Source organism: Gracilimonas sp. (assembly GCF_040218225.1).
Classification (GTDB): Bacteria; Bacteroidota; Rhodothermia; order Balneolales; family Balneolaceae; genus Gracilimonas.
Map to the genome: position 1 here is coordinate 57,672 of NZ_JAVJQO010000006.1, position 57,671 is coordinate 115,342.

A 57,671-nucleotide genomic window follows, 5' to 3' on the forward strand; every position below is an offset into this window, starting at 1 on the left:
TTAAAACCAATATCTTCGCTCTTGTTGTAGGTTATTACTGTTTTGGTATCGTCCCTGATTAATTGGGTTTTTTGGGATGGTTTCTCCCCTGTCTCTTCATCCAAATCGTAATCAATATAATTTCCTTCAAAACGGTTAACGGGATTATCTGATGCGCCTCTCCCTCTTAGTGGATTTTGCTTGCCTGCCATAAATGCCTCCTGAATTATTTGTACATATATCACACATATAATATATGATTTCAGAAGTTCTTTTAAAACAAAAAGCCCCATCTGATTTCAGATAGGGCTTCAAATAGTGCACCAGGTATTAAGCGATGTAATTAATTATTCAGTGCAGGTGGTGTTATTCAGATTTTCGTCCCAGCAGGATTTTGCACCATTATTGTAATTAGGTGATATAATAAATCCGGTAATTGTTTCAGTGTTATAGCTGATCGTTGTTGTCTCATCCTCAGATACATCTGTAAAAACGACTGTCTTTACAGTTCCATCAAATTCGTAGCTAATGGTATCACCTAGATTATTATTTCGATCACTTTCAACCTCAAGCATTACTGAAGCTGAATTTTCAGATCGTTGCCAGGTAACTACAGAAACTTCCTGTCCGGATCCCAGGTCAAAATAAGTCCAGGTACCACTTGTAGCATCAAAGTCGGATGTTCCTGTGAAAAAGAGTTGGTTATCAAGACCGAGTCCGGAACTTGTAACATAAAAATTCCAGATTACTTCATCAGTAGACTCGGCGTTAGCTGTCAGCCTAACACCAAAATTCTGGCCATTGGCAGCGGTATCAAAACTCCACTCCCATTCTGAGTTATTTACAACTTCGGCAGTTTCATCTTGAGCGGCTGTAATCAATACTTTTGGAATAGCCAGGTTTACTTCTAGAATTGCTTTAGCTACACCTGCTGCAACCAAAGCAGTATTGAAATTTGATTCCGCTAATTTAGCAACTGTTTTATTTGATGCTGTTTGCATCTCGGATATATCTACAGACGTAGATTCAACCGGTGGTATTTCTGGTGGGTTTTTATCACTGCTTGTGGTATTGCAGGAAAATAGAAACAGGGAAACGGTAAGCAATAAACAGGTAAAAGATGTTATTCGGTATTTCATAATCATAGATTCTTTAGTGTTCATTGCCTTAAACCAGCTTCCAAAACTGATGTTCCCGACTAATTACTCGGAAACACCATACACCTTTTCACCAGCAACCCATGTTTCCAGAATGTTTACTTTCCAGATTTCACTGGCAGGAATCTCAAAATAATCCTGATCAATAATTACAAAATCAGCCCACTTTCCTTTTTCTATTGAACCGATTACATCTTCCTGGTGAGCGGAATAAGCAGCATCGACGGTAAAAGCTTTGAGTGCTTGCTCTCTGCTCAGCGATTCATCCGGATACCAGCCATTGGGTGGGTTTCCCTGGTGATCCATTCGGGTTACTGCAGAATATAATCCCCAAAAAGGGTTTGAAGGCTCAACCGGAAAATCAGAACCGGCAGCAACTACTGTTCCCTGATCTAAAAACGTCTGCCAGGCATAGCCGCCTTCGATTCGTTCTTCTCCGACCCGATCAACCGCCATATTTTTATCGCTGGTGGCATGTCTGGGCTGCATAGAGGCAATTATATCTAATTCTTTAAATCGTGGGATATCTTCAAGGGCTACTATCTGGGCATGCTCAATTCTGTGCCGAAGCCCCTGATTTCCAAGTTCATCCCGAATATGAGCAAAAGCATCCAGGATCACGCGGTTTGCCCGGTCTCCGATAGCATGCACATTGGTTTGAAAACCTGCAGAAGCAGTTGTCATCATTGTCTTGTTAAATTCTTCCTGATCGGCAAACAGTAATCCACGGTTACCGGGATCATCAGAATAGGGCTCAATCATAGCTGCTCCCCTGCTCCCAAGTGCCCCATCCGAATAAAGCTTTACACTTCTCAGAGCCAATCGGTCATTCGCGTATGATTCTACCGGTCCATTCTGAGAAAGCTCTTCAAAGGCCTCCATACCGCCAATCATAGCATAAACTCGGGTGGTCATTTTATCCTGATCAGCAAATTCTTTATAAATTTCCCAGTTTTTAGCGCTTACGCCAGCATCATGAACCGATGTAAGTCCAACACTAGCCATCTGCTTTAATGCTTCTTCCAGTGCCCGTTTTCTTTCAACTTCAGTGGGCTCTGGTATTACTTCATTGATATAATTTTCAGCTGCATCAACAAAAACACCGGTAGCATTTCCGCTGGCATCCCGGATGATTTTACCGCCTTGAGGATCCGGAGTGTCTTTACTGATTTGAGCCAGCTCCATCGCTTTGGAATTTACCCAGCCAGCATGTCCGTCTACTCTTGAAAGATATACCGGACGATCAGGTACAACTCTGTCTAAATCTTCGGCGGTTGGAAATTCATTTTCTTCCCACAGGGTCTGATTCCAGCCACGACCCTGAATCCATTCCAGTTCAGGGTTTGCTTCCGCGTAAGCTTTGATAGTATCCAGTGTGGCTTCAAGTGATTCTATACCCGCTACATTCACATTCAATTCCTGAAAACCCAGTCCCATTACATGTCCATGAGCATCAATTAAACCAGGAAGAACGGTCTTTCCTTCTAAATCAATGACCTCTCCGGCAGCTCCATCAGAAAGTTCTTGTCCCCCAACCTGTTTTATTTTTCCATCTTCAATAATCATGGTTTCAAACGTGACGAGTGAATCTCCGGAAAATGTATATCCATTGGCATTGACAAAAGTTTTAACATCTCCGCTATTTGTACAAGCGCTTATTGAAATTGCGAGAGCAAAAAGAAAAACAAGTAGTTTTTTCATATGTATGATTTGATTAGAATTTCTTGAATATAAGGAAAGGAATGGGCTTTGATAAGCGTTTTGCAAGCTTTGATGTTTTTCACATTAAGGTTGTATAATATTCGGTAATTACTGTTGATAATAATTTTGAATAGAATTATTTAGCTCCAAAATAAAAGGAAGTCTTACTTATTGAATCATCTGCAGTTCACATATAGCTTGTTACTTTTTCTGGTTTTCATCCTTGGCATCCCGGGGTATTCACAAAATACTGAAGCTGACAGCCTCAGGAATATTATAAATGCATACAATACTGATTCCTCTATAGAAGACACCACACTGGTCAATACACTTATAGAGTTGAGTACATTCTATCGCTTTTCTGATATGGATAGTACCCTAAAGTATGCTAACCTAGCTGCTTCGGAAGCCATTAATGCTGATTTCACCAAAGGAAAATTAAATGCCCGTTATTTACAGGCTATTGTTTATTACAACCGCGGGGATTATGAAAGAACGGCTGAAATAGCTCGTCAATCTTTAGGCGAAGCCGGAAGTGAACAGTTCAAGCAGGAACGAGCACTGCTTAATCAGTTAATAGGAATTTCATATTCTGCCCGGGGAAGCTACCAACCCGGACTTAGTTATTTCTTCGAAGCTTATGATCTTTTTAAAGAACTTGGAAATGATTTAGGCACCTTTCAAAACCTCAATAATATTGGGGTAAGTTACCTGAAGCTGGAAGATTATGAAGAGGCTCTTGCTATTTTTTCAGAGCTCGATTCCCTTCGCTCACTTGAACCATCTACCATTTCCATTCCCGTGAACCTGGGATTTATCTATTATGAACTTGATCAGTTAGAAAAAGCAGAGCAACAATTGATGCGGGTTATAAATTTTGATGGATCTGATTTTGATCAGCGTGCAATTGGCCTCTCCACTTTTAAACTTGGTGAAATTCACCTCCGCTGGAGAAATTATTCCAAAGCTCTCGATTACTTCAATCGGTCTATAGACAAGTATGAAGAGCTTGGCAACGAACTGGAAAAAGTACAGTCTTTAAACGGGATTGCTCGCAGCTATTTACAACAAGGAGCCTTAAATCAGGCATTACGTTTCGGAAATAATGCCTTTAAAATAGCCAATGAGCTAGGCGGACTTCCTGAGAAAAACATGTCAGCCGGAACCCTTTATGAAATTCACAAAGCTCATGGGAATTTTGAGAATGCACTTAGCTATCATGAGATTTACAAAAATCTTTCTGACAGCTTAAGTAATGATGAAATAAATCGTGAGGTTGGAAGGCTGGAAGCGGAATACGAATTCCGTGAAAAAGAACTGCAAATGCGGGAAGCTCAGCAGCAACAAAATCTTGAAAACGCAAGTCGGGTTGCAAACAGAAATATTCTGATTCTAATTAGTCTATCCCTGTTATTTATTGCTGTGATTGTTGCTTATGCACAATACCGAAACTCTGCTCTTCGCAAGAAAGCAAACGATCTTCTTCGCGAAAAAAATGACCATATAGAACAGCAGGCCGTTCGTCTTGAGGAGATGAACGATATAAAAATGCATCTTTTCTCTATTATTGCACACGACCTGAGAGGTCCGCTGAGTTCGTTATATGGGTTTATCACTTTGAACCAAATGAATGAGCTTTCAAAAGAAAAGATACAGGAACTAATTCCTGAGCTGTCTGATAAATTCCGCTATACCTCCAATCTGCTGAATAATTTATTGAACTGGGCTAAAAGTCAGCTGGAAGGTTACAGAGTAATTCCTGAAGAGTTTAATTTGAGACAGTTGCTGGTGGAAAATCAGAAGCTTCTGGATTATCAGGCAAAAGAGAAGAACATCACGGTTAAAAATAACACTGATGATGAGACTGTATATGCGGATAAGAATATGATCAGCCTGGTACTGCTGAATCTTCTTTCAAACGCCATAAAATTTACTCCGGAAAATGGAAGCATCGCTCTTTGGACTGAGACGAAAGAACACCATATCCAATTTAGCATAAGAGATACGGGTGTCGGAATTCCTGAAGATAAGCTTACACTCTTATTTGAAGAATCCAGTTTTTACACAACTGATGGAACCAATAATGAAAAAGGTACCGGCCTTGGCTTGATGCTTTGCAAAGATTTTATCAAGAAAAACCATGGAAAGTTTTGGGCAGTCAGTGAAGTTGGAAAAGGAAGTACATTTAATTTTACGGTTCCAAAAACTAAAACTGCCTTCAAGAAATAAATTCGGACCAAAACTGTGATTTTATAAATTCTGGAGCTGTGTTCATTTCGGCTATTTCCCTCCGGCTGTAAAATCCAATGTTTCTGAGAATTTGTTGGTCAGATTCTAATTCCGGATCAGTACCCAGATTTAAACTGCCCCCTTCTTCTTTCACCAAAAAATAAAATTCAATGGCATGTATGGGGGGTTGAATCACCTGATTGATGTGGACTCTCGTCCCAACTGATATTTCCAGTCCGGTCTCTTCTTCAAACTCACGGATAAGAGCCTCTTCTATCGATTCCCCAAACTTGACCCCACCGCCGGGCGGAATCCAGGTCCATTGATTTGTAACCGGAGATCGCAGCTCGACAAGCAATAACTTTTCATCCTTAACCAGTAATCCACAAGATCGTATTCGTAAACGATTCGAGTAAGAATCTGACGTTATCAATTTTCAGCTACAGCTTTTTTAGCTTTTCGGGGCTCATATAATTTAGAAGATTTTGCATATTTGAGACTGGCTTTCACAAAATCAACAAAGAGTGGTTGTGGATTATTCACGGTACTGCGTAACTCAGGGTGAAACTGCACACCTACAAACCATGGATGATCAGGTATCTCCACAATCTCTACCAGATCACGTTCCGGGTTCATCCCCGCCAGTACCATTCCATTCTCGGTAAGTTTATATCTCAGGTTGTTGTTTACCTCATACCGGTGACGGTGTCGTTCCTCAACAACTTCCTGGCCATAAGCCTCAAAAGACTTTGTCCCCTCCTTCAGCTTACAGGTATACTTCCCAAGACGCATGGTACCACCCATATTCTCGATATTCTTTTGATCGTGCATAATATCGATGATGGGGTATTCGGTGTTTTCGTCAAACTCGGTGCTATTTGAGTCTTCCCACCCGCAAACATCTCTTGCATATTCAATGACTGCACACTGCATACCCAAACAAATTCCAAAAAATGGAATCTTATTTACGCGGGCATATTCCACAGCTGCCAGTTTTCCGGAAATACCTCTGCCTCCAAAACCCGGTGCAACAAGTACACCCGATACATCTTTGAATTCTTTTTCGACGTTCTCACGAGACAGGTTATCAGATTGAATCCATTTAATGTTCACTTTGCAATCATTAACTGCTCCGGCATGAATGAAAGCTTCTACAATAGATTTATAGGAATCATGGTGTTCAACGTATTTCCCAACCAAAGCAATATTTATATCTCCCGATGGATTGCAAACTGCCTCAACAAATCCAATCCAGTTATCGAGATTAGGTTCTTCAGTCTTCAGCTTCAGCTTTTCGATTACTCTCTTGTCAAGGCCTTCTTCCTGCATGAGCAGAGGAACTTCGTATATGCTTCTGGCATCCCGCGACTCAATCACATCTTCCAGATCTACATTACAAAACTGGGCCACTTTCCGGCGAATAGTTTCATCCAGGGGGTGCTCTGTTCGGCAAACAAGGATATCTGGCTGAAGTCCGCTTTCGGATAATGTTTTAACAGAGTGTTGTGTAGGCTTGGTTTTCAACTCACCCGCTGCCGCCAGATAAGGAACCAGTGTCAGGTGAATGGAAAGTGTATTCTGACGTCCTACGTTATATCTCAGCTGGCGAACGGCCTCAATATATGGCAAGCTCTCAATGTCACCCACGGTTCCGCCAATCTCAATAATTACTATATCGTAATTTCCGGATTGTCCGAGTTTCAGAACATGAGACTGTATCTCATCAGTGATATGCGGAATTACCTGAACCGTTTTTCCGAGATATGCTCCTTGCCGTTCTTTGGTAATTACATCATAATAAATACGACCGGTGGTCACATTATTACTTTGTGATGTTTTTATATCCAGAAATCGTTCATAGTGACCAAGATCGAGATCGGTTTCTGCACCATCATCGGTTACATAAACCTCACCATGTTCGTATGGATTCATCGTTCCCGGATCTACGTTGATGTAAGGATCCAGTTTTTGAACGGTTACTTTGAGACCTTGTGCAACTAACAGACGGCCGAGAGATGCACAAATGATTCCTTTTCCGAGTGAAGATGTAACTCCTCCGGTTACAAAAATATATTTGGTGGACATGCGGGAAATGAGTGTAGTTAATGGATATAAAATATAGGGGGTTCCCTATCCCCATTCAATGCAGATTGGCAAGAAAACCTACTTTGTTTTCCACATGTTATCCACAACTTGCTTCAACAGATCCGGCTTATCGGAAAAAATCCCGCTTGCACCCCGCTTAATTACTTTCTCCATGTGCCTCTTATTATTCACGGTATATATAAAAACCGGAATATTATGCCTCTGTGTATCTTCTGCCCATCTTTTTGAGAACTGACGCCGGCTACAGTTAAAGGCGTCGGCTTCGTAATTCTCTATTAATTCAGATGGAATACGGCCTGCAGATTGGCTTTTTTCGTACAGCAGAGCAGCAGAGATGTCCACATCCAGCTGTTTGAGGTGGGATATAGCCCGATAGTCAAAACTGGAGAATAATACATGGGCTTCCATTCCGTGTTTTTTTACCAAGTTCAGTGCCTTCTCTTCTATACCGCCAGAGGGCTCATCGGCAACCGCTTCGGTTTTAATTTCGATATTCAGGGCTATTTTACCCTTGGCAAATTCGAGGACCTCTTCCAGCGTAGGAATTTGTTCGCCAGCATGTTCTTCACCAAACCAAAGTCCGGCATCCAATTTCCTGAGCTCCTCTAAAGAATAGTTTGCAACCAATCCTTTTCCATTGGTTGTGCGGTCAAGAGTTTCATCATGAATAACTACAGGAATCCCGTCTTTACTCAGCAGAATATCCAGCTCTATCATTTCGGCTCCCATCTCGTAGGCAGCCCGGAAAGCAGACATGGTATTCTCTGGATAGTAAGCACTGGCTCCTCTGTGTCCTATAACAATGAAGTTATCTTCGGAACCGGAATATAGCTGGATTGGTAAGTCCAAAGTTCTGGGTTGGGATATGATCGTTTGGTTTACCACCAATAATAAGGGGAATAGACAAAAAAGTAATTTCAAATTATCGAAAGAATTTTATGAAACGCATAACTATCCCAACGATAGTAAATTAAATTGCCGATACTATAAATTAATTATTAACAATGAATTAATTTTGCGAGCTTATTACACGCTTAATGGCTTTATGCAAAAGGGAATCGAATGCACCTGAGTGAGTAATAATACTATACATAAAATATAATCCTACCATAGTTGTGATACTGCCGAACACCGTCATAATAGTAGCTAACCAAAAAGGTTGTATACTATTAATTAATGAAAGCGCTACCACAGACGTCCCTAAAAAAATCTGAGTTATGGCCGACACAAAATGCAATCCATTTATTGAATGCACTCGATCCATAAAATCAGAGATGCCTGTAGCTTTACGGTTGGTTATATTTAACTGCTTTAAACCATCGCTAACTAATGGGTTTTTATGTTTCTCTTCTTCAAACATGTCCTTTATTTTTTAGCTAACCTGTCTTCTGACACTCATTTATTATAATGAAACTAAAACGACTTTAAAATTATTTATGACAAATTCTGAAAATTTTTTCATCTATGGTCGCAATCCGGTAGAGGAAGCTCTCCAAAATCAGCCTGATGAAATTGACAAAATTTTTGTAAAGAATAATATCAAGCCTTCTTCCTATCAAAATATATCAGAGCTTGCAAAAAACAACGACGTCCCCCTCGTCAAGGTTCCAGGACCAAAGATATTCAGCCTTGTAGGCAAAGTGAACGACCAGGGCTTCGTAGCACAAAGAAGTGCTGTTAAATACACCCCTTTCTTTGACTGGGTTGAGACCCTGATCATGTCAAAAAATCCTGCAGTACTTCTATTACACGGAATTGAAGACCCACATAACTTTGGAGCTATTCTCCGGTCTGCAGCTGCCTCTGGAATGGATGCGGTTATCATTCCCATGCAAAACCAAGCTCCGGTTAATGCTACTGTTTTTAAAACCTCGGCTGGTACTGCAGGCAGAATTCCGGTCATCAGAATTCACGATATTAACCAGGGAATTAAAGACCTGACTGCTACCGGATTTTCTATCATTGGGTTAGACGGCTCAGGTAAGAAAACGTTATGGGAAACCGATTTAAACAAACCCGTAGCTTTTTTAATTGGGAGTGAAGGCGACGGAATTCATACAGAAAATCTCAAACGTTGCAACGAAGTAATTCACATTCCGATGCAAAATGATGTTGAGTCATTGAACGCTTCAGTTAGCGCAGCTCTTGTCAGCTATGAGTGGATGCGCCAAAAAAAATGAGTGAGATGTTATCGCTAGTATAAAAGGTATTTCACTCTTTGCTCTTTGAACGCTTCTACATCCGATTGCCACGAAGGAATGTCCTCATCATTTTCGATGATGGACTTCAGGTCTATTCCATAGAGTTTATTCGCAAAAGACTTGATCTCAAAATCAGCAGTGTTGGCTTGTGCTAATTTTAACAGATCCAATCCTAATTTAACAGGGTCCGTTTTTGTATAATCGCCACCGAATGTAATTCGAATCCCCTTACATTTTTGCCCTTCGAGCTTTGGGTTTGGCGCTTTACCGGGTATTGATTGAGGGGTAAAAGTAATAGCTTCCAGCTCTACCGAATGTTTGTTCTCTAACTCTGTCAGGTCGGATTCTTGAACTTTAAACTCCGGAGCACCGATTGTTAAAAAGGGATCAGGTGTGCCCCGGCCTTCTGACAAGTTTGTCCCTTCAAAAATTACCGTTCCGGGGTAAGCGAATACATGTTCGAATGTAGGCAAGTTCGGCGAAGGAGCGATCCAGGGCAAACCCGTTTCCGGCCAAAGCATATCCCTATCCCAGCCCGAAGTTTTGATGACTCTGAAATTTGGTTCTGTTTCTAAATTGAGCCATCCTTCTCCAACAGCCATTTGGGCAATCTCTCCCATCGTCATCCCATAAGCTATGGGCATTGGATAAGAACCCACAAACGACTTGTACTCTTCTTCCAGAATCCACCCGGATACATAATTACCCCCCAGCGGATTTGGACGATCCAGTATCCACATTTCCTTATCATTTTCTGCCACCGCTTCCATCACTAATCCCATGGTGGAATTGTAGGTGTAAAATCGGACACCCATGTCTGGCAGGTCAAATAAGATCAGATCTATGTTTTCCAGCATTTCTGCCGTTGGCTTTTTTGTTGAACCATAAAGAGAAAAGACTGGCAGGCCTGTTTCCTGATCTTCTCCATCTGTAATTTCCTCTCCGGCTCCTGCTTCCCCCCGAAATCCATGTTCAGCGGCGAACAAGGCGGTCACATTCACACCCAGGCTCATCAGCGTATCCACCATATGTACACCATCTACCCGGGAAGTTGGATTCATTACCAGCCCAATCCTCTTCCCTTGCAATTCAGATAAGTGCTCGTCTAATAAAATTTCAGCCCCAGTTTTTACCAGGTCATCTTTGTGATCCTGTTGTATTGAGCAACTCATGAGAAACAAACTTAGCAGAACCAGGGAAAATGTAACTTTCATAGCTAGGATTTAAGTGATGAAATAAAAAAAGCCTCGCAGTAAAACCACGAGACCTAAATGTAGTACGAATGCAGGAATTAATTAAGCCTGATTTGCAACCACTTCTGATTCAGCAAAGAAGTAAGCCGCTTCAATTTTTCCATTTTCAACAGAGTCGGAACCGTGAATGATGTTCTCCCCCACACTGTCAGCAAAGTCAGCACGGATTGTTCCTTTGTCAGCTTCAGCTGGATTGGTAGCTCCGATCAATTCTCTGAAATCTGCAATTGCATTCTCTTTTTCCAGAATCATAGGCACACAGGCTCCGCTGCTCATAAATTCGCAAAGCTCGCCGTAAAAAGGACGCTCTTTGTGAACCGCATAGAATCCACCAGCCGTGTCTTTAGTGAGTCGGGTCATCTTCATTGCAAGGATAGAAAACCCAGCATCTTGAATTCGTTTTGTTACTTCTCCGATCAGTCCTTTTCGTACACAATCGGGTTTGAGAATAGTCAGTGTTCGTTCTTTTGCCATTATTATTGTCTATTAAAATTTTGTAACATTTATCTTTACAGAAACTCTATTTAGTGACGATAAAGATACGGGTTCATTCATCAAGATTCGAACCTTTCTGTTATAGAGTTATTCGGTTAGTAAAAATGAAAGAAGGACAAAAGCAATTTTATCACTGGCATTTTAGCCTCTCGGCCTCCCCGGCAAAGCTATGGCCTTATGTGTCTGATACGAACCGGATATTTCGAATCCTGGGAGCCACTCCTGTGAGTGAAACATCCCTTTCACGCAGTACTCCAAAAGGATTTTTAGAGCTTAGCCATAGCAAACTAAAATCGTATGTTACATGGCAGGAAACCCCTTATATCTGGGAATATCCCTATCGCTTTGGGGTAACACGCCACTATAAGCTGGGCATGCTCAAAGAACTCAAGTTTCGCACTGAATTTATTTCTTTGGATGACGAAACCCGGGTCAGTATTAAAATCTGGGTGCAGCCCTCAAATATATTTTTCTCTTTTCTGATAAAGGCCTATGTCGAATATGTAATCAAGCGCCGGCTTACCAAATACCTGCAACAGGTTGATGAGAGTGTTTCCAAAAACCTGAAACCTTATGAAATTTCGAAACCAAAGAAGCTGGTTCGTGGTGCTGAACGAAAAATCAATACCCTGAAGACGCAGCTTATTGAAAACAGTAAGCGGAAGCGAATTGTAAACCGGCTTTTTGATCTCATCCGGTTTGCTGATGACGAAGATCTGACACGTATTCACCCCTATTCCCTGGCAGAGTATTGGGGAGAGAAGAAATACTCGGTTTTAAATGTATTCCTTCACGCCTCCAAGCTGGACATACTGGATTTCAGCTGGGATGTATGTTGCCCCAAATGTAAGTCGCCCAAGCATACCTTCCGCAAGATGAGAGAAGCCCGTGTTCATCTTTTTTGTGATGATTGCGAGTCTGATTATATGATGGACTTCAACCGGAATACCCATTTGGTATTCACCCCTCATCCGCTGATAAGAAAAATCAATGATAAGAAATTCTGCCTGGGTGGCCCGAGTTCAAAACCACACCGTGTGACTCAGCAAACCCTGGATATTGGCGATGCAAAATATCCCCAAATACGGTTAGAAGAAGGAACCTATCTTTTCCGGACTCATAACCATGATGGTCATTTGATTTTACATGTGAGAGAAGAAGGCGCAGATAATATTACCGTATATATTACGGATGAAGAACTGGATGGACAGGAGATCACGATTTCTACCAATCCAAACCTGATCATCAGCAACCGTTCTTCAAAAAAATCGGTTTGCTTTATCGACAAGTTAAACTGGAAAGAAGAAGCTATTTATGCCAGTGAAGTAAGTTCGTCGCATGATTTCAGAGAACTATTCTCCCGCGAGACACTGAAGGAAACCAGCAAAGTAAAAGCATCTGAAGTTACCATGCTATTCACCGACCTGATGAACTCTACGGAATTATATGTTCAGGAAGGGGACGAATCGGCTATTGGTCGCGTGATGGGACATTTCAAGATTATACAGCAGATTGTAGCTGAGGAACGCGGCGGAATCGTGAAAACCATCGGGGATTCTGTAATGGCTGTTTTCTGGGAGCCGGTTTCTGCTCTAAAAGCCGTACAGCGTATTCAGCAAATCTTCACGACTTCTACTTCGATGGGTGATTCCTTTAAGATTAAAGCCGGGGTCCATTTTGGGGATTGCACGGCCGTGAACCTGAACGGGCGCATCGACTATTTCGGAACCACGGTTAATATTGCATCCCGCCTGGTTGATATTGCCTCTGAAAAAGAAATTATGGTTTCCGAAGCGGTATTCAATCACCCCGATGTGCAGCTGTATCTCGACAAACACTCCGATACTTTTTTCGTGAAAGAAAGCATGAAAGAGCTCAAAGGCTTTGACGACGAAGAATTCAAGGTGAAGCAAATCCGCTTAGAACGCCCACCAATGCGATTGGTAATATAGTTCGAGGCAGAGCTTCGGTGAAGATTTTTTTTGCGCCACTAAATCACGAAAGCTCTAAATTTTTGATGATTAGCATTCTTCTGAGGCCTCTCACTTTACTATTTCAACCTGAGTTCGATATAAACAGTCAACTGTGGAAGCTTATAATCCATTTAGATTCTGGGCCATCCCCCTATTTTGATCATTACTCTCTAAAACCATTTCCGGCCCAGAATCCCGCCTAAATCGTTTTTATAATTGCCCGTCACTTCGCATCTTTGAGTAATTATTACTCACTCAATTCAACATCTTTTTATGTCTGCAAAACAATTACATCCATCCATTGCGGATAGTGTTCAACCCATGAAACCCAAAAAGAATATTGCACTGATTGCCCACGATCATCGCAAAGCAGATTTACTGGACTGGGCCGAATACAACCGCGAACACCTTTCAGAACACAACCTGTTTGGTACCGGAACTACCGGATCGTTAGTATCTGACAAGTTAGATCTTCCTGTGTTTACCTTCAAAAGTGGTCCGCTTGGCGGCGACTTACAAATTGGTACTGCCATCGTCCAGAATGAAATTGATGTAATGATCTTTTTCTGGGATCCGTTGCAAGCCCAGCCGCATGATGTGGATGTAAAGGCTCTCCAGCGTATCAGTATTGTGTACAACATCCCGATGGCCTGTAACCGCTCATCTGCTGATTTCCTGATTACATCACCCCTAATGAAAACAAAATACGATCGATTTATCGTTGACTACAGTCAGCGTTTCAAAAAAGATTACAATGCCGAATAAACTCAAAGACGAGAAAAGCCCTTATCTAAAACAACACGCCGACAATCCTGTGGATTGGTATCCCTGGGGCAAGGAGGCCTTCGAAAAGGCCAAAAAAGAGAATAAGCCGGTGTTCCTCTCCATTGGATACGCCACATGTCACTGGTGCCACGTGATGGCGCACGAGAGTTTTGAAGATCCTGAAATTGCTAAGCTGATGAATGAGGCTTTCATCAATGTGAAAGTAGACCGGGAAGAACGGCCGGATATCGACAGCACATATATGACGGTCTGCCAAATGCTTACCGGACAAGGCGGCTGGCCGCTGACGATCATCATGACGCCCGGAAAGGAACCATTTTTTGCGGGAACTTACATTCCTAAAGAGGCTAGGTTTAACCGAATTGGTTTGCGACAGCTGATTCCCGGAGTGAAAGGCATGTGGGAGAACGAGCCCAAACGGGTTGAAAAAGCTACAGCTAAAATCCGAGAAGGATTTACCAAATCCCAGGAATATGAAAGCGGGAATTTCCCCGGGACTGAAGCTACTGATTTTGCATCAGAACAACTCGCTCAGAGATATGACTCCGAACATGGTGGATTTGGATCGGCCCCGAAATTCCCAAGTCCACACAACCTGATGTTTATGCTTCGCCAGTGGAAATTGACGGGAGAAGAACGATTTCTGGAGATGGTGACTTCCACTCTCGAAAAAATGCGACTGGGCGGAATCTGGGATCATATTGGATTTGGCTTTCACCGCTACTCAACCGATCAGGAGTGGCTGCTTCCCCATTTTGAAAAAATGCTGTACGATCAAGCCCTGCTGATGATGGCTTATACGGAAGGCTGGCAGGCTACTGGAAATTCGCTTTTCAAGCAAACGGTTTATGAAATTGGTGAATATATAGAACGAGATTTACTTCACCCGGAAGGTGGGTTTTATTCAGCTGAAGATGCTGACAGCGAAGGAGAAGAAGGAAAGTTCTACATATGGGAGAAAAATGAAATTGAATCGGTACTTTCAGATGATTCCCAGAAGTTTATCGACCATTTCAACATTACGGAAGAAGGTAATTTTGAGGATGAAGCCACCAAAGAACTCACCGGAAAGAACATTCCTCATCTCACTTCTGCCTTAAAGCCAGACCAATCTTCATGGTTCAAAGAAGTCAGAACTTCACTTTTCAAGAAGCGGGAAGAAAGAGTCCGCCCGTTACTTGATGATAAAATCCTGACCGACTGGAACGGACTTATGATTGCCGCCCTGGCAAAAGCGGGTTTTGCATTTGATGACGATCATCTAACTGAGCTTGCGGAAAAAGCGGCGCAATTCATTGAGGATCATCTTGTAGAGAAAGAAAAACTGATCCACCGGTACAATGATGGTGAAGCTGCGATCGATGCCATGGCCGATGATTATGCGTTCCTGATCTGGGGGTTGATTGAACTGTATGAATCTACCTTTGAGCCTCAATATCTCTCAAAAGCCCTGACACTGAATGAGCAGTTTATCGAATTGTTTTGGGATACAGAGAAAAGCGGGTTCTATTTCAGCATAGCCGACGAAGATCAGGTTTATGGGCGACAAAAGCAGATTTTTGACGGAGCCATGCCTTCCTCCAATTCTGTTGCCATGATGAACCTGATCAGGTTGAGCCGTTTATCCGGAAATACGGAGCTTGAAGGTTATGCTGATAAAATCGGTGAGGCTTTTTCAGCTGATTTAATCCGATCCGGGGCCAGTATTTGTCACAGTATGCAATCCATTCAATTCCTGAATGCTGATGCCAGGGAGATCACTTTCAGGGCAAAATCAACCGAGCAGAAAGCATTGTTGGAGCTGGTTCGGAATCAATTCACCCCTTTTAAAGTGATGCATATGATTACTGAAAAGAATCATGAACTACTGACAGAAGTTGCCGGTTATACCTCCACACAAAAGAAACTAAACGACAAACCCACGCTTTATATATGCAGAGATTTTACCTGCGACCAGCCCATCAACGAAGTGAAAAAAATGAAGAAAGCTTTGGGTTAATGACTAGTTTTTCCTTTTATTTACATCATAATTTTATCAGGATGTCAATCCATTGTTGAACGGCCTGCGTATATAACCACATCAGACATTTATGCTTTTTTTCATTTTATCTACAATTGGGAAAGTCCTGACAAAGGATGAAGAAAGGGATCGGGACATTATGGCCCGTATTAAAGCGCGTGACGCTTCTGCCCTCTCCGAATTGTATGATCAATATAACAGACTGCTTTTTGGACTGATTCTTTCTATCGTCAAAAAACGAGAGGAAGCTGAAGACACCTTGCAGGAAGTTTTTACACAGATTTGGGAGAAAGCCGAGCAGTTTGATTTAGAAAGAGGAACTGTTTATACCTGGATTGTTTCTTTAACCCGAAATAAATCGATAGACCGTTTACGGTCCAAGGTTTATAAGGAACAGAAAAAGCAATCGACCAGCCTGGATGATGAAGATGTTTTCTATCCGCTGTATTCAGATGAAGCAGATCCGTTGGAAAACACCATATTAACCGATCGCGCAAAAAAATTGCGGGACGCGTTGGACCAAATATCTGACAAACAAAGGAAGGTATTACAAGTGGCTTACTTTAACGGGATGAGCCAAAGTGAAATCGCAGACGAATACGACATCCCTCTCGGTACAGTTAAAACAAGGATGAGAGATGGCATGATAAAATTAAGAGAGCTTTTAGCGAAGGATATAGAATTATGAGTAACGATAATAACAGATTTACAGAGCTTTGTACGGGGCATGTGCTCAATGCGTTGAGTGCAAGCGAAGAAAAGGAGTTTCAGCAATTATTAGCTGAAGCAGATGAGGACCAGTTAGCACTTCATGATGAACTGAAAGCTGTTGCTGCCGAAATGGCTACGCTTGCACCAGCCCAGAAACCTTCCCTCTCCGTTAAAGAAAATATCATGAAAATGGCTACGGGTGTCGCAGCTAATCAAACTTCGAAAACCAGAAATGCACCTGTAACCCGAATGAGATGGTATCGTGTGGCTGTGGCAGCATCATTTATTTTTATCTTCACTTCTATTGGCTTACTGTTTTATTCACAATCGCTGGAAGAAGATATGCGCGGGCAGTCACAGACTATAGCGCAGCAACAAACGACTATTGAGCAACTTGAAAGTGAAGTGCAACGAAAAGAAGAACTACTTACCATACTCGAAGCACGGGAAGTGGACCTCGTTATGATGGCTGGTACTGAAAACACAAATCCAAACGGATATGGAAAAGTTGTATGGGATAAACAAGGCGGACGTGCCCTGCTCCAGGTTGCTAATATGCCTATTGTTCCAAGTGACAAAGACTACCAGCTATGGTTTATTGTAAATGGACAACCAATCAGTGCTGGTGTATTTGCAGTAGACGATCCACAGCGTGATAATTTCTTCAAGATTGAACAGCTGCAAAGTGATGCCCGTGAAGGTGCCTTTGCTATCACCATGGAGCCAAAAGGTGGTGTTCCACAACCTACCGGAGACATGTATTTACTGGGTAATATGTAATCCATACATCGCCCTCCAGGTTGCATAAATTATTTCTGCAAAAAAAAGCCCGACACAAAATCTGTACCGGGCTTTTTCAATTTCTGTTACAATCAGGAAAGATTTGTTACTCCATCATCATGCTAAAGATGTATTCCTGAAGGCTTATCAACTTTACGCCGGCTGGCACTTCAACCATTGCCTTGGCAATACTGGAGCGATTCACATTCTTCACATCCATTACAATTTCTCGCTTACCCTCTTCCACAACTTCAATCATCAGCGGGAAGTTCTTGCCTTTAAAAATTACATCCTGTGACATTCCATTAAGCTCTTTGTCGATATCTTTAGGCATTCCTTTCCATGGCTCAGCCAGCATGCCCCAGTTGATGTCTATTCCCGGAGTTAACCAAACGGAAAGATGGCTCTCAGGATTTTCATTACTTTTTATGATCAGCTCCGTGGTTTCATATCCCAGAATGGTTTTAGTACGATCGGTATATTCATATTCGGTGTCTGGTGCTCCTGATGAAGAACTTTCGGAATCTCCTGACCAGCTGGTCAGCATTTCAACAAGAGACTCTATTCCCGACTTGGTAGCCTGCAGAGCTTTATCCTGATCCGTCATAATGATAAAATCCTTCATATCATTTCTGATCAATAAGCCGCCGGCACTAACTTTGCCCATTACCTCCAGGCTTTCTTCTCCCTTAATCATTATGCGGTCTGCAGTCGCATAGAGATTCAATTCACTAACTTCTCTTTGCCCATTATCATCACTGTAAAGGTTTATTTGTATATGACCTTCAAACTGAGCAAAGGCAGACGCCGAATAGAAAGTAGCCATTAAAAATAGCGCGGTACTGAATAGTCGTCTTGTTTTCATAGTAATATTTTTAGGTTTGATAGACGAATTGTTAAACGCTCTAAGGTAAGAGTTGTTTCGTAAGAATATATCAGGCAGGGATTAAATCATCCATGCCCACACTCACTTTCTTAATCCAGCCGCCAGCTACCACATCATCTCCTTCATAACAAACAATAGCCTGTCCCGGAGTGATGGCTTCCCTGCCTGCCGGAAAGTGAACTTTCATTTCATCATCACTGATTTGAGTAAGCTGACCGATGGCTCCATCATCATTATAACGGATTGCTCCGGTGATCTCCATTTCCTTTTCAGGGATTCTGTCATACTTGATCAGATTCATTTCACCGGCAATTAAAGTAGAACTAACTAAATCCTCTTTTTCACCAATAGTGATGGTATTGGTAGCCGGGTTAATGTGAGTCACATACACAGGTTTGCCCATGGCAAGGTCCAATCCACGGCGCTGACCGATGGTATAGAATGGATAGCCTTCATGTTCTCCAACAATGTTTCCGTCCTTATCTACAAACTTACCACCGGAAACCCGCTCTTCAAGACCATCTACACGATCTCTGAGGAATCGCCGGTAATCGTCATCAGGTACAAAGCAGATTTCATAGGAATCGGGTTTGTTGGCTACGTTGAGTAATCCATGATCTTCGGCAATTTGCCGGATTTCAGTTTTTGGATAATTTCCCAACGGAAAGATCGTCCGGGCCAAATGTTTTTGAGCTACTCCCCACAGTGCGTATGACTGATCTTTTTTAGGATCATGTCCTCTTGAAATCACATAACGTCCATTTTCTTCACGGACTTTAGCGTAATGGCCGGTTGCAATGAAATCACATCCCAGGTTGTCTGCTCTTTTGAGCAGTGCCGCCCACTTGATATGAGTATTGCAAAGTACACATGGATTAGGCGTTCTTCCGCCCAGATAATCATCTACAAAGCGATCGATTACCCAATCTCCAAATTCTTCTCGGATATCAACGATAAAATGTTTAAAACCATGATTCACGGCTATGTGACGTGCGTCATTCATAGACTCTACCGTACAGCAACCAGTCTCTTTGTCTGAATTCCCACCACTTCGGTGATAATCCCAGGTTTTCATGGTAATGCCAATCACTTCATAACCCTGTTCCTGCAGCATAACTGCAGCTACGGATGAATCGACACCGCCACTCATGGCTACTAATACTCTGCCTTTCTTACTCATAGATAGGAAGTTTAAAAATACTTCTTGACGTTAAATGAACCTCAAAGATAAGGCTTTTTAAGGACGGTTAACAGAGGAGAAGAATATTGAATATTCAACATTGAATGTTCAATATTGAGATTCCTTAAGTCATGTAGAGATAGGGTTTCCAGGGCTCTTGCACGCCTCCGTTTGAATCGCGGAAGAAAGTAATTGGAATCGGACGGTAAGGTTTTTTCTTAAGCGGCATTCGGGCTTCCTTAGGCGTTCGGTTTCCTTTGTGCACATTACACTTGTCACAGGCTGTGGTCAGGTTTTCCCAGGTATCTTTTCCGCCCCGGCTTTTGGGGATAATATGGTCAATGGTTAAATCGGACTTCTTGCCACAATACTGGCAGGTGAAGTCATCACGCCGCATTACATTTCTGCGGGACAGTACAATTTTACTGTAAGGAACCCGGATGTAGCTCCTGAGCCGTATTACAGAAGGAAACTGAAATGATTCCCTTGGAGTACGCACTTCTTTATCCGGATCATCGTGAAGCAACTCTGCTTTTTCAAGAAAAATCAGCTTCATAGACCGCTGTACTGAACAAATACTCAGCGGCTGGTAGTCTTGATTTAAAACTAGCACATTAGCGTTCATAGTGCATCCGGTTTAAATTCTGTTGATGATATTCTGGTTTTAATTTCCATGAAGAATGCAGAATATGAAACAAAAAAAAGGCGTGCTCACTGATGTAAGCACGCCTTAGTATGAGGTATTTGCCTTTAAATATCAATAGCCAATCATGCCTAAGAGTTGGTCACGAACTTCATCATTGATTGAAATAGCCAACACTATCGACACTGCCAGACCAATTAAGGCGTAACTCAGATCTTTAAATGCCATACCAAACACCTTACCCATCGGTCTGCCCTGCTCTTTACCATCCATGATGCTCATCCCGATTTCTCGTCCGGCCAACAGCCCAAGAAATACCCAGGTCGTACTCATAGGCACCGTGCTTACAGTGAGCTTATAGACGAGCAGAATAGCATATACAAAATCAATAATGGTGGCCGATCGTACATCAGAAACGCGCGACTTCTCGGTAACAATTTCCTGTATTTTATCTCCCCTTAAATAGAACAGTAGTCCAAGTCCAAAGAAAATAAAGAGAGCAAAACCAAGGAACTGAGTGAAGTCAAGCGAACGTGGCAGGTATACGGCTATATTAGCTGCATCCTGCATGACCCAAACGGCCCAAAGCGTACCGGAAATAATCCACTGCAGAGGCATCCAGAATTTCTTAGGCTCACCATTAAATTTCTTTTCCACGGTATTTGTAACCACCAGCCAAACTACCAAACCTGTAATAAGAGCTAACCCATATCCCTGTAAACTCTTGCCGAGCACAGAGGTGATTCCCTCTGCAGAAGTGGCAAAACAGCTTAGCAACAGGAAGGTTGTTGAAACCGGCATCCGCATCCGGGTAAGGATCAACAAAAATACCGGAGCAGCTACCTGCAGAAATGAAAACTCAGTTGGTGCATCAGCAAAACCTTTCGAGGTAAGTCGCTGATACGTTACATCCCCGTCGAAGATATACCAGCTTACTGAAACAGTGACAAGGAAAATACCTCCGATCCAGAGCCAGAGCATCCACCATTTTTTATCCATGTTGGAAGCCAGAAAAGTCCCGATAGTTTGAATACTATCGTTGGCAATAGCTGAATAACCGGCGAATATAAAACCAACCCACATGGCCAGTTCTGCGTAAGGAAAAACAACACCGGAGATAAAAAAGAACAGACCGATCAGGCCAATAAAAATTCGTTCCTGCTTAATTACATCGTAAAAGCCCGTCGGAATCAGGCGTTCTATCGGGCTTTGCTCACTTTCGTTAGACTGTGTATTAGACATTGATAAAATTTAGTGTGCTGAAGATTTGCCCAAGGGTACTAAGCGCATGTTAAGACAGTGTTACGAGAAGCTAAATTCCCCAATACTTAACAATTTTATAACAATGGAAACTTTAGGAACTAAGAGCTTGAAAATCAGTATTCCTTGATACCAATCGCCGATGAATCTAAAGCGGGCTAGAATTTATATGCTGATTTTCTTTAATAAATTCATCAATAAATGTAATGATAGGAAGACGATAAAAACTCCCGAAGTTTCATTTCTGATTCTGCCAAAATTTCATCGTCTTTTTTCTATAAAGTTATACTTGTTTTCGATATTCCTTTTATATTTGGAACCGCTTTTTTGAGCGATTCAGCAACAAAAACATCAAATACAGACGATGTCCACAAAAGACTCTATTACCAGCGGCTACTATAAAGAACCTGTTCCTCACATTGCTCACGACTCTCCCTTTGCTTCCATGATGGAGCGCTTTCGGTTTGCAGCTGAAATTCTCGATTTAGACGACGGCGTTTTTAAATATTTATCCAGTCCCGAAAAGGTGGTGGTGGTTTCCATTCCGGTAACCATGGACGATGGACGTATTGAAGTATTTGAAGGTTATCGTGTAATTCACAACAGTATTTTAGGGCCTTCCAAAGGTGGAATTCGTTATTCCGAAGATGTCACCATCGACGAGGTAAAAGCTCTCGCAGCCTGGATGACCTGGAAGTGTGCCTGCGTAAATGTTCCCTTTGGTGGAGCAAAAGGTGGCGTTCGGGTAAACCCAAAGAACTTGTCACAGTCTGAACTTGAAAGACTAACCCGGCGGTATACCGCCAATATGCTGGATGTATTTGGCCCGGATCGTGATATCCCGGCTCCTGACATGAACACCAACGAACAGGTGATGGCATGGATCATGGATACCTACAGCATGAAACAGAAGAAAACAGAAAATGCTGTTGTAACCGGAAAGCCTATTATTCTTGGTGGTTCCAAAGGACGTAAGGAAGCCACTGGCCGTGGAGTAGTAACTTGTACGCTTGCGGCTTTAGGCAAACTTCGCATCTCCCCCAGCAATACCACCGTGGTAGTTCAAGGATTTGGAAACGTAGGTTCTGTGTCTGCGCAGCTTATGTACGAGCAAGGTGCTGAAGTAATTGCTATCAGTGATATTAGCGGTGGCTACTACAATAAGAATGGAATTGATATTGAAGAAGCGATCCGGTATTCCCAAACCCACGGCAATTCTTTGGAGGGTTTTGAAGGCGCCGAACCCATTAGCAATCAGCAGTTATTGGAGCTCGAATGCGATGTACTGATTCCCGCAGCTAAAGAAGATCAAATCAATAAAGACAACGCCCCTAAAATAAACGCCAAAATTATAGCTGAAGGTGCCAACGGTCCGGTTACTGCGAATGCCGATAAAATCCTGGAAGAGAAAGGAATTATGGTAATTCCGGATATTCTCGCAAATGCCGGTGGTGTTACCGTTTCCTATTTTGAATGGGTACAGGATCGTCACGGTTATTTCTGGACCGAAGAGCGTGTTAACCGACGCCTGAACAGAATGATGAGAGAATCATTTGACAACTTGTTTATGGTGAGTGAAAAGTATAGTATTACGCTCCGTCAAGCGGCTTATGTGTATGCCATCGACCGGGTGGCAACAACGCTGAAACTGCGTGGTATTTATGCTTAGCGAATGAAATTATTACAGACACTTACACTACAATCTACCTACGAAGAAGTTGAGAAAGTCGAGCACATGCTTTCGGCGCTTCAGGAAGAACTCGGCTTTAACGATGAATTTTATGCCCGGCTAATGCTTACCGTTTCGGAGGCTGCCACCAATGGCATTGTTCATGGAAATAAGCTGGATGAATCCAAGACTGTGACCATTAAAGCCTACACTGATAATGGTAAGCTTATCTTTGATTCTAAAGATCAGGGAAATGGTTTTGATCCTGAATCTATTCCGAATCCCCTTGCTGAAGAAAATCTGCTAAAACCAAGTGGGCGCGGAGTTTTTCTGATGGAAGAATATGCCGATGAGGTTTCTTATTCTGAGAATGGAACCCGGTTAAAACTGGTCTTTACTTTACCTGGCTGAATGTAGCTGTAGTGAACTTCCTGATTTATCCTCTCCTACTCGGATCTCGATAACAGTCTGCCACTAAGTCTGAGCAATTCTGTTTCCGCAGATTTCGCCTCAATTTGAGCCGCTATCAACCGATTCTCTGCATTTAGCAAGCTTTGCTGCGCCTCACGTAACTCTACCGAATTTATAGTTCCTAACCGAAAGCGCTCTAATGCTATCTCCTGGCTTTGTTGGGCATATTGAAGATTTTCTTCTTCCAACTCAATGAGTGATAAAGCATCACTATACTGTGCATAAATCTGCCGGATTTGTGAAGTTACCCGAAAGCGAACTTCCTCAAGTTGCAACTCCTGATTCTTTTTTGTGATCTGTGCATTTTGCCGGCGTCGACTTTTATTCATTCCGTCGAACAGATTAATTCGTGCAGTCACTCCATAGTTAAATCCACTTGTTTCGGTGAAATCAGCAAACCCACTGCTGGCTTCCGTGCGCTGATAACCATACCCACCATTCAGGCTAATCTGAGGGAAAAACTCTCCGGTTATTTCACGAACCTCAGCTTCAGCTGCATCCTGATTTAATCGTGCTATCTGCAGCTCACTATTCTGTTGCAAAGCTTCTTCAATTAGTGGAGGCAGTCGTAGCTTTTCAGCTAATACAATATCATCGCTTACATCATAGCCAGACAAAGTTGTATCTGCCAGAACCTGAGTAAGTAAGATCTTGGCCTGCTTTAAACCAGTCCCGGAACGAATGAGTGCAGCCCGGTCGGCGTTTAAATCAGCACGAGACTGCAAAAGATCATATTTCGATCCAGAGCCCAAGTCAAGCCTTGTTTCCGCAATCCGAATCCTTTCTTGTGATACTTCGACGGTATTTTCTAAAACATGATAAGCGTTCTGTTGCCCTACAATTTGGTAGTAGGTGCTGATGATATCAGCCAATACCTGCTCGAGCTGAAGACGTGCTTCGGTTTCACTGATTTCTTCTTCATAAGAAAGCCGGTCGGAAGTAGCGAACATTGACAAACCATCAAAAATAGTCCATGTCGCGTTCACCCCATAGTTATAGACTGTGGTTCTGGCGTTTTCGTCATTACGATTGGGAATAGCATTTGTCGAATACTCCGCAACGTTGTCTTCTATGCTTTCATTGAAAGTACCATCTGCTGTTATTACAGGTAAGAAACCGGCATTCCCCGGTGAATTATTATTTGATGAAATCCGGACTTCATTTTCAGCTATCCGAATTGCAAAGTTTTTTTCCAGTCCGGTTCTAATCACCTTCTCGATACTCAATGTATCCTGAGCGAGTAAAGAGGGAGTTGAGAATAAAGTGGCACCAATAATCAGTATAAATGCAGATAGTCTTTTCATCTTAAACAGGGGCAGTCTCTAATTCTTTTTCAGCTTTTTTGATGGTTTCTTCATCAATTAAATCATCGTCTGATTTAACTGGCGACAGATATGAATACATGGCCGGAATCACATACAGGGTTAGCAAGCTTCCGATAATCAAACCGCCAATAACGGCAATACCCATAGAGGTTCGGCTTTCAGCGCCGGCTCCCAGTGCCAATGCAATCGGTAAAATCCCGAGCACGGTTGAAATACTGGTCATCAGGATCGGACGGAATCGGGCTGCTGCAGCATCCAGGATCGCATCCATAATTGATAGCCCCTGCCGCTGACGCTGGTTGGCAAATTCAACAATCAAAATTCCATTTTTCGTTACCAAGCCAATCAGCATTATCATCCCGATCTGGCTGAAGATGTTTAGTGACTCATTGAAATACCACATACTAAGTAACGCACCAGCCAAAGCCAGCGGTACTGTTAACATGATGGTAAATGGATCCCGGAAACTCTCGAACTGAGCCGACAATACCAGATAGACCAATGCCAGAGCCAGCAGGAATATAAAGCCAAGACTGGATGAACTCTCCACAAAATCACGGGAAGGTCCGGCAAGGCTTGTTACAAATGTATCATCCAGAACACCTTCTGCAATTTCATCCATTGCTTCAATTCCATCAGCAATGGTATTGCCCGGTGCTAAACTGGCAGAGATAGTCGCTGATGCATAGCGGTTAAATCGATATAACTGTGGCGGACTGCTTTGCTCGGCTACAGTAACGAGGTTATCCAGCTGGATAAGCCGGCCAGCATTATTTCGAACGTAAAGACTTCTTAGGTCAACAGGTTCATTTCGATTGGCCCGACTTACCTGACCGATAACCTGGTATTGCTTTCCATTCATGATAAAGAAGTCGAATCGCTGGCCACTAAGTGAAAGCTGTAAAGTCTCCGCAATATCCCGAACTGAAACGCCTAAATCTTGTGCACGTTCTCTATCGATTGATACCTGCAATTCAGGTTTATTGAATTTCAGGTCCACATCCTGATAAGTAAACGTAGGGTTATTCCGAACTTCTTCCAGAAATCCAGGAATGACTTCCTTGAGTTTTTCGAAATTCTGATTCTGTAGAACGTACTGTACTGGCAAACCACCTCTGCTGCTTCCAATAGTTTGTTCCTGAGATACAAAGGTTTGTGCTCCACTAAGACTGGTAACCAATTCCGTAAGGTGATTGGCCACATCATCCTGTGACCGCTCCCGATCTTCCGGGTCTTCCAAAATCGCAAATGCAAAACCGGAATTCACAGAACTGGATGCACCAAATCCTGGAGACGTCACCGAGATCACCGACTTAGCCTCCGGAACACTATCCTGAACCAGATTAATCAGCCGGTCCATATAATTGTCCATGTATTCATAAGAGGCTCCTTCGGGTGCCTGTGCAAACATTCGTACCCGGCTTCGGTCTTCCAAAGGAGCAATTTCCTGGGGAAGAGTCATCATGAATAAGTAAATCAATCCTCCCGATGCTGCAATAACAAGAAAAGAAACCCATCGGTTGTTCATGAAGGTCTGCAACGAGTTTTTGTAAGCTTTATTCATAGCCAGAAAGAACGGCTCGGTCATCTCATAAAACTTATTATGCCGCTCTCTCTTCTTGAGTAATTTTGTAGAAAGCATTGGGGTAAGTGTCAAAGCCACAAAAGATGAAATAATCACGGCTCCGGCAATTACAATCCCAAACTCTCTAAACAACCGGCCTGTGATTCCACCCAAAAACAGGATGGGCATAAACACGGAAACCAATGCAGCTGAGGTTGCAATAACAGCAAAGAAAATTTCTTTTGAGCCCAGTATACCAGCTATTGTCGGCTCCAGACCCTGCTCAATTTTGGCATAGATATTCTCCAATACCACAATGGCATCATCCACTACCAAACCAATCGCCAGCACGATAGCCAGCAGCGTAAGCACGTTGATGGAGAAGCCTGCCATATACATCACAAAGAAAGCTCCAATCAAAGCAATAGGAATCACTACAACCGGAATAATGGTCGTGCGCCAGTCTCTCAGGAACAGAAAGATAATCGCGATTACCAATAAGAATGCAATGAATATAGTTTGCTGTACTTCATCGATGGAAGCCCGAACATATTCGGTCGTATCAAATCCAATGGCAGTTTCAATATCTGCCGGAAGATCTTGTTCTATTGCTTCTGCCCGGTTATAAAATTCATCGGCTATATCAATCTGATTGGCTCCGGGCTGAGGAACCAAAACCACACCCACCATCGGCACGCCATCACGCTTCAGAATGGTTCTTTCATTTTGAGGTCCCAGTTCGGCATATCCTAAATCCCGAAGCTTGATATTGCTTCCATTTCTCTGGCTAATGATCAGATCATTGAATTCGTCAACGGTGGTCATCCGCCCCATAGTTCTGACGGTAAGTTCAGTCAGATTACCTTCAATTCGGCCAGATGGAAGTTCCACGTTTTCGCTCGCCAGGGAGTTTCGGACATCAAGTGGAGTCAGGTCGTACGCAGCCAGCTTCATAGGATCTAACCAAAGGCGCATCGAGTAGGTTTTATCACCCCATATTTGAACGCTGCTTACACCGTCAATCGTTTGAACCCGCTCTTTAAAATAGTTGATCGCCACATCTGTCAGTTGCAACAGATTCCGTGAATCACTTTTGATATTAAAAAAGAGAATGGGGCGGGCATCAGCATCCGCTTTGGAAACAACAGGCGGATCTGCATCCGGAGGCAGATTTCCTACTGCTCTGGATACTCTGGCCCTCACATCGTTGGCAGCCGTTTCAAGGTCTACTTCCAGGTTAAATTCTACAGTAACCGTACTCCGGCCTTCACGGCTAACCGATGTCAGGTTTTTAATACCGGCAATCCCGTTTATTTCTTCTTCGAGCGGCTCTGTAATCTGGGACTCAATCACCTCAGCATTTGCCCCGATGTAAGATGTACTTACGGTAACAATGGGCGGATCTACAGCCGGATATTCGCGCACGGGCAGGTAGTTAAAGGATATTATCCCAAACAAAATAATGACAATCGAAAAAACGGTAGCCAATACCGGCCGGCGAATACTTAGTGATGATAAACTCATATTACTCCGTTTCTACGTTTCCGATGTTCACAGCCATACCCGGACGAACCTGGAGTAAGCCGGTTGTAAGTACCGTATCGCCTGCTGCTACACCTTCCGTGATTTGTACTTTGGTTTCATTCCTGAGTCCCGTTTGTACCGACTTTGGCTGAACAGTTCCATTTTCAACTACATACACTTTTTGTCCCTGCAGTTCAGGAACCAGCGAGATGGATGGAACCATCATGGCATTATTAATAGTAGAAAGCGTGAGTTCAAGATCTGCAAAAGCGCCCGGCAACAACTGACCTCCTGTATTCGGGCTTTTAGCTCTTACCTGCAACGACCGGGTTTCTGTATCAATTCTGGGTTCTTTGGCATATACATTTGCCGTTAGCGTTTTCGGCATTCCCGATACCGTAAATTCTACTTTATTGCCCACTTCGACCATTGCAGCGTATCGTTCGGGAATAGAAAAATCAATTTTGATAGGATCAATATCCTGTAAAGTAGCAATTCGGGTGCTCGGGGTGATGTAGCTGCCATCACTCACATACTTCAGACCAATTTTCCCGGAGAAAGGAGCGCGGATTTCAGTCTTGGCAATCTGAGCTTCTATAAGCGCTACTTCTGCCCGAAGTACATTTACCTCGTTCAGCGTAGCATCGTACTCTTCCTGACTAATTCCTCCCTTTTCGAGTAGCTGAGTCTGCCTTTTTTCACGGTCTTCAGCCAGATTGAGCCTGAAATCGGCACGATTCAACTGAGCTCTCAGCTCGCTATCATTTATTTTGATGAGTAACTCTCCTTTTTCAACCGACTGACCTTCTTTAAGGTAAATCTCTTCGATCAAACCTGAGCTTTCACTGGCCAGCTCTACTTCTTCATTGGCAAGAAGGGTACCGGTGGTAAAGATATTGTCTTCAATAGTATCGGGCTGAACAACATAGACATCAACAGATAGCGGGCTATTCCGGGAATTGTTTGATGCTGTATTATTTGAGGAGCCTGATATTCCCTCTAACTTTGGATAGGCCAATAAACCCAGGGCAATCAGTATGCCTGCTATGATAAGTATGCGTTTCATTTATTCTGACTGAAAATTTAAAATGGGATGCTAAAGTTAACCTTTGTACAGGTTTTAGCATTCTGTTTTCTTGAAAAGCCTTGTAAAAAAATATACCAGGTTCCTACACTGAATTACATAAAAAAAGCGATGCAGGGATCTTCCCACATCGCTTCCGATAATCAAATACAAATACGTTTAAGCTACCTGAGCTTCCAGCTGCTTGCTTAGGTGAGATTTAGGAACGGCTCCTACTATTTGATCCACAACTTCACCATCTTTGAAAATCAGCAAAGAAGGAATACTGCGGATACCATACTTCACGGAAACTTCCGGATTACTATCCACATCCACTTTTCCAATTTTAGCTTTTCCTTCATATTCACCGGCCAATTCTTCTACAATAGGACCTATCATTCGGCATGGTCCACACCATTCAGCCCAAAAATCAACCAAAACAGGTTTGTCTGATTTCAGCACTTCTTCATCAAAATTGGAGTCGGTTAACTCGATTGGTTTTGACATAATATTTCTTTCTTTATTGAGTGTTCATCAATTTTCAACAAATATCGGAATAATTCATTCAACATTACACATTCTTTTAAATTATTGGGTTAATAGCGGGGGTTTATGAGTTGAGGGTTTTGTCTTACTGGTTGCTGGTTACTGGTTACTGGTTACTGGTTACTGGTTACTGGAAAGATATCAGCTTCCATGCACCAGCTGCACTGCTTCTTCTCCCAACACATCGCGTAAACCCCGCAGTAAATCATCATTTGGTTCCACTACAAAATTCCGGACGTTCATCTTAATCGGAGCAGTGGCTTCCTCACTGTGAACCGCAAGTTTAACCTGTGTGCTTCCCTTGTTAATGGAGAACAATGTTTCAATTTGTTTGAGATGGTCTTTCTGTAAATCAGATGTCTTCAGGCTGATCCTTAAATTCAGCTGTTCCTGGAATTTCTCCCGCAGGTTCTCTACCCGTTCAAAAGAGTTGGCAATTACTTTCGGCTGACCGCTTCGCGTATCTACGGTTCCATCTATAAATAAGACATTATCCGTTTGAAGTAATCCCATGTACTGATCATAGGTTGAACTGAAGGCAATCACTTCGGTGGAATTGTTCAGATCTTCTACCTGCAGAAAGGCAAAAGGACGGCCTTTTTTATCCGTGACTCTTTTCACACCGGTAATTATGGCGATGAACCGGATATCCTGCCGGTCTCTCATCTGACCAAAAACTTCATCGCTGAGATTTTGCTTACCAAATAACCGGATTTCTTCTTTGAACCGGCTCAGCGGATGCCCACTCAGGTAAAACCCAATCAAATCTCTTTCTTTATTGAGCCGTTCGATTTGAGTCCATGGTTTCACTTCTTGCAGTTTGGGTTCCTGTAAAGCGGCGCTACCACTATCTCCGCCAAAAAGATTACCCTGGTTCAATCGAATTTCTTCCTGTTTGCGAACCGCATATGCCAGGATATCTTCCAGTGAATGATGGAGTTGTGCCCGGTTGGGATTCAGCGTATCAAAAGCGCCGGCGATAATTAAACTCTCCAGAGTTTTACGGTTGCAGACTTTAAGGTCAACCCGGGTGGCAAAATCAAAAATGGAGGTAAAATCCTCGTTCTCTTCGCGTTCCTCTACAATATGCTGAATAGCGGAAGAGCCCACCCCTTTGATGGCTGACATTCCATATTGAACACGTCCTTCTTTAGGCCGGAATTTACCCCAGGCCGTATTGATATTCGGGGGATCAACCGGGATGTTCATGCGTTGACATTCTTCAATAAAAGCAGACACCTTATCGATGTTGCTCATATTATGGGTCATCACCGCAGCCATGTATTCTGCCGGATAATTGGCTTTAAAATACATAGTGTGATAAGCCACTACCGAATAAGCCGCAGAGTGTGACTTGTTGAATCCGTAGCCCGCAAACATGGCCATCTTATCGAAAACCTGCTTGGCTGTTTGCTTATCATATCCTTTTTCAACAGCCTGATTTACAAATTTCTCTTCTTCAGGCGGCAGGAGTTCCGGTTTCTTCTTACCCATAATCCGGCGAAGTACATCCGCTTCACCAAGCGAGTAGCCACCCATTCGCTGCGCTACCTTCATGATCTGCTCCTGGTAAATCATGATACCATAGGTCGGCTCCAGCAGCTCTACTAAATCTTCATGATCGTATTCTACCTTCTCGCGACCATGTTTACGTTCGATATAATCCGGGATGAACTGCATGGGGCCCGGACGGTACAAGGCATTCATGGCAATCAAATCATTGAGACTGGTCGGCTTCAGGTTCTTGAGGTGCTTCCGCATCCCGTCACTCTCAAACTGGAAAATACCGGCCGTTCCACCCTGCTGAAATACTTTATAGGTAGCTTCATCATCCAGTGGAATATCATCCAGATTGTATTCCTTACCATAATTCTCTTTCACATAACCGATGGCTGTTTTCAGAATGGACAGGGTTTTCAGTCCCAGAAAGTCCATCTTCAGCATACCGGCATTTTCAATCACACTGCCGTCAAACTGAGTCACATACAGATCGGCATCTTTGGCCGTACTGACTGGAATATATTCCGTCAATTTATCCGGAGCGATGATAACACCGGCGGCATGAATACCGGTATTACGTACTGAGCCTTCCAGAACATAGGCCATTCGCAGCGTTTCCGCTTCCAGTCCTTCGCCGTCGCGGATATCCCTGAGTTCTTTTACTTCAGAGAAAGCATCATCGAGAGAAGTGCCCGGTCGTTCCGGAACCAATTTGGCAATCCGATCGGCATCAGCAAGTGGTAAATCAAGTACACGGGCTACATCCCGGACCGAAGAACGGGCTGCCATCGAACCAAAAGTGATAATATGCGCTACCTGATCTTTGCCGTACTTATTCACCACATATTCGATAACCCGCTGTCGGCCATCATCATCAAAATCAATATCAATATCAGGCATTGACACACGTTCCGGGTTCAGGAAACGCTCAAAAAGCAGATCGTACTGCAGCGGATCGATATTGGTGATTCCCGTACAATAGGCTACCACCGAACCCGCAGCCGAACCCCGGCCCGGACCTACATAAACACCCATGTCGCGGGCAGCAGCAATGAAATCCTGTACAATCAGGAAGTAGCCGGCAAAGCCCATTTCTTCAATAATACCCAGCTCAAGCTCAATACGTTCTTCCACCTCCTCGGTCATTTCTTCATAGCGAGGTTTGGCTCCTTCATAGGTGAGGTGACGCAGGTAAGCATCTTCGGTATCGAAACCTTCCGGGAGCTCAAAGTTGGGCAAAATTACATCCCGCTCCAGCTTAATCGGCTCAATTTTATCGACAATTTCCTGGGTGCTCTCAATGGCAGACGGCATATCCGCAAAGAGTTCCTTCATCTGGTCTTGCGTCTTGAAGTAGAACTCGTCGTTCGGGAACCCATAGCGGTAACCACGGCCTCTCCCTTTGGGTGTGCTCATCAGCTCGCCGTCATCAATACAAATCAACGCATCATGAGCTTTGGCGTCTTCCTCTTCCAGGTAAAACACGTTGTTCGTGGCAACCAGCTTCACCCCATACTTCTCAGAGTAGGATTTAAAGACGTCATTCACCCTTTTCTCTTCTTCCAGGCCGTGATTCAGCACTTCCAGATAGAAATCATCCCCGAATGTTTCCATCCACCACTGCAATTCTTCCTCAGCAAACTCTTCTCCTTTATTCAGGATCAGGTCGGCCAGCCAGCCACGCACGCCCCCACTCAGGCAAATTACATCCTCGGCATATTTAGCAATGACCTCTTTATCAATTCGGGGATATTTGTAGTAATACCCTTCCGTAAAACCAATAGAACTTAGCTTGGACAGATTTTTATACCCGTTTTTGTTTTTGGCAAACATCGGGATTTGATAGCGCCGGTCTTTGTTATCGCGGGTGAATTTTTTCTGAAGCCGGTCTTCCACCACATAAAATTCACAGCCAATGACAGGCTTAATATCTTCGGCGTGAGCTGCAGCTGCAAAAGCAAAAGCTCCGTACATATTTCCGAGATCGGCGAGTCCCACTGCCGACATCCCCTCAGCCTTTGCTTTAGCCACCAATTCTTTGATGCCAGCCGTGGCCTGAAGCACCGAAAACTTGGAATGATTGTGAAGATGGGTGAAGGTAGCCTTCTCAATCAGCTCAGCGTCAACGCCGTCTTGATCTCCACTTTTTTTTTGAGCCGCTTTTTCTTCGTCGGTTTGCTTGGTCTTAAAGCGGGACGGGGAAACGAGATCAATGTATTCTTCCCGTTTTATATAACTCTGCGAAGACTCATACAGCTTCGCATCCATGGGGAAGTTGATTTTCGTAGCTCCAATCCTGACCATTTCCAGGAAACAACGGGCGGTAGCCTCTACATCTGCTGCTGCATCATGGGCGTCTTCAAAGCCTTTATCAAACAACGCATGGTGCAATTCCCCAAGCGAAGGCCATTTGTAATTTCCGCCTCGTCCGCCTTCAATTTTAGCTACATCCGTGCCGTCATCTTTGGTATCAATCTTGGGCTTGTCGATAATGGCAGAAGGTATCTTTTTACGAAGATATTCCGCTCCCATAATCTTCTCATCAAAGCTGACATTATGGCCAATCAGAAAATGCGCCCTGTTGATGTCCTTGGAAAATTCCTTCAGCACAAACTCAAGCTCCACCCCTTCCTCATTTGCACGTTCAGTGGAAATCCCGTGTATTTTTTCGGAGTTGAAAGGAATGGTAAATCCTTCCGGCTTTACAATATGATTACCGCTGTTGATGAGCTTGCCAGTGTGGTCGTGAAGTTGCCATGCAAGCTGAACTAACCGGGGCCAGTTATCCAAATCAGTGATGGGCGCTGAAAAGTCGTTCGGTAAACCGGTGGTCTCGGTATCAAATATTAAATACATCTACAAGATTTAAAGCTGTTAATCTCTTTCCTTAATACAATGAATATACTGTTCTGTTTAACCCTTCACATATTTAATTTTCCACAGATTTTGAACAGTCAAAAAATGATTGATAAAGCTCCCCGAATACGACCTTAGGCTCTCCCTTTTTTATTTCATAAGTATAGAATCCCGGTTCTAATACTTCACTATCCGAATAGTAATAGTAATCCAGGTCATGATTCCAATTAAATACATGTTCTTCTTGTAATTCAATGAACAATCCCCGGGGGGTATCAAAAGCAAAATGAGTTGTTATATAAGGTGTTGCCTCACCAGTTTCTACTGGTTCATCAAATAAGAAAACTTCTTTTTTTTACTGATAATCTGCTTAATAGATTGTTTGGGTCTTTAGGTCTCTCCTGGTCTAGCGTCATAGTAATACTATTCAGTTTAAGATCAGTATTATTTCTGATTCGAATCCGAATAGAATCAATTGTATTTCCAGATTCAGGTGTTACAGATTCAGAATATAAGTTCACTGAATTTTTCAGCGTAAGGCTATAGGTTCCCTCAGTCAATGGAGAATCAAATTCACCAAAACTAATATACTCATGAAGTGAAGAGTTACTTTTTTTGGGCCATTCTATAACAGCCTGCTTTGTTGTTTCTTCAATTTGAAAAAAGTCGGAAACAGAATTACTAGCTAAATATCCCAAATCATAATAAAGAGTATCCTCAGATCCATCATCTGCTTCTGAAATAAAACGAAGTGACTGAGCCTCTATGTCAACTGATCCACAATTTTTAATCTCTAACTTATATTCTTCTTTATTGGAATTGACTGAACACCCAACCATCAGTAAAGCAACCAGTGTTATCACTACAAATGTATATGTATTATCGAACATAATTTTTCTTTAATTGAACGAACATAAAATAAACAAAAATTGGTATTTAAACAGAGACCTTAACCAGCCACATTTACTTCAATCCGGGCAATATCTAAAGATTAATTTTTTGACTTTTTGAGGCTAATATTCGATATATATGTCTAACTGTTATTAAAATCCCGGTCAATTATGAAATTACTTAAGAAAAATATCGTCTTTCTTCTGATGCTTTCAGGTTTCTTCTCTCTTAATACCACTGATGAACTTTTAGCTCAGACTGATGAAGCCAGCAAAGCTCAATATGCTATCTGGCGTGGAAATACCAGCGTAATGCAGACTAAGAATGATGAAGTACGTGGATCTCAGTTCTACAATGACGAGTGGAAATCAGGAAAAGTCATCTTCAGAGATAAAACTGTATCAGATGAACTCCCCCTTAAATACAACTCGTATGAGAACCTGCTCATCTTTAAAGATGGTGAACTCATGCGTGTATTTGAGCCTACGGATATTCAGGGATTCATTTTTTTGAATGAAAAAGGAGAGGTAACTGAACGATTTATGAATGGGATATATGAAAAAGAATATGACATTCAGCCTACCCAACTTTTACGCGTTATTTATAATGGAGACACCAAACTCCTTGCCAAACACAAAATTTTCTTCTCCAAAAATGCCGGCCGTGATCCTTTCAGTAACGTTTCTTACAGCGAGTTTAAAGAAAAGACTGATTATTTCATTCTCCAGCAAAACGGAGATGTGAAAGAAACCCGTATTCGGCAAAAGAATCTAATTCGTGATTTAGCTAATCATAAAAAAGAACTTAAAGAATTCGTCAAGTCTTCGGATATGAAGGTTAAATCAGAAAAAGAAGCTATAGCCCTTTTAAATTTCTATGACCAATTGGGAAGCGCTCAATAATAATCGCAAGAGCTGGTTCAAAACCTGACATCGAAAGTAGTGTATGATTCGCCGCTATTCTCCTCTTTCACGTCCAGGTTTTGAACATAGGCTGAGCGTGGTCCTTTCTTACATTTTTCAATGAGCTGATTCACCAGTTTTTCATCTCCCTGCAAAACAGCTTCAACCCTGCCATCCTGCAGATTCTTGACCCAGCCCTTAACCCCGAGCGACCGTGCGTTCGTTTTTGTGAAATGCCGGAATCCCACACCCTGAACACGTCCAGATATGAAAATATGTTTCTTCACAAATCTACCTTTTTGTATTTAATGTTCTATTTTAAGCCTGTTAGTATTATAAAATGGTTTCTTTACCTTAGAGTTCAATTATTTTCAAGAATATGACATTAACCCAGCTTTCTTACATCGTTGCTGTTGATAAACACCGGCATTTTGCCACAGCAGCCCAAAAAATATACATCACCCAGCCTACCCTTAGTATGCAGATTCAGAAGCTGGAGGATGAACTTGGTGTACTTATATTTGATCGTTCAAAGACGCCGGTTGTTCCCACTGCCATGGGTGAAGAAATCATCGAGCAGGCCAAGCTTATTCTGAGCGGAGCCAAGCATATCGAAGATATGGTGGCCGTTCAGGGAGACAATCTCCGGGGCACCTTTCGTGTGGGGATCATCCCAACCATTGCCCCTTATTTAGTTCCTCTTTTCCTGAAATCTTTTGTAGACACCTATCCGGAGGTTGAACTCATTTTTGAAGAAGCCCTAACCGCAGAAGTGCTGAAAGGACTGAACGAAGACTATTTTGATGTCGGCATCATAGCTACACCCACCGACAAGCACATGTATGAAAAAGACCTGTTCCTGGAACCTTTCCTGGGATATGTAAGTGCCGATCATGAACTGGCCAAAAAAGACAAGCTTTGCATCGACGATCTCTACAAAGAAGATCTTTGGCTGCTGAATGAAGGCCACTGCTTCCGCGACCAAACCATCAAGATCTGCAAGCAGAATAACGAGAAGCTCAATAAAGCGCCGATCATTTTTGAAAGCGGCAACCTGGAAACGCTCAAGCGCCTGGTGGAACAGAACTTTGGTATCACCCTGATGCCCTACCTCGCGATGAATGATTACGACACCCGCTGTGCCAATGGGGTTGTAAAACAGTTTGAGGACCCGATTCCATCCCGTAAAATCCGGCTTGTGTACAGCCGCGAGTTTTTGAAGAAAAACCTGATTGAAGCCTTTGCCGATATCATAAAAAGCTCCATACCTGAAGAGCTGGAATCACAAGACGAGGCCATGGTCATCGAGTAATGGAACACAGCCTCACGCTCTGGATTGTTTTCAACATTTTTATTGTAGCCATGCTGATTATAGACCTGATGGTCTTTAATCGCAATGAACATGAAATCAGCATCAAGGAATCATTGGTATGGACAGGGGTCTGGATTTTCCTTGCCTGTGTATTTGGTGTCGGGATTTACTTCTATATGGACCCGGCCAGCTCTCTCGATTACTTCACCGGCTACCTGATTGAGAAATCCCTCAGCGTAGATAACATCTTCGTGTTTATCCTTGTGTTCTCCTATTTCGGCGTTCCGCCTAAGTACCAGCATAAAGTGCTTTTCTGGGGGATTTTCGGAGCACTCGTTCTTCGGTTCCTGTTCATCTTTTTAGGAGTGGCTCTCATCGAACGCTTTGAATGGATCGTCTACATCTTCGGAGCATTCCTGGTTTATACCGGATTGAAAATGGCTTTTGAGACGGAAAAGGAAGTCCACCCCGAGCGTAACCCGCTGCTCAAACTGACACGAAAATTTATCCCCGTCACTAACAAATTTGACGGACCGCATTTCCTCACCCGCGTCAATGGAAAGCTGATGGCTACCCCGCTTTTTGTGGTACTTATTGTGATTGAAACAACCGATGTGGTATTTGCCATCGACTCCATTCCCGCCATCCTCGCCATCACCACCGATGAGTTCCTGGTATACAGCTCCAACGCCTTCGCCATTTTAGGATTGCGCGCCCTGTACTTTGCGCTAAACGGGGTGATGAAACTGTTCCACTACCTGCACTACGGCTTGGCGGCGATCCTTTCTTTTGTGGGAATCAAAATGCTGATTGCTGATTTTTATCACGTTCCCACTCCCTGGGCACTTGGCTTTGTAGGATTTGCCTTGACTGCTTCTATTGTCGCTTCCATGCTATTTCCCAAAGAAGATGCTGAAATACCACAGGCCCCGGAAGAAGAGTAGGCTGACCTTGCTTTCCACCTTCGCTGTCATCCTGAGCGAAGTGATTTATTTTTAGGACTCGCTGTAAAACGCGAAGGATCTCAAACTCAATTCTGGAAAACAGATCAAACTTTGGCTACTTTTTCTTAGCCAGCCTCGATCCACCTAAAATAACAGCTACAACTCCAACAACAAGCATCACGATAGCATCGGTAGAGCCCGATCCGCCAAAGGCTTGATCAAGTTCTGAACCCAGCGAGTTGTATTCCTGGTAACCAAAATAAAGAAGGAGAGCGCCGGCGAGGAGGAGTGCAATAGCAACAATGCGATTCATAGCAGAGGTTTTTTAGGGTTGTATTCTATCTAAGCATTCTGGCAAACAAGCGCAATATGCAAATCGGATGGCTGTATTCTGAGAGTCTTTTTTTTAATTTGTCTTCACTCTTCATTTCTAAACCCTGTCCTTTCTCTGGCGCTTGAGTAAAGGAAAACTTTATGAACTACTTAAGTTGTCATCCTGAGCGCCCCATTTTTTACCAGAGATTTCCAGGCATGAACGCGAAGGATCTCAAATTCAGACATGCCAAATAATTCAACCTTTGAGATCCTTCGTGTTAAACTACGTGCCCCTCGCTTAGTACTACGCACTCAGGATGACAACATCTGGGTTTTGGCCAGGACAAGAGGCCAGCCATTACCGGAATCAAATAGATACTACTACGAATCACAAAAGACATAAGCATCGATTGGAGAAGACATGCTTATGTTTTGAAATTTTCGTCTATATGTTCCTGAATTTCTGTCTAGACGAAATTATTTTTTCTTCTAAATGAAAGTTTGAGTTACTCCAGCGGTAAGTGGAAGAATGGTTTAGACTAGTGTTATTAGTATTAGAACAGCCGAACGAAATTAGAAATTTGGAATAAACCAATCCTCAGGTATACCAAGGACTTCGCTAACTTTTTTTCCAGGAAACTCTATTATCCTGTCAGTTTTTAATTCTATTCTTTTAAGATCAATCATATTCATATCTATTGATTTATTCGAAAAGGGATGCTTTACTAACCAATGTTCTGCAACATGTAAGTTTGAAGGAAAAATCCTGGTAAAAAACACACCGGATAATCTTTTATAATTTGGATTTAAACCATCACCAAAAAACCCTTCTAACTCTCTTTGAATGCTCACAGGTTTTTTGTTCTCAAAAATGACTTTTTCTCTCCCAAATAAAGTATCGTAAATATTATGTTGGCTAAGTATATGATCACCAACATAGTTAATAAATACAATGAACGGTTTATTCAGTTTTCCATAGTAACCTGCCTTCTTTGATAAGGCGTTAGTTAAAACCTCAACTATATTATTCCATTTTACTCCATAATCTCCATATACGCCAATTGAACCCTTTCTATCTTTTCTCCCCCTAAATTCTTTTTTTATTGGTATTAAAGTTACTTCTAATTTTACTTTCTCATTTTCATAGATAATTTGTGGTCCAAACCTGTCTAAATATTTGTTCTTATTTTCAATTACCTCATCCGGATCAAATTTTTTGATTTCATTCTCAATGTATACTGAGATTTTCTTTTCGCTGGGCGATTTTATCTTTTTTAAAACAAATTCATTTATACTGAGATAGAAATTTGGAGTATTAATTCTATTAAGCCTATCCAATACTCTTGCTCTAATTTTATTATGTGCATTTTCAGTATCATCTTTTATGGCTTTAGCCTCTACATAAATCTCATCTACTCCCTTTTTCATTAAAAAATCTGGTGACTTCTTAGAATCTGGTAATGATGGGTGGATTTCGATTTCATAGCCCATTTTTTTGAATAATTGAAAAACTACTAACTCAAAAAAGCAACTCTCAAATTCATACTCCAACCTACTCTGTAAATTGTTTTTGTCTTCTTCAGGGTAGTTTTCAAACCATTTATTTAATAAAGTTCTCACTTTAACTGCTAATTCTGTAGCACTCCGATCATAATATTCAAACGTACTCTCTTGGTGTTTGGCCAATGAAAAGTCATTTCTTTCTTTTTCTTCAAAAAGCATGTCCTAACTATTTTGTAAAACCTTATCGAAATTAATACAACCTAAAAATCATATGGAACAATTTCTTACAAAAAGTTAAACGAAATAACATGCCACGAACTGTCACCCGCTCTTCTTAGTTTAGGGTAGTGAATGAATTGAATAACAGATAAGACTGTCATTGCGAGGAGCCTACACAAGCTGTAAACAGGACTAAATAGTTAAACGACGAAGCAATCTCCCGGAAACGAATTCCTAAATAATTCTGGGAGATCGCCGCGTCGTAAACCCTACATTTCGAATTCAAACCTTGTTACCTCCTCGCAATGACAGCCCATATTTAAACACACATGCTCAAAATCACCAAGGCCGGAAATCATGGAATATTGCTGCCCCAGCTGGGCATTGGGCTGGACTATAGCGGAAAGCAGGCGAAACACGTGTTTGTCTCTCACGGTCATGCGGATCATATTCCCTGGAGCTCCAATGCCAAAGCAGTGTATGCCACTCCACCTACCAAAAAATTCATGACTCTCCGGGGCGCCAAATACGAGGTGCGGGAACTCCCCTTTAAGCAATCTATAGAAACTGAGAACGCCAGAGTTACTTTCTATCCTGCCGGACATATTCTCGGCTCCGCCATGACGTTCGTGGAATCCGACTTCGGCAACCTGCTCTACACCGGTGATTACCGCACCCCTCCCTCTCCCGCCACCGAAGGTTTCGAACTCCCCGATGCTCAAATCGACAGTTTTATCACCGAAGCGACCTTTAGTCTGCCCGTGTATAAATGGCAAAGCTATGATGAACTGAAAGCAGACATTTACGGCTTCGCGAAGTCCGCTTTGGATGAAGGATATACACCGGTTTTTCTGGCGTACAATCTCGGAAAGGCACAGGAGATCATGCATTTGGTAAAGGATTTAAATCACCCCGTGCAGATTCACGGAGCCGGCTTCAAGCTGTGTGATGTCTATGAAGAGAAAGGCATCGATCTCGGCCGTTATGAGACTTACGACCGGGAGACCTGCGAAGGCAAAATCCTGATTTGTCCAAGTTCGGCCGTCAATAATGGCTTTGCATCCAACGTCCGTAAGAAGCGCATTGCCTACTGCAGCGGCTGGGCGGCTATGGAGTCGAGGCGAAGTCAGCTTACCGCCGATAAACTCATTCCCATTTCCGACCACCTGGATTTCTTTGAACTGATTTCCCTCTGCGAACAACTTCAGCCCAAGATGACTTACATCACGCACACCCCAAATCCCAATGTGGTTAAGCATTATTTGGACCAGCGTAATATTCCATCTCAGTTTTTGGGTATGGAGGTGCAGGAGGATGATTGAGGGAATTAAAAATTCAAAATTTAAAATTAAAGATGGGTCAACACTTGAATTTATAAAACCACCTAAGCCTTCGGAAACTATTCCTTCCGCTTTAACTAAACCGAAACCAATTTTTAATCTTTAATTTTGAATTTTTAATTGAACAGGATCATAAACTCGTGACAACCTCAAACATTCATACCTTCCACACATTGGCTAAAACCGCGCAGGAGATTAACGAGACGCGGGGTAGCAATGCCAAGATCAAAATTTGTGCACAGTATTTTAAGTCGCTGGAAAAGGATGAGGATTTGAGAAGAGCCGCTCAATTTTTAGGTGAGGGAGCTTTTTCTGATGTGTCCGGAAAACGGGCGTCAGTTGGGAGCCGAACCTATTCCACCCTGGCTGCCGAAATCTGTGAAATCAACTACGAGAAAGTATTCAAGCCTTCCAAAACAGCAACCGGAAGTTCCTCAGAAACCATCGAGAAGCTGTTCAATAATATCCTGGAGGCGAGAAAGAAATGGCTTCCCAAAGCATTGACACTGAAACAGGTAGAAGATCTTTTTAATCGGCTCTACGAGGTTTCTTCCCGAGCCGACAAGCAGGACATCCTGAAAGACGCGTGGTCGCAGATGACTCCACTTGAAGTCAAATACTTCCTGCGAATTATGGGACGGGGTTCACTGCGTATCGGATTTGAATCAAAGAGTATTGTTTCTGCAATCGCCAAAGCCTTCAAACACAAGGTAGAGGAAGTGCGCTATGTGCACATGATTACCGGGAGTATTGGAAAAACTGCGGTGCTGGCTAAAATCAATCAGCTTGATGAAGCCCGGTTTACCCTGTTTCAACCCATTTCCTTTATGCTGGCCTCCCCGATTGAAAGCCGGTCCGTAGAGGATTACAGCGTCTATGTAGCTGAAGAGAAATTTGACGGGATGCGCTGTCAGCTGCATGTTTCAGGTAAAAAAGTTCAGATCTATTCCCGGGATTTGAATGAAATCACCCATTCCTTCCCCGAGATTGTGGAATTCTTTGCAGAACGAGCGTTACCGGAGCTGGTGCTGGATGGAGAAATCTGTGTATTCAAAGACGATACCATCCTGCCCTTTCAGCTTCTTCAAAAACGTATGGGATTGAAGAAGCCGTCTAAAAAAATCCTTCAGAAATATCCCACCCTTCTGATTTCATATGATGTGCTCTTTCATGACGGTAAGCCCATTTTTGAACATACGTTATCGGAAAGGCGAAGTCTATTGAGTAAGCTTTCCGAAAAACATAATCTTCCGATTACCACCCAGCAGGAGATTCAATCCAAAGAGCAGATTGAAGAACTGTTTGATCTGGCCCTTGCTCATGGTAACGAAGGACTCATGCTGAAGCAGAAGAAATCAACGTATGAATACGGACAGCGGCGGAAGTCGTGGTTGAAAGTGAAAAAACCCAGCGGCTCCATCGATACCATCATGATGTACGCCCACACCGGAAGCGGGAAACGAGGCGGTACCTATTCCGACTTTACCCTCGGTGTTTCGGTCAGGGATGATGAACGGTATGAGGAAGAATTTATCCCTATTGGGAAAGCCTATGGCGGCTACAGTGATGAAGAACTGAAAAAGATGAACGACCGCATCAAAGAAATTACCGCAGAGAAATATGGCCCTACCCTGGGTTTATATCCGGATATTGTGGTGGAACTGGAATTTGATGATATACAGGTGAACAAGAGAACCAAGGCTAATTACACGCTCCGGTTCCCGCGTTTCAAGGCCATCCGCTGGGATCTATCTCCCGATGATGTGGATACGCTTAAAGACGTGGAACGACTGTACCAGGAAAAAATAGATCAGGAGCGGCTCAAGCAGGATAAAAATCCTTCTTTCAAAATTAATCGACGAGACTAGCTAATATTCAATAACGTCACTTTCCTTGACAGCGATGACGGTCAAAAAAGATTTGTGTGTGGTGTATCTCCTGACGTTGTAGATTCCGTTATAGATCAGGTTGGATTTGAAATAGGTGATTCCGCCCGATTGTGTGTAATCCCCTTCTTCCAGTTGTCGTTCTATGGATTGAACCGAAATACGGATTGCCTTGGTCAGGTCCTGAAGAGCGTTGTTTTTGGCTTTCATCCATGCCACACTTGGATTGTAGGAAGTGGCCCGGGTTTTACCGATTGCAAACCAGGTATCCCCAATTTTTTGTGGCCCTATGAATAACCGGGAAAGAGAAGGCATTTCAACATTGATGCCCGGGGATTTATTTGCCAGAGCAGCAACACAAACGGCCTGTTCATTAATAATCACCGAGTCCTGCTTTATCACAGTATCACCAAAAGCAAGTACAGTATCTCTGACGCTTAACTCCGGAAAGTTGTAGGTGGTATAGTCATTGGTTTTGAATTCCTCAATGTATACCGACATAAACAAGTTGCTATTCAACTCATCGAGAGCCTTTTCACAAGCATCTTCAAATTCTTCCTCCGCTGCATAGGAATAGACAGGTTCTACACCGAATCCATGAAGATATTCAGATTGATAGATCAGAACGGGTTGCTCATCTTCATCCAAAAAAAAAGTACTCTGCGAAAACAAGGTTCCACAGAGTACTAAATTTATAAGAAATGCCTGAATCAGGAATGTGAGACTAAATTTCACAAAAACAGTGTTTTGAATTTAGTCTTCTAATTCATGAAGTTTGTTTTGCAGTTCTTCAAAAGCTTTAGAAGCCTTGAACTTGGTATACAGTTCTTCATCTTTAGAAAGTGCATTTTCAAGTACGGAACGAGCCTGACCTACCGGCATGCGTACCAATACGTAGCAACGCTGATTTACGTTACCACCGGTAACTTCAGGATTCAGTTGCTCACACTCGGCACGGTCGCGGGTAACACCATTCATAGTGTTGTTCACTAGCTGCTCACTGGCACTAGAGAAAGTTGCTGCGTAGTTGGCATTTGGGCCGCTTTGTACTTCTTCTTCAAAAGATTTTTGCAGAGCAGAAACTTTAACTTCAAGCTTTTGAGCCATTGCTGTGGTAGCATTGCTCTGAGCCATTCTTAGTGCAGTTCCCTGACGGCTGCTTTCAGCTTGTCCCGGTGCATAAAAGTATTCTTCAGTATCTGCCGGAGGAACCATTATCCAGTTCGGCATAGAACTTTGACTGGTAACAGCTTTTTCGCCCCCGCAAGAAACCATAAAAGTAAATGCGAATAACGTTAATAGAATAGATTTCATTTTCATATCGATTACCCCTTTGTGGTATTATTTGGTTTCAGGAATAATAAAATGATTTATCAACCAACACAAATCTTTTTAATTTGACTATCATGGTAAATTGTTGAATTTTTGCCGTATATATTACTAAAAGTAACGTTGAGGTTTAAAAAATGGGGTTTTTCGAAAACATTTATACGGAGAAAAAATATTTCTCTGTTTTTCTGAGTTTTTTCTTCTCTGTTATACTTATTCCAACCTGTATTCTGGCTCAGGATACGGAGTATGAAAAATGGAAGAAGCAACAAGAAGCTGAATTCAAAGAGTATCAGGATAAATTCGACAAAGAGTTTATTGAGATGCTGGAAAAGACATGGGAAGAGGTAGGCATCAATCCGGGCTCTGATTTCTATAAAGAGAAAAAACCAGTTTCGATTCCGGAAGCTCCGCCAAAACCTGCCGTTGAAAATGAGGCTCCCAAAGATGATACCCCGATTCGTGAACGGGTAGATATCGATATTCCGGATGCACCAGAACCAGAGCCTATTAAAATTGAGAAGCCTCCTAAAGAGTCGATGTTTGGCGATATCGAAACCCGGACGGCTAATATCAATTACTTTTCTTCTACTATTCCGTTTGAATATCCGGCTCAGTTGCGCTCTTTATATTCTCCGCAGGAATTTTCTATGAGGAAAACGGATAACAAAAGAATTGCGGAATTCTGGGATAAAGTCAGCCGCATAAACCACGACCCTATCATCTCTTATTCCAATAAAGTACGTGAAGAGCTAAAATTGAACGACTGGGGTTATTTACTGCTGATCAACGATTTTGCCAATACCGTTTATGAAGGGTATGACAAAAAGCTTGTCAACCTTTACAACTGGTTTTTGCTGACACGAGCCGGATATAAAGTGCGCATTGGATATGATCAAAATGATGTATATATCTTGTTTGCGGTAGAGTACAACGTATTCAATACCAAATACTATACCCTGGACGGTGAGCAGTACTATGTTATTGACCTGAATGAAGACAAGCAGACTCCAAGCTCCATCTTCACTTACACCGGTTCGCACCAAAGCCAAAGCAAGAAGCTTGACCTGAGAATTAAAGAATTCCCAAATTTAGGCGATACTAAAAACACTGAGTCGCGGACGCTAGAGTTTTCTTTCAATGATAAGGACTACATCATTCCGGTTTCAATCGATAAGAATTTGATTACCTACTTCGAATATTTCCCGCTTACGGAACTTCCTGTTTTCTTTACAGCTTCATTATCTGAATCGTCTAAAAAGTCAATTTATGAGAAGCTTGCGCCTGCTATTGCAGATATGAATGAGGAAGAAGCCGTTAACTTCTTGCTCAGATTTGTGCAAACGGCATTTGACTACAAAACAGATCAGGATCAATTTGACCGGGAAAAATATATGGTTCCCGAAGAAACGTTGTTTTATCCCTATTCTGATTGTGATGACCGATCCATTTTATTTGCTAACTTAGTGCAGGAATTGGTGGGGTTAGATGTAGTCGGACTTCGATACAGCAAGCATTTAGCTACAGCCGTTGCCTTCTCCGGCAATAGCGTGCAGGGCGACAGCCATTATCATTCAGGGAAAAAGTATATCGTTGCAGATCCAACCTATATAAACGCTTCTGTTGGAATGACCATGACTCAATACAAAAATGAACAACCAGAAATTGTAAGCTTACAATAATTAAAATGTACTATTCAAAGAAAAATTCTATCTGCAAACAGATATTATTGCTGCTCTTCGCTGTTTTATTATCATCGAATGCCTTTGCTCAAACTCCGGATATCGAAACCATTAAAGCCGGTGATGACTATTACTGGGGTGAATTCTGCTCCCAAAACCAAAGCGAAAGTGAATCAGCTGCCATCGATCAGCTTCTGTCAAAAATTGCCGTAAATATTGAATCTTCATTTACCAATAAAGTATCCGAGAGCATTACTGACAATCAGGGAGAGTATAAGCAGGAAGTTGAAGGGATTGTAAAGACCTACTCTTCAGCTCAACTTAAAAACCTCAAAACATTTAAAGAGCCACGTGATTGCGGTATTTACGTGTTCAGATACATTATGAAATCTTCTGTTAATGAGATTTTTGAAAACCGGAAACAGCTGGTTAAAGACATTTTTGATAAAGCAGAGGAATTTGAAGAAGAAGGAAATTATGCCAACGCACTGAAGTATTATTATTTCAGTATTGTGCTTTTAAATTCCATTCCGGAATCAACCTTAATGCACAACGGAAGTAACTTATATACAGAACCCGGCTTCCGTATTCCTGATATTATACAGTCGGTACGTTTTGAAATTCTTTCCGACGAGATGCTTACCAATAAAGAGCGTGAAATTACGGTTGCTGTTTTGGTGGATGGCGAAAAAGCCGAAACTCTCGATTTTAGTTTTTGGGACGGCAGTAACTCCGTATCAGCAAAATCTATTGACGGAACAGCTACCATCAACCTGTACGGTTCCAGCACACAATTTAATTCGTTGAGAATCAACGTTAAGTATTCTTATTACGAAAATAAGGATGAGATTAAGGAAGTGGGCGATCTTTGGGAACTCGTACGACGCCCTCCTTTCAACTATCCGAAAGAACTGGACCTGGATCAGCCTATCACTCAAAAGCAAAAAGAGGAGATCAAACAAAAGGTTGCTCTGGAGCCTATGAATGAAAGCTTCACGCTGAATACATTCATGGAAGAATTTGCACAAACTGATGCAGTCGAAGAAGTTCAGGCTGTGGACGTTGAGGAACTCAAAGAAATTGTACCAGACCATCTCAAAAACCTTCAGGCCTACTTTAATGAAGAAAAGGAAACCGAAGCTTGGAAAGAAGATGAGTTTCTGGATAATAAATTGGCCAGCCTTGAGAAGTTTAATAACCTGAGCATTTCAAACAATACCTCTAAATCTGACATCAATAAAACAATGGAAGGATGGGAATTCCGGCAGCTATCTTCTACCGCCCGCTACCCTTCTGTGAATATGCAAAGCAAGGAATACCTAGTACCCGATTTTGACAGCACCGGAACCATGACCGACATCAACTTTGGAATTATGGATGGCATGTATGAGGAATTTCGCAGGGCTTCAAAGTTTGGTAAAGATTGGGATAAGCGTCAGGTAATGATCAAATTTGTTGAAAAATACAGAACGGCTTATATGACCCGCGATTTGAGTCAGCTTGGAACTATGTTTGCAGAACAAGCTGTGATTATCACAGGCCGTGTGCTTAAGGTTGATGAAAGTGCCAGCAATAATTTTGCGTATGAGCAAAATCAGCCTTCCCAGCCCAATGTTGAGTATCTCCGCCAAACAAAACAAGAGTTTTTAGAGCGCCAGAAAGTTCTGTTTGCGTCCAAGCCTGATATCCACCTTGGTTTTTCCACTTTTAATATTATCCGGAAAAACAATCAGGAAGGAATCTATGGTATTAGTATGCGTCAGAGCTATACTTCCACTAACTACTCGGATGAAGGATATTTATTTCTTCTGATCGACTTTAACGATGAAGAGCCTAAAATTTATGTTCGAGCATGGCAACCAAAGGAATGGTCTGAAGAAGCTTTAGTGGAATTAGGTAATTTTAACGTGAATTTTTAACTTATTTATTGGCGATTTAATCGTTTTTGGGGAGGGGAAACCAAGGGCATTGCAATGGTGCTTTAGGTAATTTCAAGATGCACAGGGATGTGGGGATTTCTGTACATCATTCTTCTCTTATTAGTAAAGGTACTATGTACAGTAATATAGCTAATTCTCTATGTAGGCTAAGCTATGTTTATCCCAATACTACATATATATGTAGTTATTGTTTTCATAATTGTTTGTAATCTCTTTGCCAAAGTTCCCCGGGGACTGCCATGCATGGGGCTTACCAGTGATTTTAATCTTAAGAAGTAGTAAAAAAGTGTATACACAAAGATTCAAACTGTTATTCGTTCCCATTTTTCTATCCCTGTTATTTGGGTCTACCTCATTCAACGACATACATGCCCAGGATGAGACGGAAGAAATGTCTTCACTGAGAATAGTTGGTGAAGCCAAACGTCTGCCCAGCGAAATAATAGCTGACAGGGATGATAACCGGGATATAAACGGTAATCTAACAGCCGGACTTCGTATTATATCAGACCTTACAGGTTTGACTTTCCGCTCCAACAATGGAATCCATAAAGTACAGCAGCTTCCGGGATACAATCTTCTTTACCTGTCTACCAATGAGCGGGTAGTAAGTATCTATAAAGATGGCTACCCTCCTTTTCAGTTGGTTTTAAATGATGAAGGTATCAGTCTTGAGGCTGGCCAGGTTTGGGAGATACAGGTAACAGGCGATCAGAAATCTACACTGGAACCTGTTCAGTTTAATATTAGTCCCGAAAATAGCACGCTCTTTATTGATGGTGAAGAGTACCAGGTTGACGGAACCGTTTTCGATACTGAACTGACAACGGGTGACCACTTTCTTCAGATTCGAAAAGACCGGCATGAATTTATAGATGACTCCATTTCAGTTTCAGCTGATCGTGTTAACACCTTCAGATATACTCTCGATCAAATTAACCCGGTTACTGTATTAATCAACTCAACTCCAGCCGGTGCCTCCATTTATTTAAATGATGAGCCCGGAGCCCGGGGTGTAACTCCGCTTAGAGTTAACATCTATCCCGGAAATCTTAAGATTCGGCTTACTTATCCCGGTTATTCCAATGTAGAGGACGAACTCGAATTTACAGGTGCCAACAGGGAACTAAGCTATAATCTTCAGCGATACATTGGTTACCTCACCGTCAATACTACCCCGGAGGATGCCACCATCCTGATTGATGATCAGCCTCAAAGTAACCGGGAAAATATTGAGCTTGTTCCCGGTGCTCATATACTTGAAGTTCGTTCTTCCGGTTTCGATCCGGTGAGACGAACAGTGGATATTACTCAGGGTGATTCTCTTGTTGAAAATGTAACGCTGGGCCAAATTACAGGTAATCTGTTTGTGATAGCGCAACAAGAAAATGCGGAATTCACGCTTCGAAAAGATGGACAGGTAGAACAAGAATGGGTTGGCTCAAAAACATTCAGGGATCTGCCGGTTGGCAACTATGAGCTAACTGCTGAACTGCTGAATTTTGATACTCAAACCCGAAATTTTGAGCTGCAACGAAATGATGACAGAGAGATAAGCATAGATTTGACTCAGATACAAGGGCGTGGCAGTCTGACCATAAATAGTGTATTCCCTGACGCTGAAGTACAGCTTAAAGGTCCCGGATACTCCCGTTCTTTTGATAAAACACCCGTTCAGCTCCCCTCTCTCCGGTTTGGCAAGTATCAGATTTCTATTGAAAAAGATGGGTTTAATGATGTGAATAAAGAAATACAGGTCAACTCATTGAGTCAGGAGGTTACTTTTGTCGATGAATTTCAGCCCCGAAGTAAAGGAAGGGCGATATTGCGTTCTGTAATTCCCGGGGCAGCATTCCCCGGAGTGGGTCATGGCTATCTTGGAAAAGGTGGGCGTGGCTTTCTGTATTTCCTGGCCGGAGGTGGTGCTATTGCCTACAGTATTAAGTCATATTTAGATTACAACAATTCTTATAAGAAATACGAAACTGCACTAGAGCTTTATAATAATGCCTCTTCAGGTGCTGACTTTGAGCAGCTTCGCACAGATTACCGCGGACATTACGCCACTGCCAATGATGCTTTGGATCAGCTAAAAGTAGGTATAACCGCCTATTTTGCCGTTAAAGGTGTTGAAATTGTTGATCTGTTGCTGCAAAAGTCAAACAAGAAGAAGCTGGAAAACGCAAAAATTGAATTTAATGCCAAGAACAACGGACTTAGCATGCGGGTAAATTTTTAAGATTATGGAATACCTAACGATGAATACTTTTAAAAAGCATATCCTTTTCATTCTTTTGCTACTTATATCAGGAAGTATGATTTCCTGTGATACTATCATAAGCCAAATAAATGAGCTGCCTGAAACCGAAGATGACGGAGCAAGCAATTCAAATGATCCTACAGATCCCGACTACAAGTTGCCAGGTATCCGTTTTATTAATGCTGGTTTTTCACTGGATAATCCTTTTGAAATAACTCAGCGGGAAATCACCCTTGAGTGGGACGTAATTAACGAAGAAGGCTCCAGTATTGATTTCAACTTCCAATATAGTTACCGCTATGCCTCTCCGGAAGAAAATATTCAGAACAAAGACTTTCAGTCAGTCGAAGAGTTTCAGTCGATTACTATTTCTAACCTGATCGAAACGTTTGGGGAAAATTATTATACGTTCGAAATCTATGCAGAATATACTCCACCCAATTCTACCGTATTAAAAGACACCACCTTTACCGGACAATTTTCGGTGAATGCATTCCAGAGTCGTGGGTTTCTGTTTAACCCTCAGGTAATAACCAGTAACAATGATGGTACCTATACGGCAAAAGTCTATTTGGACGAAATCCAGGAAAGTGACGACCTCACGGCCTTCTCTTTGGTTTTAAATTATAATGCTGTTTTCCTGGCGGTTACCGATGTACAGGTATTTGGAGAAGCAGGAAGCTTCCTGAATCCGGATGGAAATAACACACTCATCTATGTAGAGCCGGAAATCACATCAAATTTTATAACTATTGAAGCCGGTATTGCCGGAAGCGGAGTAACCCTCTCCGGCGGTGGTGCCGTTTGTGAAGTAACCTTTACGCCAACTGGCAGCTTCCCCGGAAGTACCGCCCTATATATACATAACACTTCTGTGCTAAAGTCTTCCGAAGGCTTTGACATAGATATTTTGTCCTATGATCAGGCTAATGTTGTCCAATAAGATTCGGGAAAACTATGTATTCAAAAGAATTAACTAACTCTGCGTTTATCAACCGCGCTGTAACACGTTGTATTATGAAAAAAGGCTTTATACTATTTGGGATATTTACATTCGGGTTTCTTACCTCTTCCTCTGCTCTTGCACAGGATAAAACAACTGATACGCAACCGGTTTCACCTTTACCTCTGAGTGGAAATTCGGAAATAATATCAGAGAGCCCGGTACAGCCAGTAACTTTTGACAGAAACGAACTTGCAGAAAGTGAGCTTTTCCCGGCTTCGGATACAGTATACAGCTTTGCTGATGGGTTAATCCCGAACAATTTTGACCCTTTCACAGGTGGTACAAAGTTTGGGCGAACCACTTCTCCCAACTCGTGGATTATAGAACAGTCGGCCAATACACTAAACAGTGGTTATAGCATCCGAAGTGGAGATATCGATCATTCCGAGAATAGTAACACCGGCATTTTTGTACATATTGCAGAAGGCGGTGGTGCGCTTCAATTTCAGTATCGAATTAGTTCTCAACAAAATTTCGACTTCTTTTACCTGGAAATTGCCGGAACGGTAGTTGATTCAGCCTCAGGCAACATTGCGTGGACCAACAGCCCGGTTTATGATCTGCCAGCTGGTGAATATTATATTGACTTCTGGTTTTCGAAAGATGAAACCGAAGATGATCCTAATGGTATTGATGCCGTATTCCTCGACGATATTTCCATTACCGGATTAGACACCACACCGGTTAAAATTACCGGAATACACCCCAATGCGGCCGCTCCTTTTTCACAGATCAGTATCTACGGAAATGGGTTCTCTCCAAGTGTAGTTCAATCGGTGAGTTTTGGTGGTACCTATGGTACTGTACAATCTGTTTCTGATAATAAATTAGTCGTTCAGGTTCCCCAAGCCAATGTTGGCTTTAATGACGTTACCGTTGGTAACTATTACGGGAGTGATACCTATTCCGGATTTTCTGTATTGAATGCGGTAGATGCCAGTTTTGGTGCTCAGAATGTTATTTCTACATCTGTAAATGACCCCTATGAATTATCTTATGCTGATTTAGACAATGATGGAGACTTAGATATCCTTTCAGCATCTTACAATGATGATAAAATCGCTTGGTATCCTAATAATGGAGACGGAACCTTTGCATCCCAACTTATTATTTCTACTCTTGCTGACGGAGCTTTATCAGTTTTTGCTTCGGATTTAGACAGTGATGGATATCTGGATGTTATTTCTGCATCAGACCTTGGTAATAAAATTGCGTGGTATAAGAATAATGGTGATGGAACATTCGGTTCTGAAACTATTATATCATCTCTTACAGATGGAGCTAATAGCGCTATATCATATGATCTGGACGGAGATGGGGATATGGATGTAATTTCAGCCTCTGAGAATGACAACAAAATTGCCTGGTATGCAAATAATGGAGATGGAACATTTGGTGCTCAAGATATAATTTCTACTTCTGTAGCTGGGGCCAAAGACTTATATGCTGGTGATTTAAATAATGATGGAATTCTGGATTTATATGTAGCATCATATAGCACAGATGAAATCGCATGGTTTGAAGGCAATGGTGATGGCACTTTTAATTCTAAGGTAACAATATCAAGTAGTGTAGATGAGGTAACAGAGTTAGCACATGCTGATTTTAACGGCGACGGATATCAGGATATCGTAGCTGTTTCTTTTGGAGATCATAATCTTTCATGGTTTCCAAATAATGGTGATGGAACATTCGGAGCTCGAATTGTCCTATCAAATAATACTGTGAGTGCTCTGAGTGTAAGTACTGGAGATATAAATGGAGATGGACATCAGGATATTATTTCATCTTCTGGAGGTACTTTCAGGTTAGAATATCATTTAGGAAATGGTGACGGCACTTTTGATACAGACAACCTTATTTTTCAAACCGCAAATGGGGCTAGAAGTGTTAGAAGTGCAGATTTTGATGGAGATGGTGATCTGGATATCATATCCGGTGATTCTAATAATAACATCGCCTGGTATGAAAACACAGGGACCGAAATTGTTTCTTACGTAACCAAAGTAGCTCCTGAAGCTGCAGCTCCCGGATCTTCCATTCAGATTTACGGTTCCGGTTTTAACGGCTCCACAGAAGTTTATATCGGAGGTGTTCCTGCCACCGTCGAGTCTTTTCAATCCACCAAACTGACCGTCACCGTACCTTCTATCAATCCGGGCAACTATAACGTTCTTGCCCAAACGGATGGTGATATTGCTGAATACGCCGGGTTATTTACCGTTGTCAGCAATCAAGTTACATTTTTTGAGCAGACTGATACGCTTGAAACAGGATTAAATAGCTTTAGTTCTCTCCTCCAAACCACTGCTGACTTTGATAATGACGGTGACCTGGATGTGCTTTCCAGTCATTTCAAATCACAATATGAGCTTTTCTGGTATGTTAATGATGGTTTTGGCGGACTTACTTCCAAGCAACTAATTGCTAATTCTTTAGCCAATCATGCAAACTCAACGGATTTTGACAATGATGGAGATGAGGACCTGGTTTATTGGACTACCCTTGGAACCGACTCCCTGCTGTATTTACAAAATAATGGAGACGGTACGTATCAAAATGCGGTACAAATCGCATATGCGGCCAGTGGGACCGGAGCAGCGGTTAGCGGTATAGAATCGGCCGACATCAACCATGATGGATATCCTGATTTAATTGTGTTTTTCGAAGCAATCAATGACATAGCTTTTTTCCTGAACAATGGGGATGGAACTTTTGCTGCAGAACAGTTTATTGACCAAAATGCCAACGATATTAATGATGTCCACTTTGCAGATTTAAACGGGAACGGATATCTCGACATGATTACGGCCCAGCGCTCCCCTTCCAACGTGATCCAATGGTACACCAACGATGGTATCGGAAATTTTTCTTTTGCGGGAGTTCTTTCAACCGGATTTAACTATTACCTGGTAGGTACTTCTGACATTAATGGAGATGGAAACCTGGATATTATTGGGGGACATACCACGGGGATTGGCTACCTTATTAATAACGGCAACTCTACCTTTGGCTCTCACATTTCGATTACTTCAGCACAATCCGCCTATACTTTCCTCGCCATCCGGGATATGGATGGAGACGGAGATGAAGACTTTGCAGGGTATGGTACGGATTTGTTCTGGGTTGAGAAGGAAGGCACTTTCACTTTTGGAGAACCTCAGATTATAGAGAAAGAAAATGTCAATGTTAGCGGATTTGGAGACTTCAATTCCGATGGTGATACAGATATCATCACTTATGACGCTACTAATAACTATGTCTATCAAATAGAAAATGTAGTTCCCAATCCTGCCATAACAGAGATCATACCAAAAGCAGCGGCTCCCGGATCGGAGATAGAAATTTGGGGTAAGGGTTTTTCCAAAAATCTTTCTGAAGTGACCGTGAGTTTTGACGGGGTGGATGCCACCATCGTTGAATCAACCGGTTCGCTAAGTTACGGAAACCGATTGGTGGTTGAAGTTCCAAGCATGAGTGCAGGTCCTGCTGAGATCAGTGTGACAAGCCTGGGTAATACAAGTACGCTATCCGGACAGTTTACTGTGCTTAAGTCAGAAGGCGCATATTTCACATCCCAGAATGTTATTTATAACGCTCCGGAACAACCATTCATCAGCATATTTGCTGACATCAATGGAGACGGATATCAGGATGTAGTTGCCTGGTCAGAGACCAATGATAATCTGGACTGGTTTGAAAATAACCAGGCCGGAAGCTTTGGAAGCCGAACTCCGATTGCCAGCAATGTGAATGTGGAATTCATGGAACCAACCGATATTGACAACGACGGCGATATTGACTTGGTAGTTTTGGATGCCACAAACAGATCTATAAAAGTTTATCCAAACTTGGGTACCGGTTTATTCAGCAGCCCATACGAACTATGGAACTACAATACCGAGAATGGTATCTCCCCCACATTCAGAGGCTTTGAGATTTCAGATGTGAATGGAGACGGATTAAAAGACTTTGTTGTAGGTATGAACTATATCACATTCAGTGGTTCTACCACCTACTACTGGAGAGTTGTTTGGCACGAGAATAAAGGTAATGGAACACTTGGTGATATAAATAATATCTTTAATTATTCAACTTTCAGTAATCCCGGCACACAATTCACAAACTTTGAAGTGTCTGACTATGACAGCGATGGTGATCAGGACGCACTGATTGCAATAAACGGGGGAAGTCAAATTCGTTTATATGAAAACGAAGGGTTTGGTACCTTCAGTGCTTCCGATTATCAATATATTTATAACCCTGATAACATCTTTGATTTTAAAGTCGCGGATTTGAATAAAGATGGTTTTAAGGATCTGATTATTAGCCGGCAATATGTCGGAACCAGCTTCAGCAATAATATTTCTGTTACTCAAAGTAATGGTTCTCAATCCCCTCCTATAACTGTACTTAATGAAAGTCCCGGTTCTGCGAATGATATCAGAGTGTTAGATTTTAACGGAGACGGAAACCTTGATATCGTAGCTTCATATCTGGGTCTGGATCAAATTACGATTTATACCACCGATGGCACATCCGTAACCGATACTATTACCGTAGCCACTTCAAGTGATATAGATACACCTCGCTTTATTGACGTTGGAGATGCCGACAATGACGGCGACCTAGATATTGTTTCCGCCTCTTCTTCTGATGATAAAATCGCCTGGTATGAAAATGAAGCGCCACCAGTTGAACTTTCAACCATTGCAGAAGCCCGGCAAACAGCGAATGGAGAAACAGTTCGGGTTCAGGGAATCATCACCCGGAAACATGAAAATATATTTAAGATCCAGCAGAATAATGCCGGATTACATTTATACGCTTCAGCAGATTTCAATACACCTCTCTTTAACGGAGGCATACAAATTGGTGATTTGGTAGAAATTACGGGCACAGTTTCTGAAGTAAATTCTATGAAGGAATTGATCAACATTTCATCGGTAAATGTCATCTCATCCGGAAACTCACTTCCCGCACCCGTCGATATTGTACTTTCTCAGGTTTCCGATTTTGAACAGTATGAATCTGTACTGGTTACGGTAAATAACCTTTCCGTTACTGAAGCCGGACAAAACTTCGTTAATGAAACGGATTATGATATTTACGAAAACGATCAATTAAGCAGTATTCGCCTTACAGTCGGCCCTGATTTCACTACAGAAATTGCAGGACAGCTTATACCGGATGATTTCGAATACACCGGCATTATATACCAAAGCTCATCCGGCGGAAGCGATGGCTATGCGTTATATCCAATCAATAACAGCGATGTTCGGTACTATACTCCTGACAACGAATTTATTTCTCTTGAAACCGCCAAAAACCAAATCGACAGTTCTTTTGTAAGAGTACGTGGAGTGGTAACTTCACCTAACTTCCAGGCATCAGCTAATAACACCGCTTTTTATATTCAGGACGGTGATTTCGGGATTGTTGTATTTAATGATGATTTGGCTGTTTCCGGAGTTACCCCCGGGGATAGCGTGGAAGTGGAAGGCGAACTCGAAACCTTCAATGGCCTTCGTGAAATTCTTGTTGGCGATATCAACAATAACATCTCGGTTCTCAACAGTGGGAACACCTTGCCGGATCCAAAGTCTGTAAGTTATAATGACTTTATTAATGCCGGTGATCCATCCACGGATCTGCAAAACCTTCAGGGCACCTTAGTCAGAATTAATGACCTGATTACCGACCCTGGTACATGGCCTGCCAATGCATCAGCAACTAACACAAACGTAACTGCAGAAACATTTACTGGAAATTCAGTAACTATTCGGCTTTGGGCTCAAACGGAAGTTATTGGAGATACACCTCCTTCCTATCTGGACCTTGTGGGTGTGTTAGGCTCATTCAATGGTGCACAAATCGCTCCACGTTTCTCAAATGATATTATTCCTATTGAGACACCCGGCCCATTAAATATGACAGCTTCCGCAGGAACTTCTTCCATCGACCTTGACTGGGAACCAAGTCCGGCCCCTAACATCGGAGGTTATAATGTGTACCGTTCAACATCTTCTTTTATCGATTCAACGGCAGCAACCCGACTAAACACTACGGTAATAGATGACACCAGTTATACGGATACAACTCCGGTTGAAAATACGACCTATTACTACCGTGCCGCAGCTTATGACTCTGTAACGGGCAACTTATCTCAGTTAAGTGATGAAGTAGCTGTGCCATTCAAAATTAAGAGCCTTTATGCACTGTCTGCAACCGCCGGTGTTACTGGCAGCACGCTAACCATTTATG

43 protein-coding genes (2 of these 43 cut by a window edge) are annotated in these 57,671 nt (G+C 42.3%); 19 read left to right on the top strand and 24 right to left on the bottom strand.

Annotation, left to right across the window (positions count from 1 at the left end; all coding sequences use genetic code 11):
- The 3 genes from RIB15_RS07470 to RIB15_RS07480 form a co-directional block, all read right to left on the bottom strand.
- Positions 1-191, bottom strand: the start of a protein-coding gene (locus RIB15_RS07470; RefSeq protein ID WP_350201528.1) for a PA0069 family radical SAM protein. It extends 868 nt beyond the left edge of the window; the window shows 191 of its 1,059 coding nt (coding positions 1-191); it begins with the start codon at positions 189-191; the stop codon falls past the left edge of the window.
- 135 nt (positions 192-326) lie between these two features.
- Positions 327-1,118: a hypothetical protein gene (locus RIB15_RS07475; protein ID WP_350201529.1), complete on the bottom strand. Its 792-nt coding sequence runs from the start codon at positions 1,116-1,118 to the stop codon at positions 327-329.
- A 63-nt stretch (positions 1,119-1,181) separates the two neighbouring features.
- A complete protein-coding gene (locus RIB15_RS07480; protein WP_350201530.1) occupies positions 1,182-2,837 on the bottom strand; it encodes an amidohydrolase in 1,656 nt (551 codons plus the stop codon).
- A 171-nt stretch (positions 2,838-3,008) separates the two neighbouring features.
- Here RIB15_RS07480 and RIB15_RS07485 point away from each other — a divergent pair, with 171 nt between their 5' ends.
- Positions 3,009-5,066, top strand: a complete 2,058-nt coding sequence (locus tag RIB15_RS07485) for an ATP-binding protein (protein ID WP_350201531.1) — start codon at positions 3,009-3,011, stop codon at positions 5,064-5,066.
- On the opposite strand, the gene RIB15_RS07490 is transcribed toward RIB15_RS07485, so the two are convergent.
- The 4 genes from RIB15_RS07490 to RIB15_RS07505 form a co-directional block, all read right to left on the bottom strand.
- Positions 5,056-5,499 carry an NUDIX domain-containing protein gene (locus RIB15_RS07490; RefSeq protein WP_350201532.1) on the bottom strand — a complete coding sequence of 148 codons (444 nt, stop codon included), beginning with the start codon at positions 5,497-5,499 and terminating at the stop codon, positions 5,056-5,058. The two genes, RIB15_RS07485 and RIB15_RS07490, sit on opposite strands and share 11 nt — an antisense overlap.
- Positions 5,496-7,151 carry a CTP synthase gene (pyrG, locus tag RIB15_RS07495; protein ID WP_350201533.1) on the bottom strand — a complete coding sequence of 552 codons (1,656 nt, stop codon included), beginning with the start codon at positions 7,149-7,151 and terminating at the stop codon, positions 5,496-5,498. Before pyrG ends, RIB15_RS07490 begins: the two co-directional genes overlap by 4 nt.
- Positions 7,152-7,229: 78 nt before the next feature.
- A complete protein-coding gene (locus tag RIB15_RS07500) occupies positions 7,230-8,021 on the bottom strand; it encodes a glycerophosphodiester phosphodiesterase (protein WP_350201534.1) in 792 nt (263 codons plus the stop codon).
- A 160-nt stretch (positions 8,022-8,181) separates the two neighbouring features.
- Positions 8,182-8,532: a hypothetical protein gene (locus RIB15_RS07505; RefSeq protein WP_350201535.1), complete on the bottom strand. Its 351-nt coding sequence runs from the start codon at positions 8,530-8,532 to the stop codon at positions 8,182-8,184.
- Positions 8,533-8,608: 76 nt separating this feature from the next.
- Between RIB15_RS07505 and rlmB the strand changes: the two genes are divergently transcribed.
- On the top strand, positions 8,609-9,352 hold the full coding sequence (rlmB, locus tag RIB15_RS07510; RefSeq protein ID WP_350201536.1) for a 23S rRNA (guanosine(2251)-2'-O)-methyltransferase RlmB: 744 nt from the start codon (positions 8,609-8,611) through the stop codon (positions 9,350-9,352).
- A 14-nt stretch (positions 9,353-9,366) separates the two neighbouring features.
- On the opposite strand, the gene RIB15_RS07515 is transcribed toward rlmB, so the two are convergent.
- Positions 9,367-10,587 (bottom strand): exo-beta-N-acetylmuramidase NamZ family protein, encoded by a 1,221-nt coding sequence (locus tag RIB15_RS07515; RefSeq protein ID WP_350201537.1) that lies wholly within the window; start codon positions 10,585-10,587, stop codon positions 9,367-9,369.
- Between the two features lie 81 nt (positions 10,588-10,668).
- Complete coding sequence (gene ndk, locus RIB15_RS07520; protein ID WP_350201538.1) at positions 10,669-11,100, bottom strand: nucleoside-diphosphate kinase; 432 nt, start codon at positions 11,098-11,100, stop codon at positions 10,669-10,671.
- A gap of 125 nt (positions 11,101-11,225) precedes the next feature.
- Between ndk and RIB15_RS07525 the strand changes: the two genes are divergently transcribed.
- The 5 genes from RIB15_RS07525 to RIB15_RS07545 all read left to right on the top strand — a co-directional run bounded on the left by RIB15_RS07525 (position 11,226) and on the right by RIB15_RS07545 (position 17,391).
- Entirely contained in the window at positions 11,226-13,073 is a 1,848-nt protein-coding gene (locus RIB15_RS07525) for an adenylate/guanylate cyclase domain-containing protein (protein WP_350201539.1), read from the top strand.
- 342 nt (positions 13,074-13,415) lie between these two features.
- The gene (locus RIB15_RS07530; protein ID WP_350202049.1) at positions 13,416-13,859 is read left to right on the top strand and encodes a methylglyoxal synthase; all 444 of its coding nucleotides are present in this window, start codon (positions 13,416-13,418) and stop codon (positions 13,857-13,859) included.
- A complete protein-coding gene (locus RIB15_RS07535; RefSeq protein ID WP_350201540.1) occupies positions 13,849-15,879 on the top strand; it encodes a thioredoxin domain-containing protein in 2,031 nt (676 codons plus the stop codon). The genes RIB15_RS07530 and RIB15_RS07535 overlap by 11 nt, the downstream gene beginning before the upstream one ends.
- A gap of 91 nt (positions 15,880-15,970) precedes the next feature.
- Positions 15,971-16,588 (top strand): sigma-70 family RNA polymerase sigma factor, encoded by a 618-nt coding sequence (locus tag RIB15_RS07540; RefSeq protein ID WP_350201541.1) that lies wholly within the window; start codon positions 15,971-15,973, stop codon positions 16,586-16,588.
- The gene (locus RIB15_RS07545) at positions 16,585-17,391 is read left to right on the top strand and encodes an anti-sigma factor (protein WP_350201542.1); all 807 of its coding nucleotides are present in this window, start codon (positions 16,585-16,587) and stop codon (positions 17,389-17,391) included. Before RIB15_RS07540 ends, RIB15_RS07545 begins: the two co-directional genes overlap by 4 nt.
- A 106-nt stretch (positions 17,392-17,497) precedes the next feature.
- Here RIB15_RS07545 and RIB15_RS07550 read toward each other — a convergent pair whose 3' ends face one another.
- From RIB15_RS07550 to RIB15_RS07565, 4 genes are all read right to left on the bottom strand, one after another.
- Positions 17,498-18,256, bottom strand: coding sequence for a DUF4412 domain-containing protein (locus tag RIB15_RS07550; RefSeq protein ID WP_350201543.1), 759 nt, complete (start codon positions 18,254-18,256; stop codon positions 17,498-17,500).
- Between the two features lie 70 nt (positions 18,257-18,326).
- A complete protein-coding gene (gene mnmA / locus RIB15_RS07555) occupies positions 18,327-19,457 on the bottom strand; it encodes a tRNA 2-thiouridine(34) synthase MnmA (RefSeq protein ID WP_350201544.1) in 1,131 nt (376 codons plus the stop codon).
- Between the two features lie 124 nt (positions 19,458-19,581).
- Positions 19,582-20,082 (bottom strand): HNH endonuclease, encoded by a 501-nt coding sequence (locus RIB15_RS07560; RefSeq protein WP_502881342.1) that lies wholly within the window; start codon positions 20,080-20,082, stop codon positions 19,582-19,584.
- Between the two features lie 132 nt (positions 20,083-20,214).
- Positions 20,215-21,342, bottom strand: a complete 1,128-nt coding sequence (locus tag RIB15_RS07565) for a hypothetical protein (RefSeq protein WP_350201546.1) — start codon at positions 21,340-21,342, stop codon at positions 20,215-20,217.
- A 382-nt stretch (positions 21,343-21,724) separates the two neighbouring features.
- Here RIB15_RS07565 and RIB15_RS07570 point away from each other — a divergent pair, with 382 nt between their 5' ends.
- Positions 21,725-23,029 carry a Glu/Leu/Phe/Val family dehydrogenase gene (locus RIB15_RS07570; protein ID WP_350201547.1) on the top strand — a complete coding sequence of 435 codons (1,305 nt, stop codon included), beginning with the start codon at positions 21,725-21,727 and terminating at the stop codon, positions 23,027-23,029.
- 3 nt (positions 23,030-23,032) lie between these two features.
- A complete protein-coding gene (locus RIB15_RS07575; RefSeq protein WP_350201548.1) occupies positions 23,033-23,440 on the top strand; it encodes an ATP-binding protein in 408 nt (135 codons plus the stop codon).
- Between the two features lie 35 nt (positions 23,441-23,475).
- Here the strand turns inward: RIB15_RS07575 and RIB15_RS07580 are convergent, their stop codons facing one another.
- The 6 genes from RIB15_RS07580 to RIB15_RS07605 form a co-directional block, all read right to left on the bottom strand.
- Positions 23,476-24,804 carry a TolC family protein gene (locus RIB15_RS07580; protein WP_350201549.1) on the bottom strand — a complete coding sequence of 443 codons (1,329 nt, stop codon included), beginning with the start codon at positions 24,802-24,804 and terminating at the stop codon, positions 23,476-23,478.
- A 1-nt stretch (position 24,805) separates the two neighbouring features.
- The gene (locus RIB15_RS07585; protein WP_350201550.1) at positions 24,806-27,913 is read right to left on the bottom strand and encodes an efflux RND transporter permease subunit; all 3,108 of its coding nucleotides are present in this window, start codon (positions 27,911-27,913) and stop codon (positions 24,806-24,808) included.
- Between the two features lies 1 nt (position 27,914).
- The gene (locus RIB15_RS07590) at positions 27,915-28,979 is read right to left on the bottom strand and encodes an efflux RND transporter periplasmic adaptor subunit (RefSeq protein WP_350201551.1); all 1,065 of its coding nucleotides are present in this window, start codon (positions 28,977-28,979) and stop codon (positions 27,915-27,917) included.
- 177 nt (positions 28,980-29,156) lie between these two features.
- Positions 29,157-29,483 (bottom strand): thioredoxin, encoded by a 327-nt coding sequence (trxA, locus tag RIB15_RS07595; protein ID WP_350201552.1) that lies wholly within the window; start codon positions 29,481-29,483, stop codon positions 29,157-29,159.
- A 180-nt stretch (positions 29,484-29,663) separates the two neighbouring features.
- Positions 29,664-33,878, bottom strand: coding sequence for a DNA polymerase III subunit alpha (dnaE, locus tag RIB15_RS07600; protein ID WP_350201553.1), 4,215 nt, complete (start codon positions 33,876-33,878; stop codon positions 29,664-29,666).
- 332 nt (positions 33,879-34,210) lie between these two features.
- Complete coding sequence (locus RIB15_RS07605) at positions 34,211-34,768, bottom strand: hypothetical protein (protein WP_350201554.1); 558 nt, start codon at positions 34,766-34,768, stop codon at positions 34,211-34,213.
- A gap of 171 nt (positions 34,769-34,939) precedes the next feature.
- On the opposite strand from RIB15_RS07605, the gene RIB15_RS07610 reads away from it, so the two are divergent.
- Positions 34,940-35,671 carry a hypothetical protein gene (locus RIB15_RS07610; protein WP_350201555.1) on the top strand — a complete coding sequence of 244 codons (732 nt, stop codon included), beginning with the start codon at positions 34,940-34,942 and terminating at the stop codon, positions 35,669-35,671.
- Positions 35,672-35,688: 17 nt separating this feature from the next.
- Here the strand turns inward: RIB15_RS07610 and RIB15_RS07615 are convergent, their stop codons facing one another.
- On the bottom strand, positions 35,689-35,958 hold the full coding sequence (locus tag RIB15_RS07615) for an acylphosphatase (protein ID WP_350201556.1): 270 nt from the start codon (positions 35,956-35,958) through the stop codon (positions 35,689-35,691).
- A 92-nt stretch (positions 35,959-36,050) separates the two neighbouring features.
- Here RIB15_RS07615 and RIB15_RS07620 point away from each other — a divergent pair, with 92 nt between their 5' ends.
- Complete coding sequence (locus tag RIB15_RS07620) at positions 36,051-36,983, top strand: hydrogen peroxide-inducible genes activator (protein ID WP_350201557.1); 933 nt, start codon at positions 36,051-36,053, stop codon at positions 36,981-36,983.
- On the top strand, positions 36,983-37,927 hold the full coding sequence (locus RIB15_RS07625; protein WP_350201558.1) for a TerC family protein: 945 nt from the start codon (positions 36,983-36,985) through the stop codon (positions 37,925-37,927). The genes RIB15_RS07620 and RIB15_RS07625 overlap by 1 nt, the downstream gene beginning before the upstream one ends.
- Before the next feature lie 115 nt (positions 37,928-38,042).
- Here the strand turns inward: RIB15_RS07625 and RIB15_RS07630 are convergent, their stop codons facing one another.
- Complete coding sequence (locus RIB15_RS07630) at positions 38,043-38,240, bottom strand: DUF3185 family protein (RefSeq protein WP_350201559.1); 198 nt, start codon at positions 38,238-38,240, stop codon at positions 38,043-38,045.
- A 575-nt stretch (positions 38,241-38,815) separates the two neighbouring features.
- Entirely contained in the window at positions 38,816-39,964 is a 1,149-nt protein-coding gene (locus RIB15_RS07635) for a hypothetical protein (RefSeq protein WP_350201560.1), read from the bottom strand.
- 419 nt (positions 39,965-40,383) lie between these two features.
- Between RIB15_RS07635 and RIB15_RS07640 the strand changes: the two genes are divergently transcribed.
- The gene (locus RIB15_RS07640; RefSeq protein ID WP_350201561.1) at positions 40,384-41,286 is read left to right on the top strand and encodes a hypothetical protein; all 903 of its coding nucleotides are present in this window, start codon (positions 40,384-40,386) and stop codon (positions 41,284-41,286) included.
- Positions 41,287-41,444: 158 nt separating this feature from the next.
- Positions 41,445-43,172 (top strand): ATP-dependent DNA ligase, encoded by a 1,728-nt coding sequence (locus RIB15_RS07645; protein ID WP_350201562.1) that lies wholly within the window; start codon positions 41,445-41,447, stop codon positions 43,170-43,172.
- Here the strand turns inward: RIB15_RS07645 and RIB15_RS07650 are convergent, their stop codons facing one another.
- Together RIB15_RS07650 and RIB15_RS07655 are read right to left on the bottom strand one after the other, a co-directional pair.
- Positions 43,173-43,925 carry a hypothetical protein gene (locus RIB15_RS07650; protein ID WP_350201563.1) on the bottom strand — a complete coding sequence of 251 codons (753 nt, stop codon included), beginning with the start codon at positions 43,923-43,925 and terminating at the stop codon, positions 43,173-43,175.
- Between the two features lie 18 nt (positions 43,926-43,943).
- On the bottom strand, positions 43,944-44,504 hold the full coding sequence (locus RIB15_RS07655; RefSeq protein WP_350201564.1) for an LPP20 family lipoprotein: 561 nt from the start codon (positions 44,502-44,504) through the stop codon (positions 43,944-43,946).
- A 152-nt stretch (positions 44,505-44,656) separates the two neighbouring features.
- Between RIB15_RS07655 and RIB15_RS07660 the strand changes: the two genes are divergently transcribed.
- The 5 genes from RIB15_RS07660 to RIB15_RS07680 all read left to right on the top strand — a co-directional run.
- Complete coding sequence (locus tag RIB15_RS07660; RefSeq protein ID WP_350201565.1) at positions 44,657-46,201, top strand: hypothetical protein; 1,545 nt, start codon at positions 44,657-44,659, stop codon at positions 46,199-46,201.
- 5 nt (positions 46,202-46,206) lie between these two features.
- Positions 46,207-48,120 carry a hypothetical protein gene (locus RIB15_RS07665; protein WP_350201566.1) on the top strand — a complete coding sequence of 638 codons (1,914 nt, stop codon included), beginning with the start codon at positions 46,207-46,209 and terminating at the stop codon, positions 48,118-48,120.
- Between the two features lie 307 nt (positions 48,121-48,427).
- On the top strand, positions 48,428-50,380 hold the full coding sequence (locus RIB15_RS07670) for a PEGA domain-containing protein (protein WP_350201567.1): 1,953 nt from the start codon (positions 48,428-48,430) through the stop codon (positions 50,378-50,380).
- A 4-nt stretch (positions 50,381-50,384) separates the two neighbouring features.
- Positions 50,385-51,344, top strand: coding sequence for a hypothetical protein (locus RIB15_RS07675; RefSeq protein ID WP_350201568.1), 960 nt, complete (start codon positions 50,385-50,387; stop codon positions 51,342-51,344).
- Positions 51,345-51,418: 74 nt separating this feature from the next.
- A protein-coding gene (locus RIB15_RS07680; protein ID WP_350201569.1) for an FG-GAP-like repeat-containing protein crosses the window boundary here: on the top strand, positions 51,419-57,671 show its 5' portion. The gene runs 4,358 nt beyond the window's last position; the window shows 6,253 of its 10,611 coding nt (coding positions 1-6,253); its start codon is at positions 51,419-51,421; the stop codon falls past the right edge of the window.

Bases quoted from the DNA above. Each gene is read 5' to 3' on its own strand.
- RIB15_RS07475 (WP_350201529.1), bottom strand. From the start codon at position 1,118: ATGAAATACCGAATAACATCTTTTACCTGTTTATTGCTTACCGTTTCC.
- RIB15_RS07480 (WP_350201530.1), bottom strand. From the start codon at position 2,837: ATGAAAAAACTACTTGTTTTTCTTTTTGCTCTCGCAATTTCAATAAGC.
- pyrG (WP_350201533.1), bottom strand. From the start codon at position 7,151: ATGTCCACCAAATATATTTTTGTAACCGGAGGAGTTACATCTTCACTC.
- RIB15_RS07505 (WP_350201535.1), bottom strand. From the start codon at position 8,532: ATGTTTGAAGAAGAGAAACATAAAAACCCATTAGTTAGCGATGGTTTA.
- rlmB (WP_350201536.1), top strand. From the start codon at position 8,609: ATGACAAATTCTGAAAATTTTTTCATCTATGGTCGCAATCCGGTAGAG.
- RIB15_RS07515 (WP_350201537.1), bottom strand. From the start codon at position 10,587: ATGAAAGTTACATTTTCCCTGGTTCTGCTAAGTTTGTTTCTCATGAGT.
- ndk (WP_350201538.1), bottom strand. From the start codon at position 11,100: ATGGCAAAAGAACGAACACTGACTATTCTCAAACCCGATTGTGTACGA.
- RIB15_RS07525 (WP_350201539.1), top strand. From the start codon at position 11,226: ATGAAAGAAGGACAAAAGCAATTTTATCACTGGCATTTTAGCCTCTCG.
- RIB15_RS07530 (WP_350202049.1), top strand. From the start codon at position 13,416: ATGAAACCCAAAAAGAATATTGCACTGATTGCCCACGATCATCGCAAA.
- RIB15_RS07535 (WP_350201540.1), top strand. From the start codon at position 13,849: ATGCCGAATAAACTCAAAGACGAGAAAAGCCCTTATCTAAAACAACAC.
- RIB15_RS07540 (WP_350201541.1), top strand. From the start codon at position 15,971: ATGCTTTTTTTCATTTTATCTACAATTGGGAAAGTCCTGACAAAGGAT.
- RIB15_RS07545 (WP_350201542.1), top strand. From the start codon at position 16,585: ATGAGTAACGATAATAACAGATTTACAGAGCTTTGTACGGGGCATGTG.
- RIB15_RS07550 (WP_350201543.1), bottom strand. From the start codon at position 18,256: ATGAAAACAAGACGACTATTCAGTACCGCGCTATTTTTAATGGCTACT.
- mnmA (WP_350201544.1), bottom strand. From the start codon at position 19,457: ATGAGTAAGAAAGGCAGAGTATTAGTAGCCATGAGTGGCGGTGTCGAT.
- RIB15_RS07560 (WP_502881342.1), bottom strand. From the start codon at position 20,082: ATGAACGCTAATGTGCTAGTTTTAAATCAAGACTACCAGCCGCTGAGT.
- RIB15_RS07565 (WP_350201546.1), bottom strand. From the start codon at position 21,342: ATGTCTAATACACAGTCTAACGAAAGTGAGCAAAGCCCGATAGAACGC.
- RIB15_RS07570 (WP_350201547.1), top strand. From the start codon at position 21,725: ATGTCCACAAAAGACTCTATTACCAGCGGCTACTATAAAGAACCTGTT.
- RIB15_RS07575 (WP_350201548.1), top strand. From the start codon at position 23,033: ATGAAATTATTACAGACACTTACACTACAATCTACCTACGAAGAAGTT.
- RIB15_RS07580 (WP_350201549.1), bottom strand. From the start codon at position 24,804: ATGAAAAGACTATCTGCATTTATACTGATTATTGGTGCCACTTTATTC.
- RIB15_RS07585 (WP_350201550.1), bottom strand. From the start codon at position 27,913: ATGAGTTTATCATCACTAAGTATTCGCCGGCCGGTATTGGCTACCGTT.
- RIB15_RS07590 (WP_350201551.1), bottom strand. From the start codon at position 28,979: ATGAAACGCATACTTATCATAGCAGGCATACTGATTGCCCTGGGTTTA.
- trxA (WP_350201552.1), bottom strand. From the start codon at position 29,483: ATGTCAAAACCAATCGAGTTAACCGACTCCAATTTTGATGAAGAAGTG.
- dnaE (WP_350201553.1), bottom strand. From the start codon at position 33,878: ATGTATTTAATATTTGATACCGAGACCACCGGTTTACCGAACGACTTT.
- RIB15_RS07605 (WP_350201554.1), bottom strand. From the start codon at position 34,768: ATGTTCGATAATACATATACATTTGTAGTGATAACACTGGTTGCTTTA.
- RIB15_RS07610 (WP_350201555.1), top strand. From the start codon at position 34,940: ATGAAATTACTTAAGAAAAATATCGTCTTTCTTCTGATGCTTTCAGGT.
- RIB15_RS07620 (WP_350201557.1), top strand. From the start codon at position 36,051: ATGACATTAACCCAGCTTTCTTACATCGTTGCTGTTGATAAACACCGG.
- RIB15_RS07625 (WP_350201558.1), top strand. From the start codon at position 36,983: ATGGAACACAGCCTCACGCTCTGGATTGTTTTCAACATTTTTATTGTA.
- RIB15_RS07630 (WP_350201559.1), bottom strand. From the start codon at position 38,240: ATGAATCGCATTGTTGCTATTGCACTCCTCCTCGCCGGCGCTCTCCTT.
- RIB15_RS07635 (WP_350201560.1), bottom strand. From the start codon at position 39,964: ATGCTTTTTGAAGAAAAAGAAAGAAATGACTTTTCATTGGCCAAACAC.
- RIB15_RS07655 (WP_350201564.1), bottom strand. From the start codon at position 44,504: ATGAAATCTATTCTATTAACGTTATTCGCATTTACTTTTATGGTTTCT.
- RIB15_RS07660 (WP_350201565.1), top strand. From the start codon at position 44,657: ATGGGGTTTTTCGAAAACATTTATACGGAGAAAAAATATTTCTCTGTT.
- RIB15_RS07665 (WP_350201566.1), top strand. From the start codon at position 46,207: ATGTACTATTCAAAGAAAAATTCTATCTGCAAACAGATATTATTGCTG.
- RIB15_RS07675 (WP_350201568.1), top strand. From the start codon at position 50,385: ATGGAATACCTAACGATGAATACTTTTAAAAAGCATATCCTTTTCATT.